Source organism: Foetidibacter luteolus, from assembly GCF_009650435.1.
GTDB classification, from domain to species: domain Bacteria; phylum Bacteroidota; class Bacteroidia; order Chitinophagales; family Chitinophagaceae; genus Foetidibacter; species Foetidibacter luteolus.
On record NZ_VVIP01000008.1, the window covers coordinates 173,015 to 214,514 of the forward strand.

A 41,500-nucleotide genomic window follows, 5' to 3' on the forward strand; every position below is an offset into this window, starting at 1 on the left:
TTTATATGCCTTTGCTACTTCAGCAATTGTTTTGCCCTCTTTATTTACAAAATAATGTGGAATATCTGCAAGGTTTTCAAATATAGTTTTTGCTTCAGGGGTTGGCTCTACTACTAAAGCATCAATGGCATCGCCATAAGGAATGTCAATATAAAGTTTATGGTCTAGTTCAATAAAACATTCTGCAGTGTCAAGCCATCCATCCTCCTCCCCATATTTGCAGCGTATGTCGGTTATTGTTTTGCCAATAATATCTTCAATCATTATCGCTTTGTCTGGCATAGAGTAAAGGTCTTTTAAGGTGGGTATCATATTTGGGTATTTTCGAAAGTGAAGTTTTAATGGTTTTATCTGTTACGGGGATAAATTATCAGCGTTAAAAATTGAAATTAAGCACTAAATCCGAAGTTTGAGTTATAAGCAATAATCCAATCTCTGAACCTGCAACATCTTATTTCAAAAATGGATATTCCGGGTTTCGATATTTAATGCGTTATCACTTGATGTAGAGTATAAAAGCAAAAAACTTCGTGTATGTGCAGGAGAGAAGCAAAAAACATATCCTATCCTGCGGGCAAAGCCGCATAGCGAATACAACCGCACAAGAGTGCGACGCAACGGCAGCTAAATTCATGTCCTTCTGCCGGGCTCATAATCATTTTTCTTGGGGTTGTGAATTTATGATAGCCCCCCCTATACTAAAAAAACTGGTATTGGGGCACCTTAAAAAAACCTTAGTACAAAGTTTAAACAGAAAAAGCTACCAATAATTTACCTAAATTATGGCATTGTAATTACGTACCCAGCCTGTAATGGGCAACAATAATGTAAACGTTCAGTATGAAAACGGTTTCAGATAGCCACAGCGCTAACCGTATACATGCGCTTATTGAACACCAGGAGGCGTTTGCCGTTTTTACCACCAATGAAAACGGCGTAATACAAAGCTGGAATAAAGGGGCGCAAAACCTATACCGTTATACCAGTGAAGAGGTATGTGGTAAAGCTTTGCCCGAAACAATAAGGCCCCTGCTGTCCCCACTTCAGCAATCTGCAAAACATGCCCTTCTTTACAAACAGGGATACTGGGTGGGAGAAGCCGTGCACCACGATAAAAACGGCCATGCATTAACTGTAACAGAATCGGTATCGCTGGCTACTGGCAGAGGCGCTGACGAGTTGCTGTATATATGCAGCCTTGTGCAACCGGAAAAAAACCACAATGAAAATTCTTCTTTTGACGGGCTGGCGGAAAGTGTAACAGACGCGGTTTTTTTAACCGATGAAGATTACTGTGTGCAAACCTGGAACAAGGGCGCCGAAAACCTTTACGGCTACAGCCTGCATGAAGTGAAGGGCCGAAAATTCAGGGAAGTGGTAAGGCCACTAACCAGCGAGGAAAATTTCAGGCAGATGGATGAGAGTATTGCAAGGCAGCAATACTGGAGCGGCGAGGTGGTGCACCGCAAAAAAGATGGCGCCATTGTACAGGTGGCCGTATCGTTTAGCCTGAAAAAGAAACGGGATGGCCAGCCCGGCGGTTACTATTTTATCTGCAGGGATGTAAGCCTGTTCAGGCATAACGAACAGTCTGTAATACAACTGGGCAAAATGATAGAAACCACCAACGATGCCGTGTACTCCCTGGATGGCGCTTTAAAAGTGTTAACCTGGAACAGGGCCGCGGAAAAAATGTTTGGTTATACTGCTGCTGAAGTTATTAATCATGCTGCCGAAAAAACACTGCGCCCGGTACTGACTGAAGAAGAACGGGCGGTAATTACAGAAGAACTGGCCACCCGGGATTACTGGTACGGCGAAATTATTCACCTGCGCAAGAACGGATCTTTACTCTATGGAATGCTTTCCGTATCCGTAACACGTAATGCTGCCGGCAATGTGGAAAAGTACATCTGTATTTGCCAGGATATTACTGAACGTAAAGAACATGAGGAAAGTATGAAAAAAATGCAGGCCGCAATAGCAAGGTTAACCCAGGAACGGCTGGAGGAAAGCCTGAAGCAAATATCGGATTATAAGTTTGCCCTTGATGAGTCATCGCTTATTATTATCGCAGATGATAATGGCAACATCATTCATGTAAACGAAAACTTTTGCCTTGTATCAAAATTTACATCCGCAGACCTTACGGGCAAAAGCTTTACGGCGCTTAAAGTGCATCAGAAATACCAACACGTACTGGATGACATTATAACCACACTGCTGTCTGGTAAAGTATGGCGGGGCGAGCTTGAACTGATGGCTAAAGATGCAAGCTGGTTTTGGATAGCGGCTACCATTGTGCCTTTTTTAAATGCGCAGGGCCAGCCGGAGCAATACACGGCTATATGTATAGATATAAAGGAAAAGAAGGAGGTGGAGGAGCAGATAATGGCATCCCGCAGAAAGTACCAGATGCTTTTTGAAAACAACCCCCTGCCTATGTTTATGCTAACCATGCCGGAGCGTAATATAGCCGAAGTAAACAAGGCCGCTATTAACTTGTATGGGTTTTCTAAAGAAGAATTTTCGGGCAAGCGGTTAAGGGATATGTGGCCGGTAAACGCGGTGAAGGAATATGCGGCGGAAGCCGATAAATCCTGGGCCGACATGCTTTTTGCCGGGTTGCACCGCCACATTAAAAAAGATGGGGGCGTGCTGAACGTGGAAATTTACGGGCAGGATTTTGTGTATGAAGATAAGCCCATAAGGCTGGTACTGGTAAATGAGGTAACGGAACGTATTAAAGCCGAAGAAGAGTTAAAGGAGTCTCATGAAGAGTTGCGCCGCCTGGCTTTCTATCTTCAAAACATAAGGGAGGAAGAACGCTCTGCCATGGCCAGGGAAATACACGATGAACTGGGCCAGCAGATAACCGGCCTTAAGATGGATGTATCTTGGGTATCCAAAAAAATGCAGCACGAAGATGAAGGCATCAGGCTAAAGCTGAAAGACATCCTGCGCATGCTGGATGATACGGTTAAAATTGTGCGGAAAATATCGGCCGACCTGCGCCCGGGCATATTAGACGACCTTGGCCTGTGCGAAGCACTGGAATGGTACAGCAGCGAATTTGAAAAACGTTATGGTATAAAAACGCAGTTTGCCGGCCAGGTTGACGCGGTTATACCCAAACCTGTTACCACTGCATTGTTCAGAATTTACCAGGAGTCGCTAACCAATGTAGCCATGCATGCCAACGCGGCTGAAGTGGAGGCTTCTTTACATGTTGAAAATAATAAGCTGGTACTGGTTATAAAAGACAATGGCCGTGGCTTTGATAACGGCGCCGCTCACGACAGTAACAGCCTGGGCCTGCTGGGCATGAAAGAACGCACCCACAGCCTCGGGGGCTTTTACGATATTAAAAGTAAACCCGGCGAGGGCACCAGCGTTTACGTAACGGTACCGCTTCAAAAAAAGTAGTTCTATACCTGGGAGCATTTCGCCGGCACCAGAAAAGTACGCCTGATGTTAGATAGTATCCGCTCATTGGCATATTCCGGCTGGCTGCTTACTTTCTTCCATTCGGGATCGTTAATAAAAGTCTTCCAGTTAAGATCATGCGCTTCCATATTGTCAAACGTAAGCATGTAGGTAAGGTTGGGCCTTGCTTCACCAATAACCGTTTCGCCAAAAAAAACAGGGGTAAGCCCCGTGCGTTTAAAAATGCGTATTTCGCCGGCATCATTAAACATTTCAATCTTCTTTTTGCTGTTTACTTCAGACGAGCTTTCGTAACGGCGCAGTTCAAATATGCGGTCTTTTTTTTCCGGCACCTGTATTTGCGGCATTTGTGCAAAAGCTTTTAATAAAGAGCTTTGTATGCGTTCGTAAGCCGGCGCTGTTGCAGGCGCATCAAGGTAGGGCGCTGCCGCGGCAAGGTAGGCGCTATCGGTGGCCAGTTTTTCATCAAGGTGCATATAGTCTTCAACAGTAGTAAAAGGTATTACCGCAAAAAGTTTGGTAAACTCCTGTGCAAGCTGTTCAGTAAACACGCCAATATTGTTTATGCCAAGCCGGTTAAGTGCGGGTATCAATGCCTGTTCAAAATAGTTTTCTGTAAGCTTAAGCTGGGCGTTGTTTTTTAAAGTGTATATGCGCAGCTCATAATATTCCTGCGGGTTATTTTTCTTTTTCATAGATGCAATGCTTTGTGCTGAAGTTATGCCGGCCATGGCGCCGGTAAGTAAGGCAGATTTTACAAATTGGCGTCTCTTCATGTATGGTATCGCTTTAAGGCCTCAAGATAGTGGTTTACATCGTACATCCCATATCATACATCCCATATCGTACATCCCACATCGTACATCCCACATCGTACATCCCACATCGTACATCCCACATCGTACATCCCACATCGTACATCCCACATCGTACATCCCATATCATACATCCCACATCATACATCCCACATCGTACATCCAATATCATACATCCCATATCATACATCCCACATCATACATCTTACATAAAAAAAGTACTTCGTACTTCTTTCTTCGTACTTGGGGGTGCCCCCAAGCTATCGCAAGGGGTCGGGCTTTCCGCTACAAGTCCTCGCCACTCGTTCCTCGTGGCTGTGGGCTTTCCGCTTCAATCCCTCACCCGATGGTGAAACCTCCTGCCTCTTTTGCAGGCAGCTTCATGCCCGGCCACCCTGTGTCAGAAAATAGCTTGAACCCGTTGTGCATAAGCAACTGCAGAATATGTCTTAAATAGTTGGAAACTGCCCTGCACTTATCGTAACTTGTATAGTTAAATCTGCTGTAACTTTCATAAGCATCGGTAACATACCCGCATGGCCATTAACTAAAGCGCCTACGCAATTATCAACAGCATATATTTCTTCATTCTTAATTATTTTCCCATGAACCTCTAACGCCTTGTAAAAGGCTTCCTGCGATTTATTAATACTGCTGGTGCCGCTTTCTTACAAACACCTTATCGCTGTTGCAGTTATGCAAAAATGGCCAACAAAGCCATACATCAGCGGGGCACTGCCATGTACATTCATCACTATTAAACATTTACCGTATGAAAAACAGGATACTGCGCATGCCTGTATGGCGCTTGGTGCAACGCCGCCTGTTTTTACCGGCACTGTTGGCTGTTATGCTGTGTTCTGTTAACAGCATAGCCCAAACCGGTAAAACATTTACTGTTAACATAACCGGCGACCAGGAAGATTTTGATGCCGGCAATTTTCCCAACGACAATATCTGCGATGTAGATGCCGCAACCCCTGGTGAGCAATGCAGCTTCAGGGCGGCCATTCAAAACCACAACAATAACCGCAACCTGGATTTAAACAAGATTTTTTTCAACATACCCGGTGCGCCCGGTACAGGAAGCATAGTTATAATGGTGGGCAGCACCGGCCTTGGCCCTTTACCGCCTGTGCTTGGCGCGGTTAGCATACAGGCACTAAACCAGGGTGGCCGGCGCATAGAGCTTAACGGCAGTCAGGCAGGCAGCAATGCCATCGGCCTGCAATTGCTGGGCGGTAATTGCAGCATAACGTTCTTTGTTATCAACAGTTTTTCATCGCATGGCATTTACATTGCAGGCACGCCGCCGCCTGGGGAAGGAAAACATGTTATTATGTCCAACTTTATTGGTACTGATGGGGAAGGCTTGCTGGATAAAGGTAACGGCGGCGATGGCATCCTGATTGATAACACACCTGGCAATCAATTAGGCGGTTCCGCATCGCTTGACAGAAACATTATTTCCGCTAATAAAGGCTATGGCGTACATATACTTGGCCGTGACCAGGCAGAAACTGGCCAGCCCAATGGAGCGCATGATAACCTGGTGCTCGGTAACCTGGTAGGTACAGATTTTTTTGGGGATAAAGACCTGCCCAATGCAAAAGGCGGCATATTAAATGAAACGGCCCCCAACAATACCATCGGTGGCGATAATGCCGGCGCTGGTAATACGGTACGCGGCGTTAAAAATGGTATATGGGTTGAGGGCAGCCTCTCAAAGGGCGTAAAAGTGCTGGGCAACTTTATTGGTAAAGACGGTACTACCGCCAAATTTACCGCCGGTATTTTTGCCCGCAGTGGAGAACAGCTTTCCGTACAGGGCAACATATTAACCAATATAGATTCTGTGGGTATTGATATATACCTGGATGCTAATGGCAATTATAACATCCTCAAAAACTCCATTACAGGTAAGGTTAAAGCCGGTACAAAATTTACGTTTGGCACAGGCCGTACCATTGATGTTAATTACTCCAACAATATACACTACCAGAATACCACAGGCCTGCAGATAGAAGAATCGCTCAACAGTACCATTAACTGGTTGATAGCCGGTGATTCTATTACCGCCGGGCACACAGGCGCTAACATCACATTCAGGGCGGCAGGTAAAAAAGACCTTAACGGCAACCGCTGGAATGCCAATGCCGGTGTGGGATTTAAATACGTGGCAGATTTATCTCCGGCGGTACAGGCATCATTACTTTTTAACGGAGACGTATTTGCCGGCAATGGCGAAGATGGTTTTTCCGGTAAAGTGCAGTTACAGGCGCAGGCAGATTTCTTTTTCAGCATGCTTAACACCAGCAGTACGGGTAATGGCAAAGATGGCATTAGCATGGGCCTTTTTGCAACGGCCGGCGCCGAGGCTGATATTATTTTTGGCGGCGGTAACGATTATGGATTTAATGCCGGCCTGGGCGGCAGGATAGTCGGAGAAAAAACCAGTATTGATGTGTTTAAATTCACGCTTGAAAAAAATGGCATTCACGACAATATAGAGGGGGGCTGGTACTTTTTTGACATTAAAGCTAAGTTCAGCGTTACAGAAAACCAGGTAGCCAATAACAAAGGCCCCGGCTTCATCTTGGCAGGCAGCAGCGAACTGCGTATTGACAGCAACACCATCACCGGCAATACCATAGGCGTTCTTTCCCAGGATGCCGCGATAGCTTCCTTCGGGCACAACAGTATCACCGGTAATGGTAAGGGCATTGTATTAACAGGGGCAGGCATTGGCTCATTCATAAACAATAACAGTATTTATAACAATACCGGCCTGGGCATAGACCTTGGTAATGATGGAATTACCTCTAACGATGCCGGCGATGCGGATACCGGCCCCAACAACCTGCAGAATTTTCCGGTGCTTACAGCAGCTAATCTAAGCGGCGGCAACCTTTCTGTACAGGGTACCTTAAACAGCCTCGCCAATGCATTATACCAAATTGATTTTTATGCTAATGCTATTTGTAATGCTTCTGGTGCGGGCGAGGGGCAGTTGTTTGTAGGTACACATCAGGTAACTACAGGTGCTAATGGCAATGCCGCGTTTAATGTGCAGTTCAACAATGTAACGCTGCCGGCCAATGCTGCTATTACCGCTACAGCAACCAGTGCAGATAACAATACCAGCGAATTCAGCGCATGTATTGCTACAGGTGGAACAGTACTGAATGCAGACCTGGAACTGGTAAAATCAGCCGACAAAACTACATTGGCCACCGGTGCCGATGTAGTGTTTACATTAAAGCTGGTTAACAAAGGGCCGGCCGCAGCCAGCAATATAACCGTGCAGGATGTATTGCCTGCCGGGCTTTCCTTTAAACAGGCCGTTGCAACCTCAGGCACATACAATAACGCTACCGGTAACTGGCACATAAGCAATCTTGGCAATGGGGCCACTGCCTCATTAAGTATTACCGCTACGGCCACGCTGGCAGGTTCTTATACCAATACCGCGCAGGTTACCGCAACCACCCCCGCGGATAACAATACCGCCAACAATAAAAGCAGCATTACCATACAGGTTACTGATGTAATAAGTATTGCAGACCAGTTAAGGCAGCTACGGCAGCAGGTGGTAAACCTGTTTAACAATGGGGAGCTTACCGTGCTGCAAAGCCGTTTGCTTACCGGCCTGCTCGATCTTGCCCTGGGCTTTAACAGCCGCAACTACCGGCCAGGCACTATCGCCAGCCTGCGTGCCTTTATATTCTTTGTGCAGCGGTTTACCTTAAGGCCAAGGCTTACAAGGGCGCATGCAAAAGAGTTAACAGATGCGGCAAGAAAAATAATTGCGCAATTGCTGCAACCTGCGGCGCCGGGTGCCAGGCAACAGCATGAAGACAGTACCGCAATAACCTCATATTTAGAAAAATACAGTAAACAACCAGCCGCGGTTGCTGAAATACAAGGGTGCTATCCTAACCCGTTTACCAGTTTCATCAATATTGCTGTAAATATTCAAAAGCCATGTTGGTTAACCCTGCGCATGTACGATGCAGGTGGCAAAACAGTAGCCGCATTGGCCGGCCGTTTTATGCAGCCTGGCAGGCATAATATTTACTGGAATAATCTAAGCGTTGCACCCGGCATGTATTATATAGCTGTGTACAATGGGCAGGCCATTCAAACCTACCCGGTAATTTGTATTAAATAATAAATGGTTCATTCTATGGGTTGTTCATGTAACCCGCCGCTTATGCGGCGGGTTTTTTGCCTTTGGCAAAAATAAAATTATGGGCCCGGCAGAAGGAACATCTATTAAGCATCGTTGCGTCGCACTCTTGTACGGTTAGATTCGCTATGCAGCTTTTTCCGCATGGTAGGGTAGGATACCCATTCCGCCACTTTGCCGCCGGAGATTTTCAGATGGGTTACATTTATTTGCCCTTGCGCCACGGTTGTTGTATTTTATTGCTGCTGCTTGAAAAATCTGTCCGCAAACCGCAGGTATTGCTGCCAGTCGTAAGGGGTTAATGCATGCCCGCCCTTACGCAGGTGATAGCCAATGGAGCCATCGCCAACAGGCATGTTTTCATTAGGAGGTTGGGAACCTGGCAACCCCTTTAAACCATACAAAGCATACACTGCGCCGGCATGATACGCGGAAAGATATTCCCCTGTGGGGTCTGCCCATTGGTCTTCGCTTGCGCTGGCCACATACACAGGGCGTGGCGCAATCAGCGCTATCAGTTCATGAAAATCTACCGGCAAGTCATTTTCCTTATGATTGTATAATTTAAAATTATCGCTGAACCAGTGGGGAAATACGTTGTTCATAACATCAATCGTCTCGCCATACTTTCTTCTTGTAATAGCCGCCCCGCCTTCTCCCGAGTTATTTGAAATAACTATGGCAAAACGGGTATCCTGCGCACCCGCCCATAACGCGGTTTTGCCCAGGCGTGAGTGCCCAATGACTGCTGTTTTTTTCGCATCAAGGTCTTTATCTGTTTCTATATAATCCATGGCACGGCTTAGTCCCCAGGCCCACACACCTATGGCGCCCCATTCATCTGCCGCGGGTTTTGTTTGCTCCTTGTTATAAAACAATGGGGCAATGCCCGCATTGATACTGTTGGCGCTATCGGGTTGCAGGTCGCCATAATAAATGGTGCCCAGTGCGTAACCCGCTGCGATGATCTGCTCTACCGGCCATGCATTCGCATCTGTGCCGCGGGAAGCTTCTGTTGCGTGATGATTTTTGTATGCCGGTTCTTTGCCATAGGCAAACCATCTTTTAGAGAGGGAGATGCCTGTATCCGCATGTATTGCCTGGTTGCCCGAAAAATTTAACCCTAAAAACAGAGGCACAGGTTTATCTCTTCTGTTGGGGATATAAAAGAGTACGTCCATGTGATGTTTTTCATCTTTGGAAAAGTACACCCTTATCTCTTTGCGGGTAGCTGTTCCGTTTAATGCATTGGCATTGACGGATGTTGTTTTAAAATGCAGGAATGATTTTTTTGCTGGTGTTTTGCCCTGCACATTTTTTTCAAACAGTTGAAGTATTTCCGGCCGGCGAAATTTTTCCCAATCTGTTTTGTTGCTGATCTTTTTTCCGGATTGGGTAACTAATGCATCCGGTAGTTGATAGGTTGTGTCGGCTTGTTGTTGCTGTGCTGCGCAACAGCAGCAGAGATGGGTAAAAATAATAATGTGCAAGAGTGTTTTTCTTTTCATACCTGCGGTATATGTGGGATAATAGAATTGTGTAATTACCGACAATACTACCGATTTTGTTTTACAATTGGAGGCCGGAAACATGGTGGGCAATACGGGTGAAAAGCCCTGTAGGCATGCAACCCGTTCTGAAAAAGTGAAGGATTTTAACTTGGCTCGGTTGAGAATCCATCAAGCTTAACATACTAAACAGAAAACATTCATGCTTTGTAGTGTTTGCCCATACTCAAGCTGATGCATGTTATGTTATAAAAAAGGTACGGCACCAACAATACAATAGCAATACAGCTTATGTTTAAGTGTAGTTAAAATGGAAATCCGGTAAAGGGATGCTGTTTTAAAAGACGGGTTTAGTTACCGTCTTTATACTTTAAAAAGTCTGCATGCAGCACACGTTTTGTTTGATTAACAGCCGTGGTTACGGTAGCGCTGTTGGTTTGCCACCACTGCCTGTGTGTTTCTGTTGTTGAAGTTGAGTTGGTGTTTTGTGAAGTTGCAATTACCCGTTCTTCCATATCGTAGATGAGTACCGCATCTGCGCCGCGTTTTTTGGCTTCATCTGTTATCTTGTCCTGTATTTTTTGGAAGTCATCAAAGAACATGGATTGCCCGTCAATTTTGCCCATTACTTCATAACTCTTTTTAATGTCTGTTGTGCTGAAATAAATATCAACATTAGCGGTGGGGGTGTAATTGCGGCCAATGTATTGTACGGTAGGGCCGCAGCCAGCAATCAACAAGGTAAGAACTAAGATTAGAAAGGTTGCATTTCTCATAATAATCAGCTTTTTAGGTGCCTTAAAACTATACCTAAAAAATTGCATGGGCAATATGCTTAAGGTTATTTTAAAGCTGATGATATGTAATATGCGTGGGTGGTTTTATTACCCGGGTCAAATAAAGTTTCCTGCGCTAAAGGCGGCAGGCCAATGTCATTAAGTTAAGCCCCATCGGGGCTTGCTGTTTGTAGAAACAAAATCATTTATATGAACGGATGCCACGTAGTGGCTACCCAATCGTCGCTTAAGGGTAGCCGCTATGCGGCATAATTCCCTTGTTTTTATGCTATTTCTACAAACATGTAGCACCTACGGCGCAAAGAACAAAGTCTTTCTTCTTAACTTAATGACATTGGGCGGCAGGCACTGCGCTTTTCCTCCGTGGCATACACATGCTCAAAATTTTCTGACGCCGAAGGCGGCAGAAACACATACTGCACGGTGGGAAAAGCTGCGTAGCGAATCCAACAGTACAAGAGTGCGACGCAACGGCAGCTTAATTCATGTCCTGCTGCCGGGCCCATAAAAACACCCCTTTAGGGGACGGGGGCTTACTGCAGCGTATGCTGCTTCCATTTACTCTGTTGCCGGTTGCCCGGCCAGCCATAGCAGACTGTTTAACACAAACCTGTTTTGCATAGTGTTGGCGAACGTATGAGAGAGTGTTTTGTTGGTTTTGTTTTCATAATCAATATCGTTGTGGCCCATGTTCATGTAAACCATTTTGTAGTTTTTGTTGGTCCAGGCAACCGGGTAATAGCCGCTGTGCCATATTTCATGCTGCTTGGGGCCTGTACCCAGCGGAAAGCTTGCAGCATCTATGGACAGCAGTATGGAAATGTTGGGATTGTTTCTTATGTCGTGCTGCCAGCGGTACCACTCATTGGGGGATGATTTAAATGTAACAGGAAGCCTGGCTGTGGCGGGGTGCGTGCTGTCTTCAACACGCAGTATGGCGGAAGTAGGCCGCCAGGTATTGCTTACATACTGGCCGCAGCCCAAAAACTCATCGTGGTACCAGTTCCAGTTTTGGGGAAAATCAGAAGGCGTTAAAGCGAATGCCGCAAAGTGAAAGCCCAGCCATGCACCGCCCTGCCGCATGTATTGCTCAAAAGCCTGGCGTTGGCTGGCTGTTTCGGGCCTGGTATCAAGAAACACCACTACTTTGTAACGGGCAAGAAATGTGCTGTTAAGGTTGTTCCAGTTGGTGGTGGTATCGTAAGTAAAATTGTGTTGGTTGGCCATATTGGCAAACCACTGGTGGGCTTCTGCTGCAAAGCTAATGTGGGCCTGGTCGTTTTTGCCGGTATAAAAGGCAATTACTTTAAAACGGCTGCTGTGTTTTTGGGTATATGCCGCAATTGTGCAAAGAGTTAGCAAAAGCAACAGTAAAGATTGGTTGGCCATCTTGTTTGTCATGCAGGAAAGATACACTGTATAATTGTGCTGGTGTTAACTGTGGAAAATTGGCTGGATGGGTTGATTGCGATACCTTCGCCGCCTTTGCGGCTTTTTAAGAAGCATATAACCTATTGTACACTTTTTTAATTGTTCTGAGTTGATTATTATTTTAATTGTCTTCGTATTGCATTGGTACCTGTCTTTGTTTTCTCAAACGTTCTTTTTGCACCGTTATGCTGCCCACCAGTCATTTTACATGAGCAAGGGCTGGGAGCGTTTCTTTTTTGTGTTTTGCTACCTAACACAGGGCTCATCTTACTTAAGCCCTAAAGCGTATGGCATTTTGCACCGCATACACCATGCACATACAGATACGGAAGAAGACCCCCATTCACCATCATACGACAAAAACTTTTTTGCCATGATGTTGCGTACCCGTAAGGTGTATAACGGCATCCTTTCCGGGGCTTTGCCGGTAGAAAAAAAGTTTACGAAAAACATACCCACCTGGGGCTGGTTTGACTGGTGGGCCAATAGCTGGTTGTCGAGGCTGTTATGGATAGGGCTGTACGTTTGGTTTTACGTTGCTTTTGCACCATCGGCCTGGTGGTTTTTATTGTTGCCCATACATGTGGTAATGGGGCCGTTGCATGGCGTTATCATTAACTGGTTTGCCCACAAGTATGGCGAAACCAATTTTGAAACGGACAATACTTCGAAAAATCTTTTTAAAGTTGACTGGCTGATGATGGGAGAGGGGTACCATAACAATCACCACGTGTACCCTTCAAGAACAAATTTCGCGGCTGTTAAAGGCGAATTTGATTTTTGTTACCCGATAATAGTATTGCTGGACAAATTGAATGTGATACAAATTGCCACCGCCGGCAAACAACCGGCAGTAAGTGAGAAAGAAAAACAAGTGCCCGAAAAAGCCAGGGCTTAAAGATAGCGCCTTGGCCTGGGGGGGCGGCTGTTGTATCCACCACCACTGTTGCTGTTACCAAAGCCGCCGCGGCCACCGCCTCCGCCACCCTGTTGTTCATCTGCTTCTTTTACAGATAACTGCTTTCCACGCATGTTAGCGCCGTCAAGGGTATTGATGGTTTGGCGGGCTTCTTCATTGTCGGGCATATCAACAAATCCAAAACCACGGCTTCTGCCGGTTTGCCTGTCTGTAACAACACGGGCAGAGGTTATCTCGCCATAAAGTTCAAACATTTCTTTAAGATCGGTGTCATCAAAGTCAGCAGGAAGGCTTGCAACAAATAGTTTCATAATAAGAGTTAAGCTGCAAAAATAGTGATACTAAGCCACCGGAAGCTATAATTGCCAATAAATTAACTGTACCTGTCGTTTCTCCACGGGTATGCCGTATTAGAGTAACCCCGTTCTTCCCAAAAGCCCCGGCGGTTGGCGGTTAAAAATTCAATGCGGTTAATCCACTTGCTGCCCTTCCAGGCATACAGTTGAGGGGTTATCATTCTTACAGGCCCGCCATGCTCCCTGGGCAGCGGCTTGTCTTCATAAGTGTGTACCAGCAATACATCCGGCTTCAGCGCTTCTTCCAATGCCAGGTTGGTACTGTAGTCATCGTAGCCATAACACATAATGTGGGTGGCTGTTTCTTTGGGCTGCACTAATGCCGCAATATCAAGCAGCCTCACGCCACGCCAGTTCATGTTCAGCTTAGACCACGTGGTTACACAGTGAAAATCCGAAGTATCGTCTGTTTGGGGCAGGTTCATAAAATCCTGCCAGTAAAGTGTTACCGGGTGTTCTACAGCCCCATCTATGGTAAGCTTCCATTCACCGGTTGAAATATCGGGCTCCAGGCCAAGGTCAAGCACAGGCCATTTGTTGGTTATTACCTGCCCCACTGGTACCTGCGGCATACCATGGCGGTTGGGTGTGCCTTTGCCCATTGGCCTGTTATCGGCAACAGAAGGGGTAAGCTTTATTTTTTCTTCAAAGCGGGCTTTTAGTTTCATCCGCGCTTCTACTATGCGGTTAAGTTTTTCTGATTCTTCCATACCCTTAAGTTACAAAATATCGTTTGTCAGTTATTGTTGTTGTTGCGCCGCTTTATTTCCTTTGCTATTTGCAGGTACATCTTTTCCAACTCCGGGTTGCGAAAGCTGTCTTTCCTTTCCAATATGGTTTGAAGCTGAAATTCATAAAATTCCTGTAACGAATTCCAGCCCTTGCCCACAATATCATCGTTGTACTGCTCATGCATGCTGTTGGATGAATGCGAAAACTCTATCGCCTTTTTAAGGTCGGCTATGGCATTGTCATACTCCGTTAGTATCATGCGGCTGTGCCCACGCCCATAATAAAGGTTGGCATCTTTAGGAAAAACGGCTATGGCGTTATTAAAATCTTCAATAGCGTCATAGTGCAGCTCCAGTTCCTGCAGGCAAAAAGCTCTGTCTGCAAGGGCATAATCAATACCGCGTTCTATGGCTTCATCCAGCAACAACAACGCTTCAGTATTCTTGCCCTGCTTTACAAAAAGTTCACGGGCGGCAAGGTAATCATCCCAGCCGGGCACTGTGTGTTTTGTTTTTAACGGGTTATAATTTTTAAGCTTCTGCAAAAAAGCCGGCAGTAAATTTTTCATTGGTTAATGTTTTCTCAGCACAAGGTTAGCGTATGCGGGATTGCCTGATAAAGTTATTGGCTAAATGCTAAGCGAACAAGTTTATGAAACAGGCATATTTGTAAAAATCTATTACAGCAACATGCAGGAGTCGGCTAACGCCACCTGGTAATTTTTTTGATACCAACTGTGGCCTTTCATGGCATCGCCTATTGCGTCGCAATCCGTTCATCGTTCTGTTCAATGGGCGGCTTTTCAGACCCGGATAGCAGTAAAACTTTATGTTTTTAGTTTATCTGCTTATCTTAAAAGTATTAACCAAATACCAGCAGCTTATGAAAAACATCTTTTTTGTTTTAATTGCCGGGCTGTTTACAGGCGCCTGCGGTCAGCAATCAGCCGTTGCAGAGCATACTGTTTCTGACAGTTCCACAACCACGGCGCCCGCTGCCCTTCTGCAGTATGCATACCCGGTTTCTATGGCCAACTGGAAGCTAGGCGACCCATTAAATACAAAAGCTGTACTGGACATGTACAGCGCATGGGACAAAGGCGACGGCAAAGCAGTGGCTTCCTTTTTTGCAGATTCAGCGGAGCTTGATTTACCCGGCGCCGTAAGGATTACTTTAAGTAAAGGGCAAATTGAAAGCAGGTTTGTTAAGCTTAGAAAAATGTTTGGCGCAAGTACAAACCATATCGTATCTGCCTATGCATTGTATAACGAAGAATTTGAGGAAGATTGGGTAATGGTAGTTAGTTACAACAAATGGACTTACAAAGACGGCGTTCGTGATTCGATGCTGTATGCCGATAACTGGCGCTTAAAGGATGGCAAAGTAAACTACCTGACCAGCCTGGAAGAAAAGCCGGCAAGCGCCCTGCTGAAGACCCTTGAAAGGGGAAGGTAATGTTGTAGAGACGCGATGCATCGCGTCTCTACCAGGGTCTGAAAAGATGCCATGAAATACCGGACGATGAAAGGATTGCGACGCAACAGGCGATGCCATGGAAACACCGTAGCTGGTATCAAAATCCACTGCATAAAAAAAAGGAAATGCCCAGGCATTTCCTTTTTTTTATGCAGATAACTGTTTATTAGGTTAAGACTCCCATGCAAGGGCGCTGGCGCCGAGGATAGCAGCGTCTGATTCTTTAAGATGGCTTACCAGTATTTTTACCTTATTCTGAAAAACCTGTATAAGATTGGCTTCCATGTGCTCACGTGTGGGTTTTAAAATAAGGTCTCCGGCCTTGGTTAAACCACCAAAGAGAATGATGGCTTCGGGGCTGGAGAACATAACCGCGTTGGCCAGTGCCATACCGAGTATTTTGCCGGTAAATTCAAAGATTTCTTTAGCCACTTCGTCGCCCTGCATGGCAGCATCATATACTTTTTTGGAATCAATCTGGTCTTTGGGAACGTCCCGCAAAAGGCTGGGCTTGTCGGTATGTTCCATTACTTCAATCGCTGTTAATTTAACACCCGTGGCAGATGCATAACTTTCCAAAGAACCTTTTTTACCTGTGCCTTCGTGCAGGCGGCCATCCGGTATAATGATGGTGTGACCCAGCTCGCCGGCAAAGCCATCATGGCCGTAAATGAGGTGGCCGTTGGCCACTATGCCGCTGCCTACACCGGTACCCAGCGTAATCATGATAAAATCCTTCATGCCCTGTGCGGCGCCGTACATCATTTCACCTATGGCGGCGGCGTTGGCATCGTTGGTTAATACAACCGGCAGCTTAAACTTATCCTGTACCAGTTTGGCCAATGGTATAATACCCCTCCAGGGCAGGTTAGGCGCATATTCAATAGTGCCGGAATAAAAGTTGCCGTTGGGCGCCCCTACACCAATGCCTTTAATACGGCCAATGCCGCCAGCCTTTTTAATTAATATGCTCAGGTTCTCATACAATTCGTCTATAAAAGTTGCTACTTCCGCATGTTTTTTAGTAGAGATTTCGCTGGAAAATAACACATTGCCCACCCTGTCAACAATGCCGAATTTAGTGCCTGTGCCACCGATGTCTATACCAATTGCCAGTGGTTCTAATGATGAAGCTGAAGTTGCCATAATATGAAGATTTATAAAACGAAGTTTAAATAAGGTATGTGATTAGTGACCACCACCTATCTGGTTATCAAAGTCTAGACCTTGTGATTTTAGAACGGCACGCAATTTTAAAGCAAGAAATGCAAGAAACGCAAAACAGGCTGCAGCAATCAGGTAAGAATGATGCATACCGATAGATGGGATATCGCCAAGTGAACCCTGGAATGGGGGAATGATTGCACCACCCAATATCATCATAATGAGAAATGCTGAACCCTGGCTTGTGTATTTGCCTAAACCCGCTACACTAAGGGAGAAGATGCAAGGCCACATGATAGAGCAGCAAAGGCCACCTGCAATAAGTGCATATACGGATACAATTCCTTTGGTAAATACGCCTATAAGCATGGCCGCGGTAGCGAGTAATGAAAGGGTAAGTAAGGTTTTAACCGGTTTCTCCTGTCCAAACAAAAATGCGGCCACTGCTATAAGAATGCAGGCGGCGTAAGGTAGCAGGTCTCCTATATCGTTTCCGTATAACCTGTTTACCAACAGTACTATCGCAAACGCCACAAATGGAACTATAACAGTTGCTATTTTTCTACCCGCCTGTGAAAGATTGAATACGCCTATTGCTCCTGTCCATCTGCCAATCATAAGGCTGCCCCAATACAAGGATACGTACTTGGATATCTTACTTTCATCCAGGCCTGCCTCTGTAAGATATCCTGGTATTTTAAGCAGTGCTCCAAAGTTGTTATCAATAGTAACTTCAACGCCCACATATACAAAAATGCCGATCATTCCGTAAATGAGCTGAGGGTACTTCATTGCTCCCCATCCGTCGTTGTTTTTAACAGCACTGTTATTGGAATAAAATAAGATGCCAATAACAACCAGTAGGGTAATGATTAGTAGCGGTAATTTTTCAATTGCAGTAAGCTGTCCCACAACGATAATGGCAATGATTAACCCTGTCATTGTTACCAGAGATGCAGATGCTTTTTTTGAACCCTCAAACTTGGCATCATCTTTACCGTCAGGCAGTTTGGAAAAAGTAAACACCAGTGCTACCGCTGCAAACACCGCGGCAACAATTAGATAAAGGTTGTTAACATTGGTAACTGTTACATTTTTTTGCTCTCCGCCTACAGAGCCAAACAGGAAGAAACTAACGATAATTGGTCCAAGTGTGGTACCCAATGAGTTAACACCTCCTGCAAGATTTAAACGGTGAGAACCGGTTGCCGGGTCTCCCAGCGAAATGGCAAAAGGTTGCGCTGCCGTTTGTTGTAGCGAAAACCCTAAAGCCACTATAAAAAAAGAAACCAGTATCAGCGGAAAAGAATTGGCATTAGCAGAAGGTATAATGGCAAGGGCCCCTATAACGGATATCCACAACCCGTAAATGATACCTTTTTTGTATCCTATTTTATTAAGTATATCGTAACCAACCGTGCTAGATAAAAGATATAAAACAAGCGAGCCTATAAAATAAGCCCCATAAAAAGCAGAACCAATTAACTGAGATTCAAACTGGCTTAAACTAAAGTGAGTTTTACAGAAGGGTATAAAAATACTGTTGCTGGCTGCAATAAAACCCCAGAAAAAAAATACAATTACCAACGTCGCTAAAGCACCACTGTTTGTTTTAGTGGTGGAAGGAGTGGCAGTTAATGTTTCACTCATTTCAATCGTTATGTATTAGAGGTGATGAATTGGAGTGCCGAAAGTAATCTACATTTTACTTTTTTAAAAATTTTAAATCTTTTTTGTTGTTGTATCAATTAGTGTATTAAATTGTCTCTTCAAATATGGTGTCAGTCACTTAAGAATATCTGCCCGCTGAAAGCATGGTGAATGTATATCTCTAAGTTGCTGGCAATGGCTCTCAAATCTAAAAATCCCGGTTGCTTAATGGAAATCATTCACGTATCGGCAGAATGTTATCCGGTTGCCAAAGCTGGTGGCTTAGGTGATGTGGTGGGCGCCCTGCCCAAATACCAAACCAAAATGGGGCATAACGCAAAAGTGATTATGCCCATGTACAAAACAAAGTTTCTCTACAAACATGAATGGCTGGTAGATTTTAAAGGACGTGCTAACCTGGGCAGCTGGTGGTTCGATTTTACCATTATTAAAGAGAAGCATAACCTGCTCGGTTTCGACTTATACCTGGTTGACATAAACGGCTTGCTGGACAGGGAAAAAATATATGGTTACGACGACGACCCCCAACGCTTTACCGCCTTCCAGATATGTGTGCTTACCTGGCTTAGCCACTGGCAGCACAAACCCGATGTAGTGCATTGCCACGACCATCATACCGGCCTCATCCCGTTTATGATGAAGTATTGCTATCCATTTAGCATGCTTGCTTCTGTGCCTTCAGTTATAACCATACACAATGCTCAATACCAGGGCTGGATGGGGTGGGATAAAAGCTACTTTATACCTGCCTGGGATTCGTGGAAAGCTGGCATGCTGGAGTGGAAGGGTACCATTAACCCCCTGGCGTCAGGCATAAAATGTGCATGGAAAGTAACAACTGTAAGCTGGAGTTACCTGCAGGAGCTGCGTGTTAACTCCAACGGGCTGGAAGCTTTGTTTGAATATGAAAAAGGAAAATGTGTAGGCATATTGAACGGTATTGATGATGATGTATGGGACCCCGCCACAGATACATACCTTAACCATAACTACAGTGTGGAAACGGTTACTGAAGGTAAGGAAGCCAATAAAAAAATATTGTGCGACCGCTTCAACCTTGATGCTGATAAACCGTTAATCATATTTATCGGAAGGCTGGTAGGGGAGAAAGCCGCTGATGTTTTGCCGGATGCTATTATGTCTTCCATGTATGCCTTTCCAAAGCAGGTTAACTTCCTTATTTTGGGTAGCGGCGAAACACATGTGGAGTGGCAGTTAAGCCAGTTAACCCATTCTTTTGCCGGTAACTATAATGTAATGATTGGCTACGATGAAAAACTTAGCCATACCATGTACGCCGGGGCAGACTTTTTATTAATGCCCAGCAGGGTAGAACCGTGTGGGTTAAACCAGATGTACTCCATGAAATACGGCACTGTACCTATGGTACGCAGTACCGGCGGTTTAATTGACACAGTAAAAGATATGGGCGAATGGCAGGGCTGGGGCATACGCTTTAACCATGCCAGCGTAGGGGATATTACCCATAGCGTATGGAGGGCCATAGAAGTGTATAAAGATGGTACCCATTTTAACTGGATGCGGCAGCACATGATGCAGATTGACAACAGTTGGGAAAACTCAGTTCAGCAGTACCTTAATATTTATCAAAGCCTGCAGTAAACAAGATTCTTTCAAAATAAATTCCATCAAATATGTTTACCCTAAGTAAGTCAGTAGTAGCAGTAATACTCGGCGGGGGGGCCGGCACACGTTTATATCCGCTTACCGCAAGCCGTTCCAAACCTGCGGTGCCTATTGCCGGCAAGTACCGCCTTGTGGATATTCCCATCAGCAACTGTATCAACTCCAATATCAACCGCATGTTTGTGCTAACGCAGTTTAACTCTGCTTCGCTCAATAAGCACATTAAAAATACTTACCAGTTCAGCGCTTTCAGCAGTGGTTTTGTAGATATCCTGGCGGCTGAGCAAACGCCCGATAACCCCGGATGGTACCAGGGTACTGCCGATGCCGTACGCCAGTCGCTGCGCCACATTGCCAATAACGACTATGAGTATGTGCTTATCCTCAGCGGCGACCAGCTTTACCAGATGGACTTTGCCGAAATGATTGCCGACCACAAAGAAAAAGGCGCCGACATTACCATCGCCACCATTCCCGTGGGAGACAGGGATGCCCCTGAATTTGGTATCCTTAAAACAGACAACGAAAACTTCATCACCTCTTTTATAGAAAAGCCCAAACGCGATTTGCTGGGTGATTGGACCAGCGATACCGGCGACGCTATGCGGAGCCAGGGCCGCAACTACCTTGCTTCCATGGGTATTTATATCTTCAACAAAAATGTACTTTACAACCTGTTGAAAGACGTTTACCCGGATGCCACCGACTTCGGTAAAGAAATTATTCCCAACTCCATAGAGCAGTATAAGGTTATCAGTTACCAGTACGAAGGCTACTGGACAGATATCGGTAACATCTACTCTTTCTTCGAGGCCAACCTGGCGCTTACGCAGGATATACCTCCTTTCAACCTTTTTGACAACAGTAAAACCGTGTACAGCCGTGCACGTATGTTGCCGCCGGCCAAAATAAGCGGCAGCACATTGGAAAAAACGGTTATCGCCGACGGCTCTATCATACTGGCCAGCCGGCTGGAAAACTGTGTTATAGGCATCCGGGCCCGCATAGGCCATGGCACCACGGTGGTAAATACCTACATCATGGGTAACGACTATTACGAAACCCTTGCGCAAATGGAAGAATTTACCCAAAAAGGTGTTCCCCAAAACGGTATTGGCGACAGGTGCTATATCAAAAACGCCATCATAGATAAAAACTGCCGCATTGGTAACGATGTGCGCATTAACGGCGGCCCGCACCTGGAAAATACAGACCATGCACTATACACCGTTAAAGACGGTATTGTAGTGGTTAAAAAAGGCGCGGTAATACCCAACGGCTTTGTTATTTAACCTGCGGTTAAAAACCAGGACGATTATGGGCCCGGCAGAAGGAACAAATAGGAGGCGTCCCTTGCGTCGCACTCTTGTGCTGTATCGCTTTACGCGGCTGGCATAGCCCGCATCCCGGCACCGGAAATTGTAAAATCAACAGATAAAAATGTCGCTCCTGTGGGCGGCATTTTTTGCTATCATCATTGGTTGGAAAACTGTAGAGCATTGCTAGGCATATAGCTCTGCAGAATCTTCATGTTTCGCTGAGCCATACATCAAGTCTCAGGCTCAATTAATTGCAGCTACCCTGGCTAAAAAGTCGCCATGAAAAACCGGACGATGAAGTGCTTGCGACGCAACGAAGCAGCTACAAGGCTATATCGCTGGTATCTAAAATTCTGCTTTCCTTCATTTTTCAAAACCGGGCATTTGTATCGAAAGCGAACAGTTTCTGTTCGAAAACGAACTATTTCGTACATTGAATAATTCGCTATATAGTTGGGAATCAATAATGTATTAAAAAGGCATACCATTGGTTGATTGAGACGAAACACAATTGATTATTTAAAATTCAGCAGGTATGAAAACTTTTTTTGTAACAGCCGCGTTACTCGTAGCCTCTTATGGTTTTGCACAAAAACACAGCTCCTTAAGCCAGAGCATCCACGAAAACGAGAATAAACTTACTATTAAAATTAAAGGAGATATTGACGGTAAGAAAGTTGATTATTACCGCACTTTTAATATAACAGGTTTCAGCAAACAGCAGCGGGAAGAATTAAAGGAAAGAGTGTTTGATTCTTTGGGCATAGCACCACCTGCAGCACCTGTTGCCCCAGCACCACCCGCCGTTGCTGCACCTACCATAGAAAGCACACCGCCGGAACCACCGGTTGCCGCTACTGCGCCTGAAATTGCCGCTGCGCCATCTGTAAAGCTTACGGCGCCGCCAAAAGCGCCTAAAGCACCGGGTGCACCCTCGGTACATGCAACTCCTGCACCGGAACCTGCTGTAGTGCCGGCGCCTACCATATCAATAAGTAACGAGTATGAAGAAACTGCTGCTGTAAGCGGGAATAACCCTTACATAAAAGAAATAAAATATAACCGCCAAACAGGTATTTTGTATATGAAGTACCGTTTTAAAAAGAATGGAGAGGAAAATGTATTCGAAAAATCAGTTGAGTTAAAAGATGCTTCTAAAAGCAAGCGGGATGAGATAATAAGAAATTATGAAGCAGAGATTGGTTTGCCGGCAAACAAGTTGTAAAAAACTGCTGTCTTTTGCCCAGCCCGGCAGTTGCCTTTTTTAACACGAATACGCTTCCACTTGTATGAATTGCTGAATAAAAAACCCTCCATTGCCCTGTTTAAGAACCAATAAAAACAGTAAACAAACCCGGTAACATGCTAAAGAATTATTTCAGAATTGCCTTTCGCAACCTGTGGCGCCACAGGGTTTTTTCTTTTATTAATATCCTTGGGCTAACAGTAGGCATGACGGCCTGCTTTCTGATTTTCCTGTACGTAAAATTTGAGTTGAGCTACGATGCTTTCAACAGCAAGGCAGACCGCATTTACCGGGTGGTATGCGATATTAAAACGCCTACGGAAACGCTTAATGCCGGTGGCCCGGCATGGGCAGTACCGCCCAATGCAAAAGATGCTTTTCCCGAAGTGGAAGCATTTACAAGGATTCTGGGCGATGAAGTATTAATGCGCAAGGGCGATATTAAGTTTCAGCAGAAAGATGCTGTTTGGGCAGACTCTGCATTGTTCAACATTTTTGATTTTAAGCTGCTAAAAGGCAACCCCAAAACAGCATTGCGGGATGAGTTGAGCATTGTGTTTTCTGAATCTGCTGCAAAAAAGTATTTCGGCAATACAGACCCCATGGGCCAAACGCTGTTGGTTACCGGCGACGCGTTGCCAGCAAAAGTTACCGGGGTAATGAAAGACATTCCCGAAAACTCGCAGATAAAAGCCGATGTGTTTTTGAGCATGAGCACTATTACCGGCAAGTTTAACCGCAGCCTGGATAGCCAATGGGGCAACTACGGCCCAAGGGCTTACCTGCTGCTTAAGCCGCATACCACCGCTAAAAACCTGGAGGCAAAATTCCCCGCTTTCCTGGAAGCCCGCAATGGCAAGGAAATGAAAGAGCTGCAAATGTACCCCACGCTCTTCCTGGAGAAGCTGCGGGATGTGTACCTGCATTCAACAAGAGATGGCAGCAATAGCGGCAATATCAATAATGTTTACATATTCTCCATCATCGCTGTGTTTATATTGCTTATAGCCTGCATCAATTTTGTAAACCTTACTACCGCCCGTTCGGCAGAAAGGGCTAAGGAAGTGGGCATAAGAAAAGTAGTGGGGGCGGCAAAGTCGCAGTTAACAAGGCAGTTTATAGGCGAGTCGGTCATACTATGCCTTATCGCATTTGTGTTATCCGTTATACTGGCCGCAATTCTGTTACCATTGTTCAACAACCTGGCAGGCAAGCAGGTAAGCGATGGCATTTTCTCGCACCCTTTCTATGTGCTTATACTATTTCTTGCCGCAGTTGGTATAGGCTTACTGGCTGGTTTTTACCCCGCATTGGTATTGTCTTCCTTTAAGCCCGTAGTAGTATTAAAGGGGCGCTTTGCTACTGGTACAAAAGGAATTTTGTTGCGCAAGGGGCTGGTGGTGGCGCAGTTCACCATCTCCATTGCTTTAATTATCGCCACCCTGGTAGTGTATAATCAAATGAAGTACATGCGCAACCAGGATCTTGGTTTCAGCAAAGACCAGGTACTTATTTTGGATACCAATGGAGACCCCGCGAAAAATGCGTTTGTACAGTCTTTAAAGAGTATCCCCAATGTTAAGTCAGTGGCGCTATCCGGCAGTGTGCCCGGCGGTGGTAACCCGGGCGCTTACTCCGAGGTAGAGAACAAAAAAGGGGAGTTGCAGATTGCTAACCTTGATTTATATTTTGTAAGCTTTGATTACATACCGCAGTACAAAATAAAGATGCTGGCGGGCCGGCCTTTCCAGGGCGATTTTAAGACCGACACTACGCAGGCCATGATTTTAAACGAAGCTGCTATTAAAATGTTTGGCTATAGCTCCCCCGAGCAGGCAATTGGTAAACGCTTTAAACAGTGGGGGCGGGAGGGCAAGATAATTGGCGTAATGAAAAACTTTCACTTCCGCTCACTGCAGCAGGAAATTAAGCCATTAAGTATGCGCATTGAGCTGGATGCCTGCAACCTTGTTTCTGTTAATGTCAGCTCCGCCAACTTACCGGCTACCCTAAAGGCGATAGAAAACAAATGGAAAACAACCATCCCCAACCGGCCGTTCGATTATTTTTTCCTGGATGAATTTTTTGATAAACAATACCGCAGCGAAGTGCGCTTTGGCAACCTGTTCCTAAACTTTGCCGTGTTGGCCATCTTTATATCATGCCTTGGTTTACTTGGCCTGGCCAGTTACAGTACCATACAGCGTACCAAAGAAATAGGTGTGCGTAAAGTAATGGGTGCATCAGTGGCTAATATAGTAGGCCTGTTGTCCAAAGATTTTCTGAAGCTGGTATTGGTGTCCTTCTTTATCGCGGGGCCTGTTGCCGGTTACTTTATGTACAAATGGCTGCAGGACTTTGCTTACCGCAGCAATTTAAGCTGGTGGGTGTTCCTGGCCGCAGGCGTGCTGGCTGTGGTTATAGCCCTGGCAACTATTAGCTTCCAGGCAATTAAAGCGGCAGTTACAAGCCCGGTAAAAAGTTTAAGGAGTGAGTAGCAATACGTTGCCCCATCCGAACCGTGTAGAGATTGGGCCACGTTACTTTTTCTGGCTACTTGTCTTTGTGGCTTAATGACTTTTTTGTCTTTTAACTCAATGACTACTTGTCTTTTTGACTCAATGACTTTTTTGTACCCGGCGGCAGGAACAAATATGAGGCTTTACTTGCGTCGCACTCTTGTACGCCTTGTTCGCTACGCGGCAATGTGCAGCAGGTTTCGGTTGTTCAAAGTTCTTTTGTTCAAAGTTCCAAGTTGGTTCCGCTCTGCAAAGTCTCCAGACTTCGCAGCCTTATGCATCAAGTCTCAGACTTGATAAAGTAAGGTTGCTTTTTCTACCCGGGTCTGAAAAGCCGCCCATAGAACCGGGCGATGAAAGGATTGCGACGCAACAGGCGATACCATGAAAGGCAATAGCTGGTATCATAAATATTGCGGCCTTAATTGAGGTAAAAGATAAATTAGCTAACACCGGAAAAACGGTACATGCCGATAATAATAACGGTAGGCAATAAAACCAAAAACAGCCACCTTGAACATTAAACATTGAACAACTAAACAACACGAGCATGTTTAAAAATTATTTCAAAACAGCATGGCGTAACCTTTGGAAGAACCGGTTTTCATCGGCCATTAATATTGCCGGCCTGGCCATAGGTATGGCTGCCTGTATCATCATCATGCTGTTTGTTTTTTACGAAAAAAGTTTTGACAGCCTGCATAGTAAGAATATTTACCGGCTTGATGAAGTGCAAAAGTTTGAGGGTATGGTGGCGCCGCAGAATGTGGCATTGTCCATGTACCCGATGGGGCCTACGCTGAAAGCTGAATTTCCTGAAGTACGCAACTTTACGAGGGTGCGCAGCAACAGCAAGGTTGACCTTACTTACAAGGATAAAAAGATTTTCTTTCCGTCTATAAACCTGGTTGATTCTACCTTTTTGGAAATATTCGATTTTAAATTACTGAAAGGTAACCGGGCAACGGCTTTGCAAAAGCCCAACAGCATGCTGCTAACCGTAGAAAGCGCAGAAAAACTGTTTGGCAAAGAAGACCCGATGGGTAAAACTGTGGTGCGTTACGTGGGGGATACAACACCCTTTACCATTACCGGCATTCTTGAAAATGTGCCGGAGAATTCTCACCTGCAGTTTGACGGATTAGCATCATTCAGCACAATTGCAAGGCCGGAGTTTATGAACAACTGGGGTGGCAACTGGCTGGTAACCTACCTTGAACTGGCGCCAAATACCAACATAGCCGCGATGGAAAAGAAATTTCCGGATTACCTGAAAAGGCACATGGCAGAAGGCGAAAACTGGAAGCATTATGAACTTTTTCTGCAGTCGTTGAAAGATGTACATGCCAAATCCGGTACCATTACCCATGATTATAACAACTATCAAAAGTTTGACAGCCAGTACACGTATGTGTTTTCCATCATTGCCTTTATTATACTGCTGATAGCCTGCATTAACTTCATGAACCTGTCAACCGCCCGTTCCGCCGAAAGGGCCAAAGAAGTAGGTATAAGAAAAACCATTGGCGCTGAACGGCTGCAACTGGCTGTACAGTTTATCGGCGAATCTGTTTTGCTGGCGCTGATTGCCCTGGTACTGGCTGTTACAATGGTTAAATTGTTTTTACCCTCGGTTAACAACCTTAGCCAACGGCAGCTTGACCTGCCATTGTTCAGCAATTTTGCAACATTAGCGGTTATTATAGCAGCGGCTTTGTTGGTAGGGCTGGTTGCAGGGCTTTATCCAGCCGCGTATTTGTCCTCCTTCAAACCCATTAAAGTGCTTAAAGGCTCGGTACAAACAGGAAAGAACAAAAGCCTGTTGAGAAACGTGTTGGTAGTGGGGCAGTTTACCGGTGCTGTTTTCCTCATCATCTCAACTGTATTTGCGGTAAGGCAATTAAGGTATATGCAGAATAAAGACGCAGGTTTTAACCGGGAGCAGGTAATGATAATACCGCTGGACAGGGCAACATCGCAGAAATATGAATCCTTTAAACAGGAGTTTCAAAAAAGCAGCCTGGTTACCGCTGTGTCTGCCTCTCAGCAAACACTGGGCAACAACCTGCACCAAACGGGGGTAGTATTTCACGGAGATGGGCCGGCACGTGAGCTGACCACATCCCAGGTGGTGGTTGACTATGACTACCTGACGCTATATAAAATTCCACTGGTGGCCGGCAGGAATTTTTCAAAAGATTATGCTACGGATAATGCCAAGGCATACATTGTTAATGAAACAATGGCCAAAGAACTTTTAAAGGGCAATCCAAAAGCAAAGTATGAAAGTTTGTTGGGCAGGCATTATGGCTTTGGTGGTATGGATTCAGCGGGCACCATTGTGGGGGTAGCAAAAGATTTCAACTTCAACTCCCTGCACCATAAAATAGAAACGCTGAGCATACTTTGCCAAAAAGACTGGGGCTTTAGCGAAATATCCGTACGTATCAACGCCGCAAAAGCCGGAGAAGCCATCACCTATGTAGAAAGCGTATGGAAGCGTTTGGCCGCCGACCATCCTTTTGAATATTCTTTTCTTGACGAGCATTTTGAAGAGCTTTACCGGGCAGACAAAGCAGTGAGCGAAATTGTAGGGGTACTGGCCACACTGGCCGTAATTATTTCCTGCCTGGGTTTGTTTGGGCTGGCTTCTTATTCGGCAGAAAGAAGGGTGAAGGAAATAGGGATACGCAAAGTATTGGGTGCTTCTGTGCAGAATATCGTAGGCATGCTGTCCCGGGATTTTGTGCGGCTTGTGGTTATAGCCAATCTTATCGCCTGGCCTTTGGCATGGTTTGCCGTATACAAATGGCTGCAGGATTTTGCCTACCGCATTAACATAAGCTGGTGGATATTCCTGGTGGCTGGAATTATAGCCGTGCTTATTGCGTTGGCAACGGTAGGCTTCCAGGCAATAAAAGCTGCCATTAGCAACCCGGTAAAAAGTTTAAGAACGGAATAAGGTGGTTTGATAAGATAACAACAGTTGTCACCCATGGGTGAGGGATTGCAGCGGTTACCCCGGTGAGGCCATCGCCGCAGGGCTTTTGCGCCGGAGTAATAGCGGAAAGCCCGACCCCTTGCGATAGCTTGGGGGCACCCCCTAAATGAATTTCCCTTGCCGGGCACATTTAATATTTTAAACTAACATTCGTTTATTGATGTTCAAAAAAATTTGGAACATAATGCTGAGTAATTATCTTTGGCACGCAATGAAATTATTCAGTAACACATACTCTGCGTTTTATTTCTTTTTCTTTTACTTTAGAAGCAAAAGCCGGGTAGTGTTTGCAAAGATGTAAGTAAACTAACAATCAGCAATACGGTCCCGGCTAACAAGCCGGGACTTTTTTTTACCCATCCCCTTAGAAGGATGTAAACGAAAAGATCGGATGAGCATTAAAGTTTCTATCCAGGGTTATGAAGGCAGTTTTCACCAGGTTGCGGCGCGGCAATACTTTGGAAAAAATACAGAAGTGATACCCTGCGCTACTTTTAGGGAAGTGATAAAAATTGCTTCCAGTAAAAAAGAAAGCGATGGCGGCGTGATGGCCATTGAAAATTCTATAGCCGGCAGCATTCTTCCCAACTATAACCTGCTGCAAAAAAGCAAACTGAAAATTGTTGGAGAAGTGTACCTGCAGATTAGCCAAAACCTGTTGGTTAACCCCGGCGTTAAACTGGAAGATATACGGGAGGTACATTCTCACTACATGGCTATTCAGCAATGCCTGCAATACCTGGATAAGTTTAACTGGAAACTTGTTGAAACAGAAGACACCGCTTTAAGCGCCAAACACATACACCAGCATAAAAGCAAACATATAGCCGCCATTGCCAGCAAGCTTGCCGCTGAGTTGTTTAGCCTCGAAGTGATTGGGCCTAATATTCACACGATGAAAAACAACTATACCCGGTTTTTAATACTGCAAAGGGAAGAAGCCGCGGTTAAAGTAGAAGGCGCTAATAAGGCATCTGTTAATTTTCACACAGACCATTCAAGGGGCAGCCTGGCTAAAGTGCTTACCGCTATAGCTGATGGCGGCATAAACCTGAGCAAACTGCAAAGCTTTCCCATACCCGGCAGTGACTGGCGGTATAGTTTTCACGCAGACATGGAGTTTGAGACACTGGCGCAATTTGACAAAGTGATTGATGATATTAAGCCGTTAACGGAAGAAGTGAAAGTGTATGGGGTGTATAAAAACGGCAAAACCCCCAACCCCTAAAGGGAAGTTTAGTGAATCCAAGAATAAGTTTTAAGTATATAAAAAGGAATTATGAACATAAACAGCCAGGCCCCCTTTAGGGCGGGGGGTATCACAGCAAAACGGCTTGACGGAATCGGTGAGTACTATTTCTCTCAAAAATTAAGGGAGATTGATGAACTGAACAAGCAGGGGAAAAACATCATAAATCTTGGCATTGGCAGCCCTGATTTGCCGCCGCACCCTGATGTAATCAAAGTGCTGCAGGATGAAAGTGCGAAACCCAATGTTCATGCTTACCAGAACTACAAAGGTTCCCCGGTATTACGTAAGGCTTTTGCTGACTGGTATCAAACCTGGTACGGTGTAACGCTGAACCCGGATACGGAGATACTTCCCCTGATTGGCAGCAAGGAAGGCATCATGCACATCTGCATGACCTATTTGAACGAAGGCGATGAAGTACTGGTGCCCAATCCCGGCTACCCCACTTATCGCAGTGCTGTTAAGCTTGCTGGCGGTGTTTGCGTGGATTATGAATTAAAGGAAGAGAATAATTATTATCCTGATTTTGAGGCATTGGAAAAATCAGACCTGGGTAAAGTAAAACTGATGTGGGTAAACTACCCGCACATGCCTACGGGGCAGTTGCCTTCAGGTGCAATGTACGAGCAGTTGATAGCCTTTGCCAAAAAGCATTCAATACTGGTTTGTCACGATAACCCATACAGCTTTATACTGAATGATAACCCTGTAAGCTTATTGGCTTTTGATGGCGCTAAAGATGTGGTGATTGAGTTGAATTCTTTAAGTAAATCTCAAAACATGGCCGGCTGGCGGGTAGGTGTATTGTGCGGTGCGCAGGAAAGGGTAAACGAGGTACTGAGGTTTAAAAGCAATATGGATAGCGGAATGTTTTTACCTGTACAACTGGCGGCAGCAAAAGCATTAGGCCTCGGCAAAGACTGGTATAACAGCGTTAATGCCACCTACCGTGCAAGAAGGGAAAAAGTGTATGAACTGCTGGATACATTACACTGTACCTATTCCAAAAACCAGGCAGGTATGTTTATGTGGGCAAAGATACCGGAAGGATACAAGGATGGTTATTCAGTAAGTGATGATGTATTGTACAACAGCAATGTATTTATAACGCCGGGGGGCATATTTGGCAGCGGTGGCAATGGGTACATAAGAGTTAGCTTGTGTGGAAGTGTGGAAAGGTTTGAAGAAGCCATTGCCAGGATAAAAAAGGCAAGGGAAATTACACCGGCATAAGATAGCAACTATGAAGAATCACCAATAAAAAAATCCAATGGAAAATACCAATACGAATTCAACAGAGCAGGAATCAATGGGCGATACAAAAAAATATACCGTTACCGTGGTGGGTGTGGGCCTTATTGGCGGTTCAATGGCGTTGGCCCTGAAAGAAAAAGGCTTTGCCGGTAAAGTGATAGGTGTGGAAAAAAGTGAAACACACCGCCAGAAAGCGTTGCAGTTAGGGTTAGTGGATGAAGTATGGAACATGGAAGAAGCTATAACCCAAAGCGACATTATTATCCTGTCTGTACCGGTAGGCGTTTGTATGGAAGTATTGCCTGGTATATTAAATAAAATAGACAGGCAGGTGGTGATTGATGTAGGTTCTACCAAGCAAGGATTAATAGAAATTGTAAGCGGACATCCTAAACGGGGGCGTTTTGTAGCCACGCACCCTATGTGGGGTACGGAGTATAGCGGGCCTGAAGCAGCCGTAAAAGGCGCCTTTGCAGGCAAGGCCAATGTTATCTGCAACAAACATGAAAGTGACGCCGATGCTGTGGAGCTTATTGAAAAATTATACCGCACGCTGGGCATGTACCTGGTGTATATGAACGCCGCCGACCACGATGTACACGTGGCGTATGTAAGCCATATATCGCACATCACATCATTCGCGTTGGCCAATACGGTACTGGAAAAAGAAAAGGAGGAGGATGCTATTTTCGAACTGGCCAGTGCGGGTTTTGAAAGTACCGTACGTTTGGCAAAAAGTAACCCGGCCATGTGGGTGCCGGTCTTTATGCAGAACAGGGAGAATGTATTGGATGTGCTGAACGAGCATATATCGCAGCTAAGAAAATTCAAAGCTTGTTTGGAAAAGGAGAATACCGAATACCTGCAGGAATTAATTGAGAATGCGAATAAAATCCGGAAGATCATCAAATAACTGTAGTTACCCATGGTTAGTAGCCAGGAATCTTGAGTTTATAGATTCAGGAGAATCAGCTAAATCAGTCTAAAATCGAGGTCAGCGTTCGGAACGTTGAAGTGAGTGACACAACCGGCGATGCCATGAAAAAACCAAAGCTGGTAACATAAAAAGAACAGTAACATAGCAAAATGCTGTGTAAAACAGGTGGAATTAACCTAAATAATCAGTAGAATCGGCAAAATCGGGGTGTAATCGTGGGCAATCATGGTTACCTTTGCGGCAAATTTTTAAAAGTAATGATAACATTTGAAGAATTAGGATTAGAGGAGCGATTGGTAAAGGCTACCAGCGAATTGGGCTTTGTTAATCCTACGGCAATACAGGAAAAGGCTATTCCGGTATTGTTAAGCGGCACTAAGGATTTAATTGGCCTGGCACAAACAGGCACGGGCAAAACGGCGGCTTTTGGTTTACCGCTGTTGCAGTTGATTGATGCGGAGAAAAAATATCCGCAGGCATTGGTGGTTTGCCCTACAAGGGAGCTTTGCCTGCAGATTGTAAACGAAATTGAACTTTTTAAGAAACATATACGTGGCGTGCATGTGGTGGCCGTATATGGCGGCGCATCCATCGGGCTACAGATCAGGGATTTGAAAAGAGGCGTTCAGATTGTAGTGGCAACACCGGGCAGGTTAATTGACCTTATTGAACGTAAGGCCATTAACCTGGAACAAATTCAATACGTTGTATTGGATGAAGCGGATGAAATGCTGAACATGGGTTTCCAGGATGATATAGAATTCATCCTGAAGAATACGCCCAGCCGCGAAAGCACATGGCTCTTTAGTGCAACTATGCCGCCGGAGATTCGTAAGGTAAGCAAACGCTACATGAACGAACCGGTTGAGGTGACAGTTGGTAAGGTGAATACAGCCAACAAAAACATAGACCACCAGTACTATGTTACTTCCGCCCAGCACCGTTACGATGCTTTAAAAAGATTAATTGATTTTAATCCGGGCATTTACGGTATCATTTTTACGCGTACCAAGGTTGATGCACAGGATATAGCAGAAAAACTTACCCGTGAAGGTTACGACATTGATGCGCTGCATGGCGATTTAACCCAACAGCAGCGTGACAAAGTGATGGGCCAGTTCCGCGAAAAAAGTTTGCAGTTATTGATAGCTACTGATGTGGCTGCAAGAGGCATAGACGTTAAAGACATTACACACGTTATAAATTACGAACTGCCTGATGATGTGGAAGTGTACACCCACCGTAGCGGCCGTACCGGTCGGGCCGGCGCCACAGGTATATGTATGAGCATCGTGCATACACGTGAATTGTACCGCCTTAAGCAAATACAGCAAATTGTACAAACTCCCTTTCATAAGCTGGAAATACCCAGCGGAAAAGATGTTTGCCGTAAACAATTTTTCTTCTTTATGGAAAAGCTGTTGCAGGCTGATATTACGCATGGCGATTATGAAACCTATGTTCCTTTATTGGAAGAAAGGTTTGCAGATGTGAGCAAGGAAGAGGTGCTGAAACGAGTGGCTGCCATGGAATTTGACCGCTTTTTAAAGTATTATGAAAATGCCGGTGACCTGAATGCCCGTGATGAACGCCGCGACAGGAGAGATCAGCAGGGCGCCAGGGGACAGGACAGAAGGGGTGACAGCCGTGGCGATTACCGCAACAGGCGTGAAAGCAATGGCGACTTTGCAAGGCTGTTTGTAAACCTGGGTACAAAAGACGGTTTTTACAAGGCCAGCTTCCTCCAGTTTATTTTGGATATGAGCGATTTAAGTAAAGACGTTCTCGGCCGCATAGACATGAAGGAAATGAATAGCTGGATAGAAATTGACAAACGTGCTGCCAATCAAATGATAAAAGCGATTGATGGCAAAAATTTCAAGGGCAGAAGGATAAGGATGAATGATGCCAACAGCAGGTAATACCCACAACCCCTAAAGGTGCGTTTGGGTAAGTTCTTTGAGAATGTTGAATGTGAGAATGTGAAAACTTAGCAGTTGTTACTGCTCGCTACTCACCATTGACCATTCACCATTCACGAATTCTTTATGGGCCCGGCAGTAGAACAATAATTAAGCATCGTTGCGTCGCACTCTTGTACGGTTGGATATTCTATTCAGCAAGGTGCAGCAGCGTAACAAAACTTTTATCAACAAACAGTTAATCATAGATAATCATTATAATCACTGATATATGCAAGCCACAGAAACAGCCGCCAACAAACAGTTGGTGCAGGAAAAATGGAGCAAACGCCCATTGATCATATCCGGACCATGCAGTGCGGAAACAGAGGAGCAGGTATTGGAAACTGCTACACGATTGCACAAGACCGGTAAAGTAGATATTATGCGTGCCGGCATCTGGAAACCGCGTACACGTCCCGGTAGTTTTGAAGGTATCGGTACAAAAGGCTTACCATGGCTGCAGGCCGCTAAAAAGATTACCGGTATTCCCAATGCCGTAGAAGTGGCAACGGCAAAGCAGGTAGAAGATGCGCTGCATTTTGACGTGGATGTATTGTGGATTGGTGCACGTACCACCGTTAACCCGTTTAGCGTACAGGAAGTTGCCGATGCATTGCGTGGTGTTGATGTGCCGGTTTTAATTAAAAACCCCATCAATCCAGATTTGGAATTGTGGATAGGCGCTGTTGAGCGTGTAGCCAAAGCAGGTATAAACCAGATTGGTTTAATACACCGCGGCTTTAGTTCTTACGGCAATACAGAATACCGCAATGCGCCCATGTGGCATCTTGCGATTGAAATGAAGCGCCGTAACCCGGGTTTGATGATGATTAACGACCCCTCTCATATCTGCGGTCGTCGTGACATTTTGCAGGATGTTGCCCAAAAAGCAATTGACCTTGATTTTGATGGTTTAATAATAGAAAGCCATATTGACCCGGATAAAGCATGGAGTGACGCCAAGCAACAAATCACACCTGAGCGCCTGGCTGAAATGTTAACTGCCATCCGCTGGAGAAAAGAAGATGTTGCATCTGCCGAATACCACGCCGCATTGGAAAAACTGCGCCAGCAAATCAACCACCTTGATGATGAGCTGATGCAGATACTCGGGCAGCGCATGCGCATTTCTGAAAAGATTGGCCAGTACAAAAAAGACAACAATATTACCATCCTGCAAACCAACCGCTGGAACGAAATACTGGAACGTGCATTTGCCCAGGGTGATAAACAAGGCCTGAGCAAAGAATTCATCACAAAATATTTTGATGCGGTACACATGGAAAGTATCAATCATCAGAATAAGATTATGAATTCGTAGTGGTGAATGGTGAATGGTGAGTAGGTATCGGAATAAAGCTCTTTAGAAGATTTGAATAGCATAGGCACAAGGCAGAAAGAGTAATAGTTATATTCTTCTTGTGCCTATGATTGTAGTTGGATAAAAACTTTGCGCCTTCGCGGCTTTGCGTGAAATGACAAAAAAAATCATCCAGTTTTCAAAAGCATCTACCTCCTTTTACTTTGATGCTTCTTTTGAGCATCTTGAAAAGCTTACCTCAAAAGATAATACCGTTGTTGTTACAGATGAAAATGTTTTCAGTAAAAACCAGAAAAAATTCAAAGGCTGGAACACCATTGTATTAAAACCGGGGGAGCAGTACAAGGTACAGGCAACCGTGGATTCCATTATTGATCAATTAATCGGTTTTGGCGCAGACCGTAAATCTGTATTGGTTGGTGTTGGCGGCGGTGTGGTAACAGACATGACGGGATATGTAGCCAGCATTTACATGCGTGGCATTAAGTTTGGTTTTATACCAACTTCTATTCTTGCTATGGTAGATGCATCTATTGGTGGAAAGAACGGTATTGATGTGGGGGTTTACAAGAACATGGTAGGCATTATACGCCAGCCGGATTTTTTGTTATATGACTACAGCCTGCTGAAATCGTTGCCCAGGGAAGAATGGATAAATGGCTTTGCAGAAGTAATAAAACATGCGTGTATTAAAGATGCGGCCATGTTTAAGTTGTTGGAGGAGCATAAACTAACTGATTTTCAAAAGGATAAAAGCCTGTTGAATAAAATCATCCAGCGCAACGCACTGCTAAAAAGTAAAGTAGTGCAGCAGGATGAATTTGAACAGGGAGATAGAAAACTGTTGAACTATGGTCATACATTGGGCCATGCCATTGAGAATACTTACCAGTTGTCGCATGGGCATGCGGTTTCAATTGGAATGGTAGTTGCAGCATACTTAAGCGTAAACTTTACCAGGCTTAAAGGGGCGGAAAAAATTGCAGCCCTGATTGTAAAGTATGGCCTGCCCGCTTTTGCCAAGTTTGATGTTGCCAAAGCATTGGAAGTAATGCAGTCTGATAAGAAAAGAATAAGGGATGTGATACATTATGTACTGTTGGAGAAGATAGGGAAGGGGGTTGTGAAACCATTAACATCAAGGGATATACAGCCGGTATTGGAGCAATTGTCGAAGTAAACATGAATAATTACGGTTGCGGAAAATGAATTAAATTTACAGGTATGGAAACTGCAGCAAAAAAGAAAAAATATGTTAAGAAGGCTGAAAAGGCCAAAGTTTCATCCTCTATAACAATAGAAAAAAACGGCAAAAAATATACAGCCGATACTGTTTCTGCTGAAGAGATAATGAAGCGCAGAAATACTGCCTACAAATTCCTTGTTTAGAAGATTTCATGTTTAATTCGTACTACCCTTTCTCTCTTATTCAAAGAACTCCTAAAGATTCGGATTATTTACATTCCGAATATGTCTTTCAGTTTAGAACTGATAACAGACGATACATTATAGTAGCAGAAGAGTATAAGTTTAATGTATTCGCGGTAAAATTTTTTCCGGCAGACAGAAAAAATGATAAACACAGGTTCAACCTTGTTTTAAATGATTTCAATTTTGCGCCAATTATAAGAACATGTGTAAATGTCATGCTTTGGTTACTTGAGAGAAACCCGACAGCTTCTTTTGCATATATCGGGGCGAACACAATTGCTTCCAATTTTGTTGAAGATAAAGCATTAACGCAACGGTATCGTATCTATGAATATGTGATGGATATCTATCTTAGCCCTTATGAGTTTAAAAGGTATTTCAGTGAGAAAAATAGTGCGGTGTTATTGGTAAACCTGGAAAATGAAGATATTGAAGAACGGGCTACCTGTATAATTGATATGTTTGTTGAATTATACGATGATCTTAGTGCTGATTGATTTTAAGTAAAACAGTCGCCATATATTCCACAGATGAACGGATTGCGACGCAACAGGCGATGCCATGAAAACATTTGCCGGTATCAAAAAAAATATTCTCAAAAATTTCTAAAAGAAATTTTCAAATGATTGCAACAATACAACCGTCCTCACTTAGTGGTACAATTACTGCCCCGGCTTCAAAAAGCTCTATGCAACGTGCATGTGCCGCGGCTTTGGTAAGAAAGGGGGAAACCTTAATACATAACCCCGGTATTTCTAATGATGATAAAGCAGCGTTAGGGGTTATTAAAGCATTGGGTGCTGATTGGGAAATGGAGAATGGCGACTTGAAAGTAACCAGCAATGGTGTTAACGCCGCTACCAATGAAGTTAACTGTGGTGAAAGTGGTTTGGGTATAAGAATGTTTGCACCACTGGTAGCTTTGAATGATAGTGAAATTACCATTAACGGCGAAGGAAGTTTACTAACCAGGCCGATGGATTTTTTTGATGAAGTGTTGCCACAACTGGATGTGGAAGTAAGCTCTAACAGTGGTAAGCTGCCCCTGAAATTAAAAGGCCCTTTACAGCCAAAGAATATTACGATTGATGGCTCTTTAAGCTCACAATTTTTAACAGGGCTTTTGATGGCATACGCCGCAAGCGATGCGAAAGATGTGACTATTACCGTTACCAACCTGAAGAGTAAGCCTTATGTTGACCTTACCTTAAAAGTAATGGAGGCTTATGGCTTGAAAGCTCCTGAAAATATTAATTACGAACAGTTTTATTTTGGATTAGAGACGTCTAACACGCAGGCTACTTTTGTTGACTATACTGTTGAAGGAGATTGGAGTGGCGGTGCTTTTTTATTGGTGGCCGGTGCCATTGCGGGTAATATTGTTGTCAGGGGTTTGGATGTAACTTCTACCCAGGCGGATAAAGCAGTATTGACGGCATTGATGGATTGTGGAAGCAAAATTTCCATTCAGTCCGACGAAATAGAGATAGCGCCGGGCGATTTAAAAGCTTTCCAGTTTGATGCTACAGATTGCCCTGATTTGTTCCCACCGTTGGTGGCATTGGCCGCGTATTGTAAGGGCACTACAGTTATTGAAGGCGTAAACCGCCTTACACATAAGGAAAGCAACCGAGCTTTAACCTTACAGGAAGAATTTGCAAAGCTGGGAATTGAGATAACCCTGCAGGATAACCTGATGCTGATTAAAGGTGGTACAGGTGTTAAAGGAGCAACGGTACATTCCCGCCACGATCACCGCATTGCCATGGCTTGTGCGGTAGCAGCCTTAAAAGCAGAAGGAGAAACGGTAATTGAAGAAGCCGGGGCTGTAAGCAAATCGTATCCTAACTTTTACGAACATATACAAAGTTTGGGGGCAACGGTAAGCGTTGAGAACACATCAGTGAAAGCGGTCTAAAAATTAGTTAACTAAACTCCCCTTTCAGGGGCTAGGGGTCTTATGAATTCATTCGGACGTTTTTTAAGGGTAAACATATTCGGCGAATCGCATGGTGAAAGTGCCGGCATTAATATAGACGGCGTGCCTGCAGGTCTGCCTTTAAGTGTGGAAGATTTTTTAGAAGACATAGAAAGAAGAAAAGGCGGCACGCAAAAAGGTACCACACCCAGACAGGAATCTGACCTGCCCATTTTTAAAAGTGGCATTTTTAACAACACCACTACCGGCGCACCCATTACCATATTATTCGAAAACAACAATACCCGCTCCGGCGATTACCAAAAGCAACGTGCGGTGCCAAGGCCGGGACATGCAGATTTTGTTGCCAGCAAAAAGTTTGGAGGCTTTGAAGATTACCGTGGCGGCGGGCATTTTAGCGGAAGGTTGACAGTTTGTTTGGTGGCGGTGGGGGTTATTGCAAAGAAGTTGTTAGACCTCACCCCCAACCCCTCTCCACAGGAGAGGGGGGTAGGGGGTGAGGTCAATAAAATCTCCATAAAAGCCTCCATCCTCGAAATTGGTGGCGAAGCCGACCTGGAAAAAGGCCTTCAAAAAGCCATTGACGCCAAAGATTCTATCGGCGGCATCGTTGAATGCCGTGTAAGCGGCTTACCTATTGGTTTGGGTGAGCCTTTTTTTGACAGCGCCGAATCCCTGCTTGCCCATGCGGCGTTCGCCATACCTGCCGTGCGTGGTGTAGAGTTCGGAACAGGTTTTGCAGCGGCAAGAATGTTTGGCGTAGAACATAATGATGCCATTGAAGACGCCAGTGGTAAAACAAAAACCAATCATGCCGGCGGCATTGTTGGTGGCATTACCAATGGCAATGAACTGGTATATCGTGTTGCTATTAAGCCAACATCTTCTACGCCAAAAGAGCAACAAACCTGGAACTGGGAAACCAATGAAGTTGAAAGTTTCTCCGTCAAGGGGCGTCATGATTTGTGCATAGCGCTGCGTGTTCCCGTGGTGCTGGAAGCGGTAACGGCCATGGTGCTTGCAGATTTAATGCTGCAGGAACAAAGAATACCCCGGATAATAACTTCAAACAAGTAAACCTGTTAGAAAACACTGTTATGATTATTTATCATATCACTACACAAACAGATTGGGAAGCAGCCCAAAAGAATGGCTTTTATGAAGCGGCTTCGCTGGCTGATGAAGGTTTTATCCATTGCAGCCACGATCACCAGGTAAGCGGTGTGCTGGAAAGATATTATGCCGGCAAAACTAACCTGGTTAAACTGGTGATAGACGCCGATAAATTAAATCAACGCCTTCAGCACGATTTTTCCCCAACTATGAATGAATCTTTTCCACATGTATACGGCAGGATAAACCTGGAAGCGGTAACAGAGGTGGTAGGGTTATAATTTTCTGCGCTAACCTGTTAAAAGAATGCTATGCACAACTACATCATTAACGCGTCGTTACAGATAGTTCCTGTGGATACCGACAAACATCCTTACGAATGGGTTGATGAAGCTATTGCTGTCATTCAGCAGTCTGGCATTAAGTACGAAGTAGGCCCTTTTGCCACGGTTTTGGAAGGTCATTACGATGAAATCATGAAGCTTATCCTCAATATCAACGAATACCTGTACAGCCGCGGCTGCGCAGAATGGCTAACCAACCTGCAGGTACACATCCGTAACGAGGGCAATATTACTTCCGAAGAAAAAACAGCAAAGTTTAGATAAGTTTTTCCAGTTATAATGCAGCAAAACGTCAACAGGGCTTTTTTGCTATTTATTGTGGTATGGTATTTTCAGGGCATAGGTACACACCAATTGTTAACCTGTAAATAAATCTTATGATAACCTACGCTGAAAGAATATTTACCCGTGAATACGAACACGACGATAAAAAATTGTATGCCACTTTTCACCCTGAAGTAATTGTTGAACGGGACGAGTACGCCGCTACAGGCCGTTACCTGGTGGTATTGCTGCATCCTGATAAAGGTTTGCAGCCTTTCTTTCTTAACAAAGATGATAACAGTGGCCAGTGGCAGATAAATGAAAACGACCCTGCCATAGTTGAAGACAGCCTGCTTAGCTGGTGTAATAAGCAAATCTCCCTTAGCGGGTATTGAGCTATCAACAGTTACTCCTTACTTACATAAGGTTTTAATGATGGCAGGCGTTGCACGTTGGCGAATAGCGGGCAAGGCGTACAAGAGTGCGACGCAACGATGCTTAATACCTGTTCCAATAGCCGGGCTCATAAAATTCCTTGTCAGTTATAAATGCAATTGCTGCCACTGCTAATTAAACAGTGGGTATAAATTCTGTGTTCAGGCTTTGCCATTTCGTTTATTTTAGCTTTGGGTAAATGAATAATTATGGACGTTAAGATAGAGCCGGGTTGGAAGGAAGCCTTGCAGCAGGAATTTTCCAAACCTTATTTTGAGCAGGTAGTAGCTTTCCTGAAGATTGAAAAGTCTCAGGGAAAAATTATATACCCGCCCGGACCACTTATTTTCAATGCCTTTGAGCAAACCCCGTTTAACAAAGTAAAAGTAGTGCTGCTCGGGCAGGACCCTTATCATGGTAAGGGGCAGGCAATGGGCTTGTCGTTTTCTGTGCCGCCGGGCGTAAAACCCCCACCATCGCTGGTAAATATTTTTAAAGAATTGCATGATGATGTGGGTATGCCTTTCCCCAAAACAGGCGATCTTACTCCCTGGGCAAAACAGGGGGTGTTGCTGTTGAATGCTGCGCTAACTGTTCGCGAAGCAGATCCTAACAGCCATTCAAAAACCGGCTGGCACAACTTTACAGATGCTGTTATAAAAAAAGTTTCTGATGAAAAGCAGGCTGTTGTTTTCCTGCTGTGGGGGAGTTTTGCGCACCAGAAACAGGTACTTATAGATGAAACCAAACACCGTGTTTTAAAGGCCGCCCACCCATCGCCCTTTAGTGCGGATAAAGGATTTTTCGGGTGCAAACATTTCAGCAAAACCAACGATTATCTTGTAAAGCAAGGGAAAGATCCTGTTGACTGGCGGTTGGATGCATAGAAACCGGTGTGTCATCGTACATCACACATCATACATATCACAAGTACTTCGTACTTCACACTTCGTACTTGCTTTTGGGGGTGCCCCCAAGCTGCGCAAGGGGTCGGGCTTTCCGCTATTAC

General features: G+C 44.8%; 34 protein-coding genes (1 of these 34 only partly in view). 23 read left to right on the plus strand and 11 right to left on the minus strand.

Annotation, left to right across the window (positions count from 1 at the left end; all coding sequences use genetic code 11):
* On the minus strand, window positions 1–312 hold the start of the coding sequence (locus tag F0364_RS02620) for a hypothetical protein (protein WP_153796193.1). 327 nt of this gene lie to the left of the window's left edge; 312 of the gene's 639 nt are visible here — the first part of the coding sequence; it begins with the start codon at window positions 310–312; the stop codon falls past the left edge of the window.
* Between the two features lie 528 nt (window positions 313–840).
* Between F0364_RS02620 and F0364_RS02625 the strand changes: the two genes are divergently transcribed.
* Entirely contained in the window at window positions 841–3,426 is a 2,586-nt protein-coding gene (locus F0364_RS02625; protein WP_153796194.1) for a PAS domain S-box protein, read from the plus strand.
* Between the two features lie 2 nt (window positions 3,427–3,428).
* Here F0364_RS02625 and F0364_RS02630 read toward each other — a convergent pair whose 3' ends face one another.
* Entirely contained in the window at window positions 3,429–4,223 is a 795-nt protein-coding gene (locus tag F0364_RS02630) for an NIPSNAP family protein (RefSeq protein WP_153796195.1), read from the minus strand.
* 811 nt (window positions 4,224–5,034) lie between these two features.
* Here F0364_RS02630 and F0364_RS02635 point away from each other — a divergent pair.
* Window positions 5,035–8,433: a right-handed parallel beta-helix repeat-containing protein gene (locus F0364_RS02635; protein WP_153796196.1), complete on the plus strand. Its 3,399-nt coding sequence runs from the start codon at window positions 5,035–5,037 to the stop codon at window positions 8,431–8,433.
* Window positions 8,434–8,537: 104 nt separating this feature from the next.
* Here the strand turns inward: F0364_RS02635 and F0364_RS02640 are convergent, their stop codons facing one another.
* The 4 genes from F0364_RS02640 to F0364_RS02655 form a co-directional block, all read right to left on the minus strand.
* A complete protein-coding gene (locus tag F0364_RS02640) occupies window positions 8,538–8,675 on the minus strand; it encodes a hypothetical protein (protein ID WP_153796197.1) in 138 nt (45 codons plus the stop codon).
* 12 nt (window positions 8,676–8,687) lie between these two features.
* Window positions 8,688–9,959: a glucuronyl esterase domain-containing protein gene (locus tag F0364_RS02645; protein ID WP_153796198.1), complete on the minus strand. Its 1,272-nt coding sequence runs from the start codon at window positions 9,957–9,959 to the stop codon at window positions 8,688–8,690.
* 350 nt (window positions 9,960–10,309) lie between these two features.
* Window positions 10,310–10,735 (minus strand): hypothetical protein, encoded by a 426-nt coding sequence (locus F0364_RS02650; protein WP_153796199.1) that lies wholly within the window; start codon window positions 10,733–10,735, stop codon window positions 10,310–10,312.
* Window positions 10,736–11,314: 579 nt separating this feature from the next.
* Window positions 11,315–12,157, minus strand: a complete 843-nt coding sequence (locus tag F0364_RS02655) for a ThuA domain-containing protein (RefSeq protein ID WP_153796200.1) — start codon at window positions 12,155–12,157, stop codon at window positions 11,315–11,317.
* Window positions 12,158–12,296: 139 nt separating this feature from the next.
* On the opposite strand from F0364_RS02655, the gene F0364_RS02660 reads away from it, so the two are divergent.
* A complete protein-coding gene (locus F0364_RS02660) occupies window positions 12,297–13,085 on the plus strand; it encodes an acyl-CoA desaturase (protein WP_235920996.1) in 789 nt (262 codons plus the stop codon).
* Here the strand turns inward: F0364_RS02660 and rbp are convergent.
* From rbp to F0364_RS02675, 3 genes are all read right to left on the minus strand, one after another.
* The gene (gene rbp, locus F0364_RS02665; protein WP_153796201.1) at window positions 13,082–13,417 is read right to left on the minus strand and encodes an RNA-binding regulator; all 336 of its coding nucleotides are present in this window, start codon (window positions 13,415–13,417) and stop codon (window positions 13,082–13,084) included. The two genes, F0364_RS02660 and rbp, sit on opposite strands and share 4 nt — an antisense overlap.
* Before the next feature lie 62 nt (window positions 13,418–13,479).
* Window positions 13,480–14,172, minus strand: coding sequence for a sulfite oxidase-like oxidoreductase (locus F0364_RS02670; protein WP_153796202.1), 693 nt, complete (start codon window positions 14,170–14,172; stop codon window positions 13,480–13,482).
* 26 nt (window positions 14,173–14,198) lie between these two features.
* A complete protein-coding gene (locus F0364_RS02675; protein ID WP_153796203.1) occupies window positions 14,199–14,762 on the minus strand; it encodes a tetratricopeptide repeat protein in 564 nt (187 codons plus the stop codon).
* A 314-nt stretch (window positions 14,763–15,076) separates the two neighbouring features.
* On the opposite strand from F0364_RS02675, the gene F0364_RS02680 reads away from it, so the two are divergent.
* Window positions 15,077–15,649, plus strand: a complete 573-nt coding sequence (locus F0364_RS02680; protein WP_153796204.1) for a nuclear transport factor 2 family protein — start codon at window positions 15,077–15,079, stop codon at window positions 15,647–15,649.
* 192 nt (window positions 15,650–15,841) lie between these two features.
* Here F0364_RS02680 and F0364_RS02685 read toward each other — a convergent pair whose 3' ends face one another.
* Window positions 15,842–16,816, minus strand: coding sequence for an ROK family protein (locus F0364_RS02685; RefSeq protein WP_153796205.1), 975 nt, complete (start codon window positions 16,814–16,816; stop codon window positions 15,842–15,844).
* 42 nt (window positions 16,817–16,858) lie between these two features.
* Window positions 16,859–18,484 (minus strand): MFS transporter, encoded by a 1,626-nt coding sequence (locus F0364_RS02690; protein ID WP_153796206.1) that lies wholly within the window; start codon window positions 18,482–18,484, stop codon window positions 16,859–16,861.
* A 228-nt stretch (window positions 18,485–18,712) separates the two neighbouring features.
* Here F0364_RS02690 and F0364_RS02695 point away from each other — a divergent pair, with 228 nt between their 5' ends.
* From F0364_RS02695 to ung, 19 genes are all read left to right on the plus strand, one after another.
* Window positions 18,713–20,128, plus strand: coding sequence for a glycogen synthase (locus F0364_RS02695; RefSeq protein WP_153796207.1), 1,416 nt, complete (start codon window positions 18,713–18,715; stop codon window positions 20,126–20,128).
* Between the two features lie 32 nt (window positions 20,129–20,160).
* Window positions 20,161–21,444 (plus strand): glucose-1-phosphate adenylyltransferase, encoded by a 1,284-nt coding sequence (locus F0364_RS02700; protein ID WP_153796208.1) that lies wholly within the window; start codon window positions 20,161–20,163, stop codon window positions 21,442–21,444.
* Window positions 21,445–22,006: 562 nt separating this feature from the next.
* The gene (locus F0364_RS02705) at window positions 22,007–22,696 is read left to right on the plus strand and encodes a lipoprotein 17-related variable surface protein (protein ID WP_153796209.1); all 690 of its coding nucleotides are present in this window, start codon (window positions 22,007–22,009) and stop codon (window positions 22,694–22,696) included.
* Window positions 22,697–22,833: 137 nt separating this feature from the next.
* Window positions 22,834–25,215 carry an ABC transporter permease gene (locus tag F0364_RS02710; RefSeq protein ID WP_153796210.1) on the plus strand — a complete coding sequence of 794 codons (2,382 nt, stop codon included), beginning with the start codon at window positions 22,834–22,836 and terminating at the stop codon, window positions 25,213–25,215.
* Window positions 25,216–25,786: 571 nt separating this feature from the next.
* Window positions 25,787–28,198: an ABC transporter permease gene (locus F0364_RS02715; protein WP_153796211.1), complete on the plus strand. Its 2,412-nt coding sequence runs from the start codon at window positions 25,787–25,789 to the stop codon at window positions 28,196–28,198.
* Window positions 28,199–28,628: 430 nt separating this feature from the next.
* A complete protein-coding gene (locus F0364_RS02720; RefSeq protein WP_153796212.1) occupies window positions 28,629–29,465 on the plus strand; it encodes a prephenate dehydratase in 837 nt (278 codons plus the stop codon).
* Window positions 29,466–29,516: 51 nt separating this feature from the next.
* Window positions 29,517–30,722 carry a pyridoxal phosphate-dependent aminotransferase gene (locus F0364_RS02725; protein WP_153796213.1) on the plus strand — a complete coding sequence of 402 codons (1,206 nt, stop codon included), beginning with the start codon at window positions 29,517–29,519 and terminating at the stop codon, window positions 30,720–30,722.
* Window positions 30,723–30,759: 37 nt separating this feature from the next.
* Window positions 30,760–31,656 carry a prephenate dehydrogenase gene (locus F0364_RS02730; protein ID WP_153796214.1) on the plus strand — a complete coding sequence of 299 codons (897 nt, stop codon included), beginning with the start codon at window positions 30,760–30,762 and terminating at the stop codon, window positions 31,654–31,656.
* A gap of 281 nt (window positions 31,657–31,937) precedes the next feature.
* The gene (locus F0364_RS02735) at window positions 31,938–33,602 is read left to right on the plus strand and encodes a DEAD/DEAH box helicase (protein ID WP_153796215.1); all 1,665 of its coding nucleotides are present in this window, start codon (window positions 31,938–31,940) and stop codon (window positions 33,600–33,602) included.
* 271 nt (window positions 33,603–33,873) lie between these two features.
* A complete protein-coding gene (locus tag F0364_RS02740; RefSeq protein WP_153796216.1) occupies window positions 33,874–34,965 on the plus strand; it encodes a chorismate mutase in 1,092 nt (363 codons plus the stop codon).
* Between the two features lie 154 nt (window positions 34,966–35,119).
* The gene (aroB, locus tag F0364_RS02745) at window positions 35,120–36,145 is read left to right on the plus strand and encodes a 3-dehydroquinate synthase (RefSeq protein WP_153796217.1); all 1,026 of its coding nucleotides are present in this window, start codon (window positions 35,120–35,122) and stop codon (window positions 36,143–36,145) included.
* Between the two features lie 44 nt (window positions 36,146–36,189).
* Entirely contained in the window at window positions 36,190–36,354 is a 165-nt protein-coding gene (locus F0364_RS02750) for a hypothetical protein (protein WP_153796218.1), read from the plus strand.
* Between the two features lie 257 nt (window positions 36,355–36,611).
* On the plus strand, window positions 36,612–36,893 hold the full coding sequence (locus F0364_RS02755; protein WP_153796219.1) for a hypothetical protein: 282 nt from the start codon (window positions 36,612–36,614) through the stop codon (window positions 36,891–36,893).
* Between the two features lie 125 nt (window positions 36,894–37,018).
* Window positions 37,019–38,314, plus strand: coding sequence for a 3-phosphoshikimate 1-carboxyvinyltransferase (gene aroA, locus F0364_RS02760; RefSeq protein ID WP_153796220.1), 1,296 nt, complete (start codon window positions 37,019–37,021; stop codon window positions 38,312–38,314).
* A 42-nt stretch (window positions 38,315–38,356) separates the two neighbouring features.
* Window positions 38,357–39,412, plus strand: coding sequence for a chorismate synthase (locus tag F0364_RS02765; protein ID WP_153796221.1), 1,056 nt, complete (start codon window positions 38,357–38,359; stop codon window positions 39,410–39,412).
* Between the two features lie 20 nt (window positions 39,413–39,432).
* Window positions 39,433–39,729, plus strand: coding sequence for a DUF952 domain-containing protein (locus F0364_RS02770; RefSeq protein WP_153796222.1), 297 nt, complete (start codon window positions 39,433–39,435; stop codon window positions 39,727–39,729).
* Between the two features lie 30 nt (window positions 39,730–39,759).
* Window positions 39,760–40,056 carry a thiamine-binding protein gene (locus F0364_RS02775; protein WP_153796223.1) on the plus strand — a complete coding sequence of 99 codons (297 nt, stop codon included), beginning with the start codon at window positions 39,760–39,762 and terminating at the stop codon, window positions 40,054–40,056.
* Between the two features lie 113 nt (window positions 40,057–40,169).
* A complete protein-coding gene (locus F0364_RS02780) occupies window positions 40,170–40,451 on the plus strand; it encodes a hypothetical protein (protein WP_153796224.1) in 282 nt (93 codons plus the stop codon).
* Between the two features lie 249 nt (window positions 40,452–40,700).
* Entirely contained in the window at window positions 40,701–41,378 is a 678-nt protein-coding gene (ung, locus tag F0364_RS02785) for a uracil-DNA glycosylase (RefSeq protein ID WP_153796225.1), read from the plus strand.
* Window positions 41,379–41,500: the final 122 nt, after the last annotated feature.

What these genes read in the sequence shown, in the direction of transcription:
- F0364_RS02625 (WP_153796194.1), top strand. Translation starts at nt 841, where the DNA reads ATGAAAACGGTTTCAGATAGCCACAGCGCTAACCGTATACATGCGCTT.
- F0364_RS02630 (WP_153796195.1), bottom strand. Translation starts at nt 4,223, where the DNA reads ATGAAGAGACGCCAATTTGTAAAATCTGCCTTACTTACCGGCGCCATG.
- F0364_RS02635 (WP_153796196.1), top strand. Translation starts at nt 5,035, where the DNA reads ATGAAAAACAGGATACTGCGCATGCCTGTATGGCGCTTGGTGCAACGC.
- F0364_RS02645 (WP_153796198.1), bottom strand. Translation starts at nt 9,959, where the DNA reads ATGAAAAGAAAAACACTCTTGCACATTATTATTTTTACCCATCTCTGC.
- F0364_RS02650 (WP_153796199.1), bottom strand. Translation starts at nt 10,735, where the DNA reads ATGAGAAATGCAACCTTTCTAATCTTAGTTCTTACCTTGTTGATTGCT.
- F0364_RS02655 (WP_153796200.1), bottom strand. Translation starts at nt 12,157, where the DNA reads ATGACAAACAAGATGGCCAACCAATCTTTACTGTTGCTTTTGCTAACT.
- rbp (WP_153796201.1), bottom strand. Translation starts at nt 13,417, where the DNA reads ATGAAACTATTTGTTGCAAGCCTTCCTGCTGACTTTGATGACACCGAT.
- F0364_RS02670 (WP_153796202.1), bottom strand. Translation starts at nt 14,172, where the DNA reads ATGGAAGAATCAGAAAAACTTAACCGCATAGTAGAAGCGCGGATGAAA.
- F0364_RS02675 (WP_153796203.1), bottom strand. Translation starts at nt 14,762, where the DNA reads ATGAAAAATTTACTGCCGGCTTTTTTGCAGAAGCTTAAAAATTATAAC.
- F0364_RS02680 (WP_153796204.1), top strand. Translation starts at nt 15,077, where the DNA reads ATGAAAAACATCTTTTTTGTTTTAATTGCCGGGCTGTTTACAGGCGCC.
- F0364_RS02685 (WP_153796205.1), bottom strand. Translation starts at nt 16,816, where the DNA reads ATGGCAACTTCAGCTTCATCATTAGAACCACTGGCAATTGGTATAGAC.
- F0364_RS02690 (WP_153796206.1), bottom strand. Translation starts at nt 18,484, where the DNA reads ATGAGTGAAACATTAACTGCCACTCCTTCCACCACTAAAACAAACAGT.
- F0364_RS02695 (WP_153796207.1), top strand. Translation starts at nt 18,713, where the DNA reads ATGGAAATCATTCACGTATCGGCAGAATGTTATCCGGTTGCCAAAGCT.
- F0364_RS02700 (WP_153796208.1), top strand. Translation starts at nt 20,161, where the DNA reads ATGTTTACCCTAAGTAAGTCAGTAGTAGCAGTAATACTCGGCGGGGGG.
- F0364_RS02705 (WP_153796209.1), top strand. Translation starts at nt 22,007, where the DNA reads ATGAAAACTTTTTTTGTAACAGCCGCGTTACTCGTAGCCTCTTATGGT.
- F0364_RS02710 (WP_153796210.1), top strand. Translation starts at nt 22,834, where the DNA reads ATGCTAAAGAATTATTTCAGAATTGCCTTTCGCAACCTGTGGCGCCAC.
- F0364_RS02715 (WP_153796211.1), top strand. Translation starts at nt 25,787, where the DNA reads ATGTTTAAAAATTATTTCAAAACAGCATGGCGTAACCTTTGGAAGAAC.
- F0364_RS02720 (WP_153796212.1), top strand. Translation starts at nt 28,629, where the DNA reads ATGAGCATTAAAGTTTCTATCCAGGGTTATGAAGGCAGTTTTCACCAG.
- F0364_RS02725 (WP_153796213.1), top strand. Translation starts at nt 29,517, where the DNA reads ATGAACATAAACAGCCAGGCCCCCTTTAGGGCGGGGGGTATCACAGCA.
- F0364_RS02730 (WP_153796214.1), top strand. Translation starts at nt 30,760, where the DNA reads ATGGAAAATACCAATACGAATTCAACAGAGCAGGAATCAATGGGCGAT.
- F0364_RS02735 (WP_153796215.1), top strand. Translation starts at nt 31,938, where the DNA reads ATGATAACATTTGAAGAATTAGGATTAGAGGAGCGATTGGTAAAGGCT.
- F0364_RS02740 (WP_153796216.1), top strand. Translation starts at nt 33,874, where the DNA reads ATGCAAGCCACAGAAACAGCCGCCAACAAACAGTTGGTGCAGGAAAAA.
- aroB (WP_153796217.1), top strand. Translation starts at nt 35,120, where the DNA reads ATGACAAAAAAAATCATCCAGTTTTCAAAAGCATCTACCTCCTTTTAC.
- F0364_RS02750 (WP_153796218.1), top strand. Translation starts at nt 36,190, where the DNA reads ATGGAAACTGCAGCAAAAAAGAAAAAATATGTTAAGAAGGCTGAAAAG.
- F0364_RS02755 (WP_153796219.1), top strand. Translation starts at nt 36,612, where the DNA reads ATGCTTTGGTTACTTGAGAGAAACCCGACAGCTTCTTTTGCATATATC.
- aroA (WP_153796220.1), top strand. Translation starts at nt 37,019, where the DNA reads ATGATTGCAACAATACAACCGTCCTCACTTAGTGGTACAATTACTGCC.
- F0364_RS02765 (WP_153796221.1), top strand. Translation starts at nt 38,357, where the DNA reads ATGAATTCATTCGGACGTTTTTTAAGGGTAAACATATTCGGCGAATCG.
- F0364_RS02770 (WP_153796222.1), top strand. Translation starts at nt 39,433, where the DNA reads ATGATTATTTATCATATCACTACACAAACAGATTGGGAAGCAGCCCAA.
- F0364_RS02775 (WP_153796223.1), top strand. Translation starts at nt 39,760, where the DNA reads ATGCACAACTACATCATTAACGCGTCGTTACAGATAGTTCCTGTGGAT.
- F0364_RS02780 (WP_153796224.1), top strand. Translation starts at nt 40,170, where the DNA reads ATGATAACCTACGCTGAAAGAATATTTACCCGTGAATACGAACACGAC.
- ung (WP_153796225.1), top strand. Translation starts at nt 40,701, where the DNA reads ATGGACGTTAAGATAGAGCCGGGTTGGAAGGAAGCCTTGCAGCAGGAA.